This window comes from Arenibacter algicola (assembly GCF_018860365.1).
Classification (GTDB): domain Bacteria; phylum Bacteroidota; class Bacteroidia; order Flavobacteriales; family Flavobacteriaceae; genus Arenibacter; species Arenibacter algicola_B.
Genome location: NZ_JAHKPO010000014.1, coordinates 403701 through 461371, shown reverse-complemented (window position 1 = coordinate 461371; position 57671 = coordinate 403701). Strand labels below are relative to the sequence as shown.

Sequence of the window (57671 nt, the reverse complement as noted above, 5' to 3'; positions counted from 1 at the left end):
TGAAAAATGGGGTACTTTCCAGACTTTGAACTTTAATGCCGCCTCTCAACCATATTATGTAATCATGTCCCCTGATCTGGAAATTTTGAACACAGCTGTTCAATATACAGATCGGGACACCTATAAGGAATGGTTAAAAAAAGGGGTGAGCAATTTTAAGGAATTGGGGCAGCTTAAATAAGACCCACACAAAAGTGTTCCTGGTTATTTAACCATTAAACCATGTCCCTGACAGGGTAAATAATCGTGAAATGGGCATAAAATCCTATAGATACAATTAAAACTAAATCAGCCTTCATGAGAAAGATTATATTTATTTTATCGGCTATAATACTGGTATCGTGTGGAAGAATAGGGATTCAACCTTCCACAAATAAAACCAACACCGGAGTTGTTGATACATATAACCCCACTAATTTTTACAACAAAAAGGAAGTCACCATTCCTATGAGGGATGGAATAAAATTACATACCACAATCTACTCCCCCAAGGATACTTCCAAGAAGTATCCCATTCTCATGTCCAGAACGCCTTATAGCTCCAGACCCTATGGCTCTAACGAATATAAAGCCTTGATATCTCCCAATAGAAAAATGATGAAGGAGGGGAATATTGTAGTTTACCAAGATGTTAGGGGCAGGTGGAACAGTGAAGGGGTCTATGACAATATGAGGGTTTATATTCCCAATAAAAAGGATGGGGAAGTAGATGAGGCCTCGGACACTTATGACACTATAGAATGGCTGATAAACAATGTGGAAAACCACAATGGCAATGTAGGCATTTGGGGAATTTCCTATCCTGGTTTTTATGCCACTTATTCTTTATTGGATGCCCATCCAGCACTAAAGGCGGTTTCGCCCCAAGCCCCGATCGGGGATTTCTTTTTCGACGATTTTCATCATAATGGTGCTTATTTACTGAGCTATTGGAGGGCTACGGCGGTATTTGGATATATAAAAGACCAACCTACCACCGAAGAATGGTATTCTTTTCCCGAACTGGGCACAGAAGACCAATACCAGTTCTTTTTGGATGCCGGTCCATTGTCCAACTTGGACAAGTATTACAAAGAGGACAATGTTTTTTGGCAGCAACTAAAAGAACATCCGAACTATGATGATTTTTGGCAAAAGCGTGGAATCATACAACATTTGGAAAATATTAAACCGGCAGTGATGACCGTTGGAGGCTGGTTTGATGCGGAAGATCTTTACGGTCCATTAAACACCTATGAACATATAGAAAAAAACAGTTCCAATTATAACACCATCGTAATGGGGCCATGGAGCCACGGCGATTGGTCCAAGGAAACAAAACGCCAAGCCATTGGCAATGTCTATTTTGGGGATGATATCTCAAAATTCTATCAGGAAAATATTGAAACCAGGTTTTTTAATCACTTTTTAAAAGGGGAGGGGGCGACCACTAATTTGCCCGAGGCCTATGTTTTTGATACGGGTACCAAGGAATGGAAAACTTTTGATACCTGGCCTCCCAAGAACACCTCCAAGGAAACGTACTCCTTACAGCGCAATGAACGTTTGGGACAGATTGCAACTAGGGAATACTCCTTTCAGGAATTTATAAGCGACCCAAAAAAACCTGTCCCTTATTCCGAAGACATAAAAATGGTGTTTACCCCTCGTAAGTTCATGACCGATGATCAACGTTTTGCCGCCCGTAGACCCGATGTTTTAATATTTGAAACCGAACCCTTGGAAACGCCACTTACCCTTGCCGGTGATATCATGGCGAAACTTAACGTTTCCACCACTGGTACGGATGCAGATTGGATTGTAAAAGTTATTGATGTATATCCCGCAGACCATAAGGATTACGAGGAGACCCAGGCCTATTTAAAAATGGGCAACTATCATCAAATGGTTCGTAGTGAGGTAATGCGAGGCAGATTTAGAAACGATTTTTCAAAACCCGAACCTTTTGTTCCTGAAGAGGTAACTCAGGTTAACATTCAACTTCAGGATGTTTTCCATACTTTTAAGAAAGGCCATAAAATACAGGTGCAGGTCCAAAGTACTATGTTTCCCTATATAGATATTAATCCTCAAACCTTTGTAGAAAATATATTTCAAGCCAAACCTGAAGACTTTCAAAAACAAACACATCGTGTCTACAACACTTCTTTAATAGAGTTTACCACCCTAAAACCTTGACATTATTTTCACTTTAAGAAATAAAAGTACTCCCAGGAGTACTTTTTTTATATCCTGAATTGCCATACCTTTAATCTAAAACCTATAAGTGTGAAAGTATTAAAAAAGCTGCTCTGGATAATTTTGGGCATTATCGCAATATTGGCCTTGAGTAGTGCCATTTATGTTTATACCCATACCCCGGAGTATGCCGGCAACATTGAAACGGATAAATTAAATAATAAGGTGGAGGTTTATTTTGACACCTATGGTATACCTCATATTTATTCAAATTCTGAAGAAGATGCCCTAAGAGTACTGGGTTATGTCCATGCCCAGGACAGGCTGTGGCAAATGGAGTTGCTTCGCAGGATTGCAAAAGGCGGACTTTCGGAAGTTTTTGGTGAGGATATGCTTAAAACGGACAAATTCTTTCTGTCCTTGGGTATAGATGATGCCTCCCAACAAACCGTGGAAAAAATTTCAAAAAACAGCCCCATGGTCAAACTTTCCCAGGCATATTTGGATGGGATCAATAAGTTTATAGCAGAAGGGCCAACTCCCATTGAATTTCATCTTACCAGCTTGGAAAAAACTCCTTTTACACTTAAGGACATCTATAATACCGTTGGATATATGGCCTTCAGCTTTGCCATGGCCCATAAAACCGATCCCTTGCTGACGAACATTAAGAACAAACTAGGGCCAGCCTATTTAAGTGATTTGGAAATAGGCGCCGACCCCAAAAAAACATTGATCAAAAATTACAAGCCCAGCATTCGAGATTCCATTAAAAATGAAATTGCCAGCTTGGTTTCAGAGGTATTGAAAGATTTTCCGGTCCCTCAATTTGAAGGGAGCAATAGTTGGGTAATAGCTCCAAATAAGACCAAAAACGGTAAGGTTATTTTGGCCAACGACCCCCATATTGGTTTTGCCCAACCCTCCGTTTGGTATGAGGCCCATGTAAATGCCCCTACCTACGAAAAGTATGGTTATCATTTGGCCGGGGTACCATTTCCTTTATTGGGGCATGACCGAAAATTGGCCTACGGACTCACCATGTTCGAGAATGATGATATTGATTTTTACTATGAAGAGGAAAAACCAAATGACCCCAGCTTCTACAAAACCTCTACGGGGTGGGAAAAATATGAGTTGGCAACCAAGACCATAAAAGTAAAAGGAGAGGACGACCTTAGTTTTACCTTTAAGAAAACCCATCATGGTCCCATTCTCAACGGAATTGCCGATCAGGTAATGGACCAGCGGCCAATAGCCATGTCCTGGATCTATACCAAACTGGAAAACAAGGTAATGGATGCCCTTTATGGCATGTCTCATGCCCAAAATTTAACGGATTTCAAAGAAGCCCTGCCACATATTCATGCCCCAGGCTTAAATATTATGTACGGCGATGCCGTGGGCAATGTAGGGTGGTTTGCAACAGCCAAACTTTATCAAATGCCAGATAGTACCAATACCAAATTTATTTTGGAAGGAAGTACGGGAAAGGAGGAACCCATTCGTTATTTGGATTTTACCGAAAACCCCATGGCTATTAATCCGCCTTGGAACTATGTGTATTCTGCCAACAATCAGCCCGATTCCATCAATGGAAGGTTTTATCCAGGTTATTACCTGCCCGAGAATAGGGCGAAAAGGATTGTAGCACTTTTAGAACCGAAAAATGATTGGGATAGGGATACGGTACAGGAAATGATAGTGGATGCTACTTCCAGTGTAAATGCCAAAGTGGTCACCAATTTGGCCAAAAGTATTGAAGTAAAGGGTATGACAGAGGCACAGATTAGCGTCTTGGATAGAATGAATGTTTGGGACGGGAACAATCAACTACAACAAATAGAACCTACCGTTTATCACCGTTGGATCTACTTCTTACTAAAAAATACGTTCGAGGACGAATTGGGGCCCCAGATGTTCCAACAATTGTTGGACACCCATTTCCACAAACGGCTAATAGCCCCAATGGCCGCAAAAGATAATTCGGTTTGGTGGGATGATGTAACCACCACGGACAGTGTAGAAACAAAAAATGAAAGGGTGAACCTCGCTTTCAGACAAGCATTTCGGTCACTGGAAGAAGATTTTGGCACAGACCCCAACCAATGGACCTGGAATAAGGTACATACTCTGGAACACGGGCATCCCATAGGACAGATCAAGGCACTAAGATCATTTTTTAATGTGGGGCCCTTCCCTGTTTCAGGAACTAGGGAAGTAATCAACAATATGTATTTCAAATATGACGACACCGGTTCATACCCGGCAACTTCCGGCCCCTCTACAAGAAGGGTAATCGATTTTTCCGACATTGAAAATAGCACCAGTATACTACCAACAGGACAGTCCGGGAATCCTTTCAGTGAACATTATGAAGATCAGGCCGAAATGTACAATCAGGGCAAATTTCGAAAAATGATGATGAACAAAGAGGAGATTATCAAAACCCATGAATCCATATTGATCTTTGAGCCTAAAAAGTAATGTATCAACGGCAGTGGCCAAATTACTGTAGAAGATTAAGCCATAATATAAACCTGGACATATAGTATTAATTCCAACATTCCTTTCAAATTAGCTGCCAATACCCTATAAATTAGCTTATTATCAACACCCGAAAATTTATTTTATTTGTTTACATTTAAGACAAATAACAAGTAAATGCTTACAAAAGTTTATGGTAGTGCGGTTTTTGGGGTAGAAGCTACGACCATCACCGTTGAAGTAAATATCGACAAAGGCATTGGATACCATTTAGTAGGTCTGCCAGACAATGCTATAAAGGAGAGCAATTACCGTATAGCGGCAGCATTACAGAACAATGGCTACAAAATACCCGGCAAAAAAATCACCATCAATATGGCACCTGCCGATCTTCGCAAAGAAGGTTCGGCCTACGACCTTACCCTGGCTTTGGGTATTCTGGCCGCCTCCAATCAGATTAAATCGGAATCCATAGAAAAGTACATTATCATGGGCGAGCTTTCACTGGACGGGAGTTTACAGCCCATAAAGGGAGCCTTGCCCATAGCCATTAAAGCCAAGGAGGAGGGATTCAAGGGATTTATTTTACCCAATGAAAATGCAAGGGAAGCCGCTATAGTAGACGATTTGGAAGTGTACGGTATAGACAATATTAAAGAAGTGATGGACTTCTTTGATAAGGGTACCCCTTTACATCAAACCATAATAAACACTAAAGAAGAATTTTATAAAAGCCTGGATTTCCCTGAATTCGATTTTTCGGATGTGAAAGGACAGGAGAGTATAAAACGCTGTATGGAAATCGCCGCTGCCGGCGGACATAACATTATCCTTATAGGTCCCCCAGGTGCGGGGAAGACCATGTTGGCCAAACGCCTGCCTTCCATTTTACCGCCCATGACCTTGCACGAAGCTTTGGAGACCACCAAAATTCATTCTGTTGTGGGGAAGATCAAGAATATGGGCCTTATGAACCAAAGACCATTTCGTAGCCCACATCACACTATTTCGGACGTCGCCCTTGTCGGTGGCGGAGCATATCCCCAACCTGGGGAAATATCCCTATCCCATAACGGAGTCCTATTTTTGGATGAACTGCCCGAGTTTAAAAGGGGCGTACTGGAAGTAATGCGCCAGCCCTTGGAAGACCGGGAAGTGACCATCTCCAGAGCACGATTTACCGTAACCTATCCTAGTAGTTTTATGTTGGTGGCCAGTATGAATCCAAGTCCGGGCGGCTATTTTAATGATCCCGATGCCCCTGTGACCTCTTCTCCTGCTGAGATGCAACGTTATTTGAGCAAGATTTCAGGGCCTTTGCTGGACCGAATCGATATTCATATAGAAGTAACGCCTGTACCATTTGAAAAGCTGTCAGAGGAACGCAAAGGAGAGGGCAGTGTTGAAATACGGAAGCGGGTTACTGCCGCCAGGGAAATTCAGACCCAACGCTTTTCGGATATGGAGAACGTGCACTATAATGCCCAGATGAATACCAAACAAATACGGAAATATTGCAAAATGGACGACCCTTCCAAGGAGCTATTAAAAAATGCCATGGAGCGATTAAACCTATCGGCCAGGGCCTATGACAGAATTCTGAAAGTAGCAAGAACTATCGCCGATCTGGAAAATGCCACTGACGTCAGTGGAAATCACATTGGCGAAGCCATCCAGTACCGTAGCCTGGACCGTGAAGGATGGTTGGGGTAACAAATTGTAAACAAGACTAATGCAAATTGTCTAATAAGTATTTGGATTATCAGAGTCAAATTCCGACAACCTAACATCCCCCTCCTTGGGAGGGGTTAGGGGAGGTCGAATCACATTGGCGAAGCCATCCAGTACCGTAGCCTAGATCGTGAAGGATGGTTGGGGTAACAAATTGTAAACAAGACTAATGCAAATTGTCTAATAAGTATTTGGATTATCAGAGTCAAATTTCGACAACCTAACATCCCCCTCCCTGGGAGGGGTTAGGGGAGGTCGAATCACATTGGCGAAGCCATCCAGTACCGCAGCCTAGACCGTGAGGGATGGTTGGGGTAAGCCAGACATATTTTTAACTAATTACACCATAACAGATAACCACTATTCGCATTATGAAAATTCATTCTAAAATTCTAATCACAGCTTTCTTATTAGTAGGATTCACGGCATTAAGTCAAACAAAATCAATAGCACTTGCCAAAATTAATACAGAAGGTTTTCAGAAATCCCGAGTTATGAGCCTAATCGGCGACCTTTCAGATGTTTACGGCCCTCGGCTAACAGGAACAAATCAATATTATACAGCAGCAGAATGGGCAAAGAAGACCATGGAGAATTGGGGAGCAGACAAGGTTTATTTCGAAAATTATTGTAATGATTGTATGGGTTGGGAAGTAAAATCCTTTAATGTAGAAATGACAGCACCTGCCTATATGAAAATACAGGCCTATCCCTATGCCTGGACAGAAAGCTCCAATGGTGTCCAAATAGGCGATTTAATTTGGATAGAAAGTCATACCGATTTAGAAAATGTAAAAAACCAATGGAGCGGAAAATTAAAAGGAAAGACCATACTCATAGGTTCTGCTCCAGAACAAAATATGTTATTCGATGCACTTTCAACAAGATTTACTGAAGACCAAATTGAAGAAGCTGAAAAATCAATTGTCCCTGCCCCAAGCAACCCTTTAGGGCCAACTGCCGGTGATTTGAATTTAATTGAAGATTTAGAAGTAATATTCAACAGTTTCATGAGAAAGGACGATGCTTTTTTTGCTTTTTTAAAAGCAGAAGGAGCCTTAAGTATTTTAAGAACTACGCCTTTTTATCCAGGTATTGTTCATCCAAGTGGTACTTATAACTATAAAGAAGGTCATGTAAAATCGGTTCCATATTTCGCTATTTCACCTGAAAGTTTCGGAAAATTAAAACGCTTAATAGATAGGGAAATCAATCCGAAAATTAAATTCCATTTAGATTCCGAGCTTTATTTAAAACCTGAAAATAATGTAAACATTATAGCGGAGATTAGCGGTTCAGATCCAAAATTGAAAGACGAAGTGGTTATGATAGGGGCACATTTTGATTCTTGGCACCCAGCATCTGGAGCAACGGATAATGGAGCCGGGTCGGCAGTCATGATGGAAGTGATGCGAATAATAAAAGCAACCGGATTAAAACCAAAACGAACTATTAGATTAGCACTTTGGGGAGGTGAGGAGCAAGGATATTTAGGATCTATGGCCTACGCACAAAATCACTTTGGAAAAGTAAAGGAAAAGAATAGAAAAAAAGAGGTTGAAAGAATTTCGGCCTATATAAATATGGATAATGGTGCCGGACAAATGCGAGGTATCTATTTACAGGGTAACGAAGCGGTAAAACCCATTTTTGAAGAAATGTTGGCTCCTTATGAGTATTTGGATGTGAACAATCTAACCATTCAAAACACCAATTTTACCGATCATGATGTTTTTGATTATTACAAGATTCCTGGATTTCAGATAATTCAGGACAAGCTAAACTATAGTACAGTAACACATCACACCAATTTAGATGCTTTGGAATATGTACCGGAACGCGATATGATGATCAATGCCACCGTTATTGCAGCGCTGGTTTATCAAATTGCGGAACTGGATTCCCGTTTGCCTAGAGAAGATTAAAAGTTTCTTATTTTTTGTAAAGCAAAGTCGGGAGACTTTGCGTAGAGAGGCATTTTTGGTACCCGAGCCTGCCCCGCCGTCAGGCAGGCGCAACGCTAGCACCAGCAGGGTACTGATTTTTCCCCTCTTGGGTGAGCCTGTCCCGCCTTTTTGGCGGGAGGCTAGGGGTGGGTTTAATATGCAAAATCATTCTTTTAATCTCTTCCAATACCCAGTTCAAATTGTTCTGCTCATCCAGCCTTTTCTTGGTCAATCCGACAGTAAAAAAGCAGGTTAGCATTAGTGGGGAAGTCGAAGTGTTTTTTATTGTATGCAGGTATCTACCTATCCGTAGGTTAATAACCTCGCGCCGAGCGAGAGACCAGATTTTTTTATATCTTAAGCATAATATATGCTATTGTTCTATCCTTTTTAATTCCTGCCATTTTAACTCGTTCATGTTATCATCAAAATTGGGATCATAACCTTGAAGTTGGGTGCCAATATATTCGCCATTATTGTTCATCCAATACTGATTGGCACCTTCGTCTACCTTATAGGTCTTACCAGTAGAAACATCCGCAACATTGATACGTTCGTACATAGCATCAATAAACTGCTCCTGATTTTTGTCACTTGCGGCATTACTGGCTTTCCAACCACTCATTATGGCATCATTGATGGCATTACTTTTATTCACAAATTGCCGCTGACTTTCTTCAAAAGACCGTTGATTTTGGGCCATTCTCGCGTTAAATGCCGCCCAATTTGCCCCCACCCGTTGCGCTTCCTCCTTATTGTAAGCCATGATGGGCTCCAAGTTATAGCGGGTATTGGCCAGACTAAATATATATTGCTTTTTTGCTGTTTCAAAATAGGAAGGCTCCGCCTCCAATCCCGCTGCTATATAGAACCAATTTTGCATGGATTGGGAAGTGCTTACGTTTAAATGTACTATGGTAAAATAGGAATTACCATTCTGCAATTTCCAATCAATACCATAAACTGCGACGTCCGAACGGCTGGGCATGGCCTTAAATAATTGATCCCAGTACCATTTATCCATTTTGGTTATTTCAGGGATTTCATAATACTTTACATATTGCAATCCATTACTATTTCCCCAAGGTATAAAGTCCTGCTGCACCAATTGCTCAATTCCTGGCATCTGTCGCATTCGTTGTCCACTTTGAGAGTAGGCATATTGCAGATTTGGGTCAAAATTTGCCATAAAATTTTGAAGCGGAAAATACGTTATTTTTAAACCACGGGGTCCTGTAATGCCATCCGCTCCTAAATTCCACGAAGTTGGCATGGGGAGTATTGAAGAAACCATTCCATTTCCGTCAATATTCTTTTTCATTTCCAATTTTTCCCAATATCCGTTGGACTTAACTTCTTTGTTTTTTACTACCGGCCTACTTTCAGAATTATCCGAATTATCAGTATTGTCAGTAGTATTGGAATTATAAGACTCGGTAGTACTCTCAATGTCTTTGGCCTCATTGTGCTTACAACCCAAAAAACTTAATGCTAATAGCCACAGTAACAAACAGTTGGTTTTCATAATAAGAAACTTTTATAGGTCCGTTAATTAAAAATAATCAATTTTACTTATATATTTAGGGGGTGTTAAAAACTTTGTCCCGCTTGCGGCAAAGGGGAGCTTTTCAAATCCTGACTATTTCTTTACGGCCTTAATGGAACAATTTCAAAATGCTTTAAAATAGAAATAGGATCATGATGGTTGTGCCTATATTTATTTAAGTGTATAAACCCATAAAATGCGGTGGTATGAAGTTAATTTTAAATAGCATTTTATTTTCAATGCTGATTCTTTCGTGTTCCTCTCCCAAGAAATCCGACCCAATAATTGCTGTAAATCAACCTGCCGAGTTCGAATCCCAGGAGGCGATTTGGCTAATTTGGCCATCAACCGATCATAAGGAAGGGGAGTCCGTTGAACAAGTAACGCTTGCCATTGTTGAAGCCTTAATGGGAAATATAGGTATAGTAATAACTTGCAAGGACAAAGAACTTTTAACGCAAGCCGAGGAATCCCTAAAAAAGTATTTTGGGGAATTGCCAAAACTTAAACTTCTGCAACTCCCCTCCGTGGAGACCTGGGCACGGGACATGGGACCCATATTTGTTGAAACCAATCAAAACACTTGGGCCATTGCCGACTTCAACTTTAATGCTTGGGGCTATTCCGACACTTTGGACATAGATACAAAAACCGAGGAATTGTATGATGAAAGGGTTGCCAAACATTTTCAGCTACCCGTAATTTCAAGTAGAATGATCAGTGAAGGGGGAAATAGGGAAGTGAATGGCAAAGGTACCCTAATTACCACGGAAGCAGTAGAAATGGACAGAAATCCAGACATGACCAAAGCGGATATGGAGAAGGAATACAAAAGGCTCTTGGGGGTTAAAAAGATTATCTGGTTAAAACAGGGTTTGGTGGAAGACGATCATACTTTCCGTGGCCCCATAACCACCGTAGACGGTGACAAAGCCTATACGGTAGTTACTACCAATGGTCATGTTGACGAATTTGCCCGCTTTGTAAATGATTCCACGATCCTTTTCGCTAAGATGGATAGTGTAGATCTCGAAGATCCAATTGCCTTTGAAAACCACAAACGCATGGAGGAAAATTACCGAATATTGTCTGAAGCAACAGACCAGAATGGCAAGCCATTTACTATTATCAGAATGCCACTACCCGGAACAATTTTTTCAAGTATGAATCCAGGGGATTATGTTTACGAGTACATTAAAACACTGGACTATACCAACGGAAGTACCTTTCCGAATGGAGAGCCCATAAAAGTCATGGCGGCACTCAGCTACCTTAATTTCATTATAACCAATAAGGTGGTCATTGGACAGCGTTGTTGGAGGGAAGGCATGTCTAAGGAGTTGAAACTAAAGGATGAAGAGGCTGCTCAAATTTTGCAATCCGTTTTTCCCGACCGAAAAATAGTCATGATCGATGCCCTTGCCGTTAATTTAGGTGGTGGGGGCATACATTGCATCAGTATGCACCAGCCGTTATTTTCTTCCAATTAGAGGTGTAACTACAGGGGACTTCCCTGTAAATACTACACTATTATTTCCTTGCCTAGTCCGTTGGCTTATATGGCACATCTGCCCACTATTAGGCCAGCTCGTGCCCAAAGTTACTTATATCAAAAAAAGAAGAATTGTTATCAAAAAACACCCCTAACATACTGTAAATCAGCAATTAATTACTTACCTTTTACTACAATTTAAACCATTGACTATATGAAAACAACTACCTCTTTATTCATTTTAATTTGCTTTTTAATCTTAGGATGTGCCGAGAAAGAAAGAGAAACAACAGAAGTCACAGTCCCAGATCTGGTAGACCGTGAACTATTTTTTGGGAACCCTGACAAAATACAGGTAAGGATTAGCCCTGACGGTAAATATTTTAGTTATAGAGCCCCGGTCAACAACGTCATGAATATATGGGTGGCCCCTATAGAAAATCCGGAGAACGCCCAGCCAATTACCAACGATACCTTGCGCGGGATACAGGCCTATCAATGGAGTTACAAGTCAGGAAATATACTATACGCGCAAGATAAGGGTGGTGATGAAAACTGGCATGTTCACTTAGTGGACGTGGAAAGCAAAACGAATACTGACCTTACCCCACAGGAGGAGATTATAGGAGCCGATGGGAAACCGATTACAGACCCCAATACAGGGCAGATCGTGCGGCCAAGAGCAGATATTCTGAGCGTATCCAGGGAGAATCCCGAAGAGATACTTATCCAAATAAATAATTCGGATCCTTCCAATATGGATGTCTACAAAGTAGATTTGAATACCCACAAAATGAAGCTAGTATTGAAAGATGAATCTTTTTTACAGATTTTGCCCGATAACCTATACAATATCCGTCTGGCCACAAGAACTAATCCAGCTGGGGGCCAAATTGTTTACAAATACAATAATGGTAAGTGGGAGGAATATTTTAGGGTTCCACAAGAGGATATGCTTTCGTTTGGCTTCTTTGGATTTGACAAAAACAACCAGAACGCCTATATGATAGACAGCAGGGACAGGGACAAAGCGGCCCTGTACACCTTAAATCTGGAAACCGATGAAAAGAAAGTAATAGCGGAAAACGAAAAATCTGACATTGCCGATATTTTGGTGCATCCTACCACCTATGAAGTTGAGGCCTATGCCACCAATTATCTACGCAAGGAATGGGTTCCATTGACCGAAGAAGCAAAGGGGAACCTGGATTATCTTAGTACATATAAAGAGGGAGAATTAACTGTACATTTTAGATCTACGGATAATAACACTTGGATTTTATCCTATGATTCGCCACAGGAATATTTAAAATATTATAATTATGACCTAAAGGCGAAAAAAGCCGAATTCCTAGTTGCATCCAAACCTGAATTTGATGATGTGCCATTGGCGAATATGTACCCCGTTGAGATTGAGAGCAGGGATGGTTATAAATTGGTTTCCTACCTTACCATACCCCAAGAATTGGATGTTAATGGTAGAACCTCCAAACCAGCTCCAACCGTATTATTGGTCCACGGCGGACCTTGGGGTAGAGATAATTTTGGATTCAACGGTTTACACCAATGGTTGGCCAATAGGGGTTATGTAGTACTGAGCACCAATTTTAGGGGATCTATTGGCTTTGGGAAGAAATTTATCAATATTGCTGCCAAGGAATGGGCCGGTAAGATGCATGATGACCTAATAGATGCCGTGGACTGGATGGTGGAAGAAAAGATTGCCGACAAGGAAAATGTCGCCATTATGGGAGGAAGTTATGGTGGTTATGCCACCTTGGTAGGCCTTACCTATACTCCAGATGTCTTCGCTTGCGGTGTGGACATCGTTGGCCCATCCAATCTTACTACCCTTCTCAATACAATTCCACCATATTGGAAATCGTTCCGGGATGTCTTTGTTCAGCACATTGGAGATCCGGATACCGAGGAAGGCCTCGCTTTACTTGAAGAACGCTCACCCTTGAACCGCGTAGACAGTATCATAAAACCTTTGCTCATAGGACAGGGGGCGAATGACCCACGTGTTAAACAGGCTGAGGCCGATCAGATTGTAAAGGCTATGAACGAGAAACAAATTCCCGTAACCTACGTACTTTATCCTGATGAGGGACATGGCTTTGCAAGACCAGAAAATAATCTTTCGTTCTTTGCGGTTTCTGAAGCATTCCTTGCCCAGCACATTGGTGGTAGATACCAGGATATTGGCGACGATTTTGAGGGCAGTAGTATTCAAATAATTGACTCAGGCAACTTGAACAGCTTAAAGACTCCTGAAGGAAAACAATAGACTAAAAACATTAACTAAATTGCAACATTTTGTCCCAATGACCATGGACATTATGGGTGCAATTATATTGCCGTATCTGGTAACAAAGGCTTGGCAGCTTGTGAGACAAAAGTACGAGCGTGACGACTGCCTGATAGCGAGGCAGGCTTGTCCAGCAAGGGTTTTCAGGGGTTATTAATCGATAATATGATTTATTAGCAATATTATTTAATTAAAAATCATTATATTAATTACACTTAATAATAATTAAAATCTATTGTTATGGAGAAATTAATTTTGATTCCCTTCCCAGTTACAAAAGAAAATGTTGATGAAGTATTAAATGCACTTTTGGTAATTGACATCATAACTAAAACAGATTCTGACAGAAACTTAAATAAAGAATTAGTTGAATGGTTGAGGTTCATTAAAAAACTCCCGAACTCCAATTTTGACCCATCTAAAACGTTTAATGATTATATCTTAAAAACGAATGACAGAATTAAAACCTTTAATAATTAGTTGTATGGGGTTTTGGTCTAGATACACCCGTTAGCGCGAGCGTCAACAAGAGAAGGGCCGGCAGGGAAAGTGGTCAACCTATATCTGGGACGTACAACTTTGAACTTTTGACATTGAACATTCAACTTTCAACTTTCAACTAACAAATGTTTATTCCAAATGTAACTGGACCAGATCATTACCCGTATTCAGTTGATTATAAGGAGTAGTTTCTCCATATATTCCCTTCACTATGGCATATAGATCCGGGATTACGGTTTTGGCAATTCTACTGTTGTTGCTCAATAGCACACAGATACCCAGATCGGCTTCCGGATAAATAGCAATTTCATTTCTGTAGTTGTTGACACTTCCTCCATGATGCCATATAGTTTTTTCTTGGTCCGAGTCCTTCTCCATGAATTTATGTATTCTCCATCCATAACCATAATAAGATGTTTTATGTCCTGGCCAATGTTGGTAATACTTGCTTTCCCCTTTAATTTCTATAAAGGGGGAAAAAGTTTCTGCAAGAGCAGATTTGCTCATTAATTCCGGGTTATGCCCGAGTAAAAATCGCATCCATTTGGCCATATCAACAGAGCTGGCACTAATACCTCCCGCTGCAATGGCGTTGTAATAATTGTTTGAAAGGGGCAATGTTCTCCAGCCGTTTCTTCTTTTGGAGTGTGGCATGGCCACATTTTCCATGTGCGCCAAGGTTTCATAATCCATGGTGGTAGAACACATACCCAATGGATTAAAAAAAGTATTGGCCAACACCTCACTTATATCCTGTCCGGTTGCTTTATGTATCATTTCCCCACATAGCGCAAACATGGCATTCTGATAACTATACATTGATCCGGGCTCGCTGATCGGGGTAATTTCCTTAAAACGTTGGGCAATATCCTGTAGTGGCAGTCCAGCCTCCACGAGATTGGTATAACTATGATAAGGGGTGCCTGCAGTGTGTGATAAAATATTGGCTAAAGTGATTTTATTGGTATTGTCCTTGTCGCCAAATTTAAATTCCGGTATAAAGTCGCTTACCCGGTCCTCCCAATGTAATTTGCCTTCATCCTTTAATTCGGCAGCCAATACCCCTGCAAATCCTTTGGAAAGGGATCCTAGTCTAAAAATAGTCCCTCCATCTACACGCTCGTTGCGATTGATGTTTCGTTTGCCATAGCCATCCGAAATTATAATAGAATCATCCTTTACAATACTCACTCCTGCACCTACAATATCTCCTGCGGCGATAGCCTTATCAAAATAGGCATTGATGGCCACTTTCAATTCATCTTGATGCCTTTTATAAAGCATCTCCTCTTTGGCATTCAAGGCGTCCTTTAAATGTTCAATACTTGTAACAGCTACCTTGGGTCCTGGATCGGGGGGCGAATTAAAAGCGTTTAAAACAAGGGTTACTAGCATAAGGATTAAAAGCGAAATCCCGATTAAGGTTTTGCTTCTCTTCATAAGGGGTGCGTTTTATTAATGTAATTTTTGATAAATATAGGATGATATACTTAAATAACGGATGAAATACACAGTTTCTTACTTATGTCCTTAATTTTTAACACTTAAATCTAACTGGTTGCCCGTCATATCCTAAAAAGCACTGTACTATTGTACTAACGCATAGGTTTACTGTCCATGTTCCAAGGTAAACCTAGCCGGCAGCCAGGTTCATTCGAGAGGTTTCGGACGTTTACACATTTAAATTGAGGTCTCCGCTGCGATAGACCAGACAACATTATCATAAACAACCCATTAACAATTAAAAATCCATCAAACTCACGTTAAATAAATTAATATATTGTGGGTGGTTTAAATAATTTCTAAACTATAGTGCAACCTAATATCATTAGATCCGATATGACTAAAAAAATAGTTCTAATAACCTTACTTACATTTTCAGTAATATTTTGGTGCAATGGACAGGACAAGGACGAAAGGACACAATTTTTCCCAAAAGTTGAGCTGCCGGTAGAAAATGTTCCCAATAAAGAGAATTTATGGGTTTTTATTTTAGCGGGGCAATCCAATATGGCGGGTAGAGGGCTAGTGGAGCCTCAGGATACCGTTCCCAACAAAAGAGTATATACCCTAAACGAGCAGGGCAATATCATCTTTGCCAAAGAGCCGTTACATTTTTATGAACCATCAATGGCAGGATTGGACAGCGGCCTTTCATTCGGCAAGTCCCTCATTAAGCATATCCCGGACAGTATTTCGGTTCTTTTAATTCCCACAGCGGTAGGGGGAAGCTCAATTTCACAGTGGTTAAACGATTCCATCCATAGGGAGGTTAAACTATTCACCAATTTCAAACAAAAAGCAGAATTGGGTATGCGTTTTGGGACGGTAAAAGGGATTCTTTGGCATCAGGGTGAAAGTGATGCCAAAACCAAGGAGGCTCCATTATACCAAATCAAATTATCGGAGTTGTTCTATCAATTCAGAAAAATTATTGGGAACCAAGAGACACCCGTTGTAATAGGACAACTGGGCAGTTATTCGACCAATCCATTGTGGTCAAAGATTAATGACCACATAAAATACTATGTATCCACTGATCCATATTCAGGGATGATCAATACCCAGGACCTAAAGGACAAAGGGGATAAGGTGCACTTCAATTCCGAAGGGCAGCGGCTCATGGGAGAAAGATATGCCAATGAATTTATCAAACTACAACATTAGCCATATTTTGATATATGCGTTGCTATGATTACCATATTATACGGGTAAACTATGTATAATTTAATTTACACTGCAATAGTTCTAATTACGCATAGCCTAACCGGGAACCAACATGGGTCACTTACCCATGGCTAGCCAACATTTTAATCGCTAATATGTGCAACCTAAATTAAGAGGTCAGCACATAAATGGCCCAAGCAAAGCAAAAGGCGCAAAAGAGATAAAATAAAAATTCGTTTAATGTAGTATTTTCCTTCATAAGATTGGGTTTATATATAAAACCCCAAAATCAAAGGAAAAGGATTTTCGTCTCCATGTATGGAACAAAATTTCGACAACTTGAACCTAATTCGGATGAAGGGTCAAAATCATCTATGAAAGTAAAATCCTACAAAACCATAAAACCAAGAAAGACAACGGTTTACCGATAAATTCTCAGTATAAAACCTTGCCAAACCTACAATTTTACCACACAATTCTGTGCGGCCGATTTGTAGATGGCCTCAACAACACGAATATCCCTCAGTCCTTCTTCCCCAGGGACAATTAAGTCGGTTTTATCCATAATAGCCATAGCGTCCTCATCCATTTGCTTGGCCTGCTGGCTAGGGATGGAAAATTTAATGATGGTCCCATCGGACATACTTCCGTTATTACCGTTATAGGAGGAGTGCGGTTCCATTTTTAACCAACCTTTTTCGTAGTTTACCTGAAGGTGGTTCATATTGATACCAAAACTGGTCTGGCAGGATGCTCGGGCTCCGCTGGGAAATTCCAATTGAAACATCATGGTTTCCTCCACTTCGTGATAAATTTCAGGTCGGGTTGTGGAGGCCTGCGCCAATACCGAAATGGGTTCTTCCCCAGTGGCCAATCGCGCACCTTGTAGCGCATACACGCCCATATCACCCATTGCTCCACCTCCTAATTTTTTATTTTGCTTCCAATGGTTGGTCCGGCCGTCAAAATATCCCGCTGCAGAAGTCACCATCCGTACTTTCCCAAATGGCCTTTCCTTGCCCACTTTCATATAGGCCTGAATATTAGGGTCGTGTTGACAGCGGTATCCAATAGCCAGTTTTACTTTATTGTCCTTGCAGGCCTTGATCATTGCCTCACAATCGGCAACAGAGGGTGCCATTGGCTTTTCGCACCACACATGCTTACCGGCCTTGGCCGCCCTTATGGTATACTCCGCATGCATGGAAGGCGGTAGAACCACATATACAACATCTATATCCGGGTTATTGGCAATGGTATCAAAATTATTGTAATTGTATACGTTCTTGTCCTTTATACCATATTTTTCTTTCCATACAGGAATCTTTTCGGGACTACCGGTGACAATGCCCCTTAATTCACAGTTGTTGGTCAATTGTAGGGCAGGGGCAAGAAGATCGGTGCTATAATACCCTAATCCAACAAGGGCTACCCCTAATTTTTTCTTTTGTGCCCTGGTGGAGGATAGTAATATTTGGGGTGTAAATGCGCTTGCTGCTGCAATTAATCCAGCCTTTTGAATAAAAATTCGCCTGTGTTTTTCCATGGTTTTAGTTTGAGAGTAAAAAATACTACAAAAATTTGATATTTCCATGAAAATATAGGAAGCCTTAAAAGCCGAAAAAGCGCTACGGGATTACAGCGATTGCACATTCCCTTTCTAAAGTATTTTAATTCCCAAATCATTGGACCGTATAAAACTACTTCCCATTGATTCTCCAATTAAGTAAAAAAAGGCCTATAGACTGAAAGGTGACAATACCTCTATTCCTTTTTCTGAAGACTCTGGACCAATAGGTCCTTTAAAACGTATGCGGCAACAAGAATAAATCCCGTAACAAGGGTAGGGGTAGCATATTCCCATTCCAATATTTTGGTCAGGCTACCAATGATTATGGCCAATATACCAATGATCATCATGGTGTTCCACATGAAATATGCAATATCACTTCTATTGTCGTCCTTGTCATCAATGAGGTATGTTGTGCCTTCCATGATGATCCAAATAATAAAGGCCAAGCTTCCTATTACTTGAAAAAAATCATTGTGGGATATATCCAGAATTTTGAAAATTCCATTTAGGGACCAAGAAGTAACCAATATTAATTTATTGTATTGCAGAAATCCCTTTTTTGTTTTTTTCCAAAATCGCCAGGCGTACAATACGCCAATAGAAATAAGGGAAATTAATATTATGGGATTTGATACGGTTGTAAAATGTAGAATTTTACAAAGAAAGCCTACAATAAGTAGGGAAATGGCTATTCTTAAAGGTGTTCTCAAAATCTTCTTTTCTGTTTCCATAAAATTGTTTTTAAGATTCATGGCAATTCAGTTTTGGTTTTGCTGAATTGCTTTTGTCCTTACTTGAAAAGACATTTCCCTATGGCATCACTAGCTATAGTACCTTGATATTGGCCTTTAGTCCTTCCATAATTCCTAAAATATTATCTACGGTTTCCTTTAAATAATATTTAATAAGTACATGGGGGATACGAATGGTGGTAAATCCATTTCTAAAAGAATGCATAGCTTCTTCCAAATCGTTTATGGCTTGTTCATGGGTTATGGAATGGTATTCCGTGTCTATTTCTATATTAAGTTTTACCCTCGATATAGCAATATCCACTGATTTTTTTCCATCCCACCATTCCAGCATTGGATTTACACCTGCACTTTTTAAACCATAATACAATTGTATGGCTTCCTTGGGGGTTCTTTTAAGTTTGATCAGCTTTTCCATTCTGCCTTTGTGCTTCGCACATAGCTCTAATCCTAGGAGATCCATAGAACTTTTGTGGTCGAGATAATCAAGCTCTTTGTTACAATCTAAACATGTCATTCAAGTAGGTTAAAAATTTAATTTGGGATTATTATAACCGTAATATTTTTGGATTATTATATGAGGGTTATCCAAAAAGGCCATCTTTTAGACGAACTGCAACTTTTTAGATGAACGACCTACTTTTCAAACCACATGGCCTTTAAAAAATAAATATTCTTCCGCATTTTGGAATATCCCTATATATTTACATATTCACTATTTCAAACCTAAATAATGGACTGTAGAACAATGCTTAAAACAATAGTCACGACTTTTATCTTTTTTATCATTCTTTTAAGCTGTAGGGACCAACAAAATACAATGCCTAAAGCTGCTACGGCCTTGGCACTGCCGGAACTGACTTTTAACGAAGCCAATCGGCTGGTACGTCTGCCATTGGAATGCCTACAAACGGAATATCCCAACAAATTAAATCAGTCACTTCAGGATTCAACCCATTTGGGAGGTCCTAAACAATTGCACCCAGCATTTTATGGTTGTTACGACTGGCATTCCTCTGTTCACGGTCACTGGTCCATGGTTTCCCTGCTTAAACAGTTCCCTAGTTTAAATCAGGCTTCCACAATTCGGAATAAATTGGTGGAAAATATTTCCAAGGAAAATATATTGGCAGAGGTGGATTATTTTAACATGATAGGAAATAAGTCATATGAACGGACATATGGGTGGGCCTGGATCCTGAAATTGGCCGAAGAGCTTCATACATGGCAGGACCCTTTGGCCCGTGACCTAGAGGTTAATTTACAGCCGTTGACAAATTATATAGTGGCTGCCTACATAGAATTTTTACCGAAATTAAATTACCCCATTAGGGTGGGTGAACATTCCAACACCGCCTTTGGACTTTCCTTGGCTTGGGATTATGCCGTTGTCCTTGAGGACGATGCCTTAAAAAACGCCATTACCTCCAGTGTTGCCCGGTTCTATGAAAACGATGCAGATTGTCCCCTGAACTGGGAACCTAGCGGATTCGATTTTCTATCGCCATGCCTGGAAGAAGCCAATCTGGTGAGAAAAATCTATAGTCAGGAAAAGTTTAAAAAATGGCTGGATAAATTCTTGCCCCAATTGGCAGATCCTCAATTTAGTCTGGAACCCGGTAAAGTGTCGGACAGAACAGATGGTAAATTGGTGCATTTGGATGGCCTCAATTTTAGTAGGGCCTGGTGTTTGTACGGTATTGCGGAAACACTTCCCCAATACTCCCATTTAAAACTAATAGCCACCGAGCATATTAATTACTCACTTCCCAGTATTGTAGACGATAATTACAGTGGTACCCATTGGTTGGGAAGTTTTGCATTATATGCCTTAAATACAGCTCAATAGAATGAAATTTAAAATGGGGCCAGGAGTTTTGGTAGCGGCAGCCTTTATAGGCCCTGGTACCGTTACCGTATGCACCATTGCCGGGGTACAATATGGATATTCACTTCTTTGGGCCCTGTTGCTATCCGTATTGGCCACCGTAGTATTACAGGAAATGGCAGCTAGATTGGGAATTGTTACCCAAAAGGGGTTGGCCCATGTTATAAAAGAAGAAATAGGTGTCCGCTGGTTAAAAATTTTGGTACTGGGTCTTATTCTATCGGCAATAGTTATTGGGAATGCAGCTTATGAAGGCGGTAATATTGGTGGTGCTTCCTTGGGCTTGGAGGCTATTTTTGGGCAGGAATATCTAAGTTTTTATCCTTGGGCAGTTGGAATATTTGCATTTATACTTTTGTTTTTTGGTAATTATCAGGTTTTGGAAAAGGTACTGGTTTCCTTGGTAGTGGTCATGAGCATATCCTTCCTATTGACGGCCATAATTACAAAACCGGATATTTCGGCCATAATAAAAGGTCTTTTTATCCCCAAAATTCCAAATGGAGGTATTTTGACCATTATTGCCTTGGTAGGCACCACGGTTGTACCCTATAATTTATTCTTACATACCTCATTGGTAAGCGAAAAATGGAAATCGAAAGAAAATTTAAAGGAGGCGCGTAGGGATACCGTCGTGTCCATTGTCCTGGGAGGTATGGTATCTATGGCAATAGTGGTTACCGCAACTGCTATTCCTTCCAACGAAATAACCAATATTATGGATATGACCAAAGGATTGGAACCACTATATGGGGAAAGTGCCAAATATTTTATGGGAATGGGACTTTTTGCGGCCGGGGTAACCTCTGCCATTACCGCGCCCTTAGCTGCTGCCTTTGTAGCCAATAGCTGTTTTGGATGGAATACGACCATGGACAACCTACGTTTCAAGTTGGTCTGGATGATCATTTTATTGATAGGTGTCCTATTTATGTCCATAGGAATAAAACCTCTGGAGATTATCAAATTTGCCCAGGTAACCAACGGGATGCTATTACCAATTATCGCTATTTTTCTACTGTGGATCGTTAATCGCAAAACAGTAATGCTGGAATATCAAAATACCCAATTTCAAAATATATTGGGGATTATCATTATTATTTTGTCCATTATATTGGGGGCAAAAAGCATATTAACCGTTTTTGGGCTATTTTAAGGACATGATCAATATTGATATTAATTGTGACATAGGGGAGGGTATAGGCAACGAAGCACAGCTATTGCCCTTAATCACCTCCTGTAATATTGCCTGTGGCGGCCATGCCGGGGATACTGCTACTATGATGAAGGTAGCCTTCTTGGCCAAAGAACACAAGGTGTTGATAGGGGCACATCCATCATATCCGGATAGGGAGAATTTTGGAAGGACCAGCATTAAAATGGCTAAAGAAGAATTGAAAAAAAGTATCCTTGCCCAGATCGATGATTTAAACACTGTCCTCAAATCTTTGGGTCTTGCGCTGAACCACATAAAACCCCATGGTGCCCTGTACAATGATGTGGCCAGGGACAGGGAATTGGCATTGGTATTTTTGGATAGTGTTGAAAAATATAAAAATGAGGTTTTTTTGTATGTTCCCTACGATTCAAATATTGCTGAAGAAGCGCTGCGTTTGGGATTCCAAATAAAATATGAGGCGTTTGCCGATCGCAATTATAATGAAGACCTCTCCCTTGTGTCCAGAAAAGAACCTATGGCCCTAATACAGGATCCCAAAGCCGTTAAAGACCATTTACTCTATATGGTTACAAAAGGTGCGGTTTTGACCCTTTCCGGGAAGGCGGTAAAAATCAAGGCGGACACCTACTGTATTCACGGGGATTCTCCTTCAACATTTCAAATATTAATGTATCTTTCCAAACATTTACCAAAGAACCAAATCTTAATAAAAAAGTGAGTAGTTTCAAAATATCTGTAAGACAATTTGGTGTCCATGCCATATTGGTGGAGTGGCCCAATAGGGTGGAAGAGTCCATATTGGACGAGATTCTTCAATTCATTCAATACTTGAAAAAAAATCACCTTGATGAAAAAGAGTGGGAGTTTGTTCCTGCTTATAATTCACTTACTTTGATATGCAAGAACACCGTCCTCGATTTCGATTATTTTAAACCGAAAATAAAGGAATGGTATGCCATAAAAGGAAAGATAGAACCTGCTACCAGATACCTCTGGCGATTACCGGTAAGTTATGATTTGGAATTCGGGTTGGATCTTGTGGAGATTTCTGGACAATTGGGCCTGTCGGTAGAACGTATAATTGAATTGCACTCCCAAAGTATTTATACGGTCTATGGAATTGGTTTTTTACCTGGGTTTATGTATTTAGGAGGCGTGCCGGAGGCTTTGGAGGTTCCACGTAAATCTACCCCCAGGCCTAAGGTCCTTAAAGGCTCTGTTGGTCTAGCGGGGAAACAAACGGGAATTTACCCCCAGGATTCACCTGGAGGATGGAACATAATTGGAAAATGTCCGGTTCCCATGTTCGATGTAAAAAAGGAAAAACCATGTTTCGTTAAAGTGGGGGATAAAATACAATTTTACCCTATTTCAATGGCAGAATACCAATTGCACAAAATTGAGGGTGAGGTAGGGATTTATAACTTAGAAAAAAAAGTGCTGGATGCTTAACATTATAAAATCGGGCTTTTTCACTACAGTGCAGGATACCGGTAGATTTGGGTACAGGGATAAAGGTGTTCCAGTTTCAGGAGTAATGGACTCATTCTCTGTCTCGAAGATAAATACTTTGTTGGAAAACGATGAAAACTGCGCTGTCCTGGAAATAACCATGACGGGACCAACATTGGAATTTGAACAGGATACCTATATTGTTTTGGGAGGGGCGGAAATGTCGGTTACCCTGAACGATATAAACATAGAGAATTACAAAGTCTATAAAGTTAATGGCGGTGATATATTATCCTACGGCAAATTATTAAAAGGATTTAGGGCGTATTTGGGAATTAAGGACGGATTCAACACCGCATCGGTATTGGGAAGTAGATCCTTTTTTAAGCCAATTACCGAGAGGGATTCCATTAAGAAAATGTCCAGTCTTCCGTATACCAAGTGTAAACAATTCAATCCCAAAATTTCTAAACTTAAAGTAGACTCCGTTTTGGACAAAATCAAACTCGAAGTTTTTAAGGGTCCTGAATTTAAACTATTGACAGATAATCAATTGTCACAATTATTCTACCGGGAATTTTCGGTGGCAAACGAGAATAACCGAATGGCATATCAGCTTAATGAAGTAATTGAGGGCAATAAGTTATCTATGTTAACCTCGGCAACCCTGCCAGGAACTATACAACTGACTCCTGCTGGAAAATTGATCATTTTAATGAAAGATGGTCAGACCACTGGAGGTTATCCCAGAATTCTACAGTTGTCGGACATGGCTATGTCCATTTTGGCGCAAAAAAGATCTGGAGATCATATTAGTTTTAAGCTAAAATAGGCGATGGAAATTTATTTCTTTGTCAATTAAATTTTAATGCCTAATTTTACGCTTATGATAATAAATAGAAGCATAATCAAATTGGTCATTATTGTCCCGTAATTGGGATGATACGGATTTCTATTTATTTAAAAAGCCTGTATCAAACATATTTGATACAGGCTTTTTTTTAGGTTTTGCCGAACTAAAATTTGGAATTATGTTCTTTTTTATGTCGCCATCAAAAGGTTTATCAAAGAATAAAAACCTACTGAATATGATATGGTTTATGTATTCAAGTATCTGATTATTAGGTATTTAAAATTAAATCGTTATTATTGAATTTAAATCAAATTTTTATGTTAAAAATCTAAGGGGTTTTAAACTTTTATCTTTGATAGTCGTAGTTTATATAGAATAGTATTAAAATACAAAGTATACAAATTAATGGAATTAAATAAATTTAGCAAAAACGTTACCCAAGACCCCACACAACCTGCCGCACAGGCTATGTTATACGCCATAGGACTTGTGGAAGAGGATCTAAAAAAACCTTTGATCGGAATAGGTAGTACGGGTTATGAGGGCAATCCTTGTAACATGCACTTAAATGATCTGGCACAAGAAGTAAAACTTGGGACCGAAAAAGGAGGCTTGGTCGGACTTGTGTTCAATACTATAGGTGTTAGTGATGGTATTTCAATGGGTACCTATGGTATGAGATACTCATTGCCTTCTAGGGATATTATTGCAGATTCTATGGAAACTGTGGTACAAGCTATGAACTATGACGGACTGGTAACTGTTGTTGGTTGCGACAAAAATATGCCCGGTGCCCTTATGGCCATGATCAGATTAAACAGACCATCTGTTTTGGTTTATGGTGGCACTATTGCCTCTGGTTGTTTCAAGGACAAGAAATTGGATATTGTCTCTGCCTTTGAGGCATGGGGCGAAAAGGTAGCCGGAACCATGAACGAGGAGGATTACAAAGGAGTAATTCAAAATGCATGTCCGGGAGCAGGTGCCTGTGGTGGTATGTACACCGCAAATACCATGGCCTCGGCCATTGAAGCTTTGGGCATGGCCCTACCTTATAATTCTTCCAACCCTGCTATTGGCAAGGAAAAGAAGCAAGATGCCATTAGCGCTGGTTTTGCATTGAGGCATCTATTGGAAAACGATATTAAGCCCAGCGACATCATTACAAAAAAATCTTTTGAAAATGCCGTTCGCTTGCTAACGCTCTTAGGAGGATCTACCAACGCTGTCCTACACTTTTTAGCCATAGCGAAAGCAGCAGATGTTGATTTTACTTTGGACGATTTTCAAAGAATTAGTGATACTACTCCATTTTTAGCGGATTTAAAACCAAGCGGTAAATATTTGATGGAGGATCTTCATCGTGCAGGTGGTACACCGGCAGTGATGAAGTTTATGTTGGAAAACGGGATGCTGCACGGAGATTGTTTAACAATAACTGGTAAAACTGTTGCCGAGAACCTTGCAGAGGTTCCAAGTTTAAAAGAAGGGCAGCAAATTATTATGCCTTTGAGCGCTCCGATCAAGGAATCCGGACACTTGAGAATTTTATACGGAAATCTTGCGGTAGATGGTGCCGTAGCTAAAATTACCGGAAAAGAAGGATTGCACTTTACCGGTCCTGCCAAAGTTTTTAATGATGAGTTTTTGGCCAATGCCGGTATAGGCAAAGGATTGGTGAAAAAAGGAGATGTTGTCGTTATTAGGTACGAAGGTCCAAAAGGTGGTCCAGGTATGCCGGAGATGTTGAAGCCTACCGCTGCCATTATGGGTGCCGGACTGGGAAAGGATGTGGCCTTGATTACCGATGGTCGCTTTTCTGGAGGTACACACGGTTTTGTTGTTGGTCACGTATGCCCCGAAGCTCAGGATGGTGGAACTATAGCCCTCTTGAAAGATGGGGATGTCATCACCATTGACGCAGAAAAAAATAGTATTTCTGTGGCCCTATCGGATGAAGAGATCAAAACGCGAAGGGCAAACTGGGTACAACCGCCCCTAAAGGTTAAAAAAGGAAGTTTGTACAAATATGCAAAAACGGTATCCTCGGCCTCCCAAGGTTGTGTAACCGACGAAATATAATATTAAAGGGTATAGAAAATAAAGCATCTGCCCAAGAAAAATTAAAGGGTTTTATACCAAGTATGTTAACCGATTAGGTCTACAATTATGGAAACATTGAAAAAGGAAAAAACAGCATCAACAAAGCAGAGCACGAAGAGAATAAGTGGTGCGGAGGCTATTATCCATTGCCTATTGGCTGAGGGTGTAGACTTGATTTACGGATATCCTGGCGGGGCCATTATGCCTCTGTATGACGAATTGTACAAATTTCAGGATAAACTAACCCACATTCTAACAAGACATGAGCAAGGTGCTACCCATGCTGCTCAAGGCTATGCTAGAGTAACAGGAAAAGTAGGTGTGGCAGTAGCCACATCAGGTCCAGGGGCTACCAATTTAATTACCGGTATTGCCGACGCCCAGATAGATTCAACACCCATGGTCTGCATCACGGGCCAGGTAGCTAGACATTTGTTGGGGTCTGACGCTTTTCAGGAAACCGATATAATTGGAATTTCCACTCCTGTAACCAAATGGAACTGTCAAGTAACCAAAGCTTCCGAAATTCCTGAAGTCTTGGCCAAGGCGTTCTATATTGCCAAATCCGGTAGGCCAGGACCTGTATTGGTGGATATTACCAAAAATGCACAAATTGATGAGTTCGACTTTTCATACGAGCATTGTAAAGGGGTTCGCAGTTACAACCCTTATCCCAAACCAGATATAAAAGCCATTGAGGAAGCGGCAAATTTAATCAATGCTGCCAAAAAGCCTTTCATAGTTTTTGGACAAGGGGTAATTTTAGGAGAAGCCGAGGAACAACTAAAAACCTTGGTTGAGAAGGCTGGTATTCCTGCTGCCTGGACCATACTTGGGCTTTCGGCCATGGATACGGACCACCCTTTAAATGTTGGAATGGTTGGGATGCACGGTAATTACGGACCTAATTTATTGACCAATGAATGCGATGTGCTCATTGCAATTGGTATGCGCTTTGACGATAGGGTAACCGGAAGTTTGGACACCTATGCCAAACAGGCAAAAATTATCCATTTCGATATAGATCCTGCGGAAATAAATAAAAACGTTAAGGCCGATGTTGCGGTATTGGGCGATTCCAAGGTTACCTTGGACCTGTTACTTCCAATGATCAAGACCAACACTCATGAATCTTGGCATAATGAGTTTAAGAAAAAATATAAGATAGAGTTTGACCAGATCATTAAAAATGATGTTTATCCTACCAAGGACAGACTTACCATGGCAGAAGTTATTGAGGAGATCAATATAGCCAGTGGCCATAAAGCCATTATAGTGTCGGACGTTGGGCAACATCAAATGATTGCCTGCAGATATGCCAAATTCAAACAGACCAAAAGTAATGTTACCTCTGGTGGATTGGGAACTATGGGCTTTGCTTTACCCGCCGCTATTGGAGCCAAAATGGGAGCCATGGATAGGGAAGTAGTTGCCATTATTGGCGATGGGGGATATCAAATGACCATTCAAGAATTGGGAACTATCTTCCAGAACAAAACCCCAGTTAAGATCGTGGTATTAAACAATGATCATTTGGGAATGGTACGTCAATGGCAGGAGCTTTTCTTTGAAAGTAGATACGCCTCAACCGTAATGGTCAACCCGGACTTTGTAAAAATTGCGGAAGGTTACCATATAGAATCCAAGCGCATAAGCGAGAGAAAGGATTTAAAGGATACCATTAAAGAAATGTTAGCCTCCAAGGATGCTTACTTTTTGGAAGTTAAAGTAGAAAAAGAGGATAATGTTTTCCCTATGATTCCTTCTGGGGCATCGGTATCGGATATACGTTTGAAATAAAATAATTATTAATTAAAATTACCCATAACTTCATATTTTTGATAGAGGATTGGGATAAGGAGATGGAAAAAAAATGGTTTACAATTTCAGTATACTCCGAGAACAGCGTAGGACTACTGAACAGAATATCAGGGATATTTTTAAAACGTCACATAAACATTGAGAGTTTAAATGTTTCAAAATCGGAAATAGACCACGTGTCAAAATTCACTATTGTGGTTTACACTACAGAAGATTGGGTACGTAATATTGTTGGTCAGGTGGAAAAGCAAATTGAGGTAATCAAAGCGTTCTATCATACCGATGAAGAAACCATATATCAGGAATCTGCATTATTTAAAGTGGCTTCCACCTTGTTGTTCGATGAGCGAAATATCCAAAATATCATAAAGGATAGTAATTCCCAAATTGTTACGGTATCCCGTGATTTCTTTGTTTTGGCAAAGACTGGAAGACGAAATGAAATTGATGACATGTACCAACAATTGAAACCATATGGCATAATGCAATTTGTGCGTTCGGGAAGGATTGCGGTTACAAAATCGGAAATGAAAATTTCATCATTATTAAAAGAGTTTAATCAATAAATAATCAACCCCGAAGCTAATCGGGACATAAAATCGAGTTTAAAAAATGGCAAATTACTTTAATACACTATCATTAAGGGAACAACTTACTCAATTAGGGAAATGCAGGTTCATGGAATCTACAGAATTTTCTGATGGTGTATCCGCTTTAAAAGGAAAAAAGATTGTAATCGTAGGCTGTGGTGCACAAGGTCTTAACCAAGGTCTTAACATGCGCGATTCGGGATTGGATATTTCATACACTCTAAGGGGTGCAGCTATAAAAGAAAAAAGACAGTCTTTTATAAACGCAAGTGAAAATGGCTTCAATGTTGGGACCTACGAAGAACTTATTCCAACGGCGGATGTAGTTATTAACTTGACCCCGGACAAACAACACACCAGTGTGGTTTCTGCGGTTATGCCCCTAATGAAAAAAGGTGCTACATTATCCTACTCACACGGTTTTAATATTGTGGAGGAAGGAATGCAGATCCGTGAGGACCTAACCGTTATTATGGTGGCGCCAAAATGTCCAGGATCTGAAGTACGTGAAGAATATAAAAGAGGTTTTGGTGTACCTACCCTAATTGCAGTACACCCCAACAATGACCCTCAAGATAAAGGTTTGGCCCAGGCAAAAGCCTATGCAGTTGCCACTGGCGGACATAAGGCCGGTGTTTTGGAGTCTTCTTTTGTTGCCGAAGTAAAATCTGATTTAATGGGTGAACAGACCATACTTTGTGGCTTGTTGCAAACAGGTTCTATACTTTGTTTTGATAAAATGATTGAAAAAGGAATTGACGCAGGATATGCTTCCAAGTTAATTCAGTACGGATGGGAGACCATTACAGAAGGTCTTAAATACGGAGGTATTACCCATATGATGGATCGTTTGTCCAATCCTGCAAAGATCAAGGCTTTTGAACTATCTGAAGAATTAAAAGATATAATGCGCCCACTTTTCCATAAGCATATGGACGATATTATGAGCGGCCATTTTTCAAAAATCATGATGGAAGATTGGGCCAATGACGATAAAAACCTATTGACCTGGAGAGCAGCAACCGGAGAGACCGCTTTCGAAAAAACTCCTGCAGGATCTGTTAAAATAGTTGAACAGGAATTTTATGACCACGGAGTACTAATGGTAGCAATGGTAAGAGCGGGTGTGGAATTGGCTTTTGAGTCCATGACCGAATCTGGAATTATTGCCGAATCTGCTTACTATGAGTCACTTCATGAAACTCCGTTGATCGCCAACACCATTGCTAGAAAAAAATTGTTTGAAATGAACAGGGTTATATCGGATACGGCCGAATACGGTTGTTATTTGTTCGATCATGCCTGTAAGCCTCTATTGGCCGATTTCATGAAAACCATAGATACAGATGTCATTGGTAAACATTTTGCCGATCAAAAACATCTAAGTGTGGACAATGCAAAACTAATTGCTGTCAACAAAGCTTTACGCGAGCACCCTGTAGAGATAGTAGGAGCAAGGTTGCGTGCATCCATGACGGCCATGAAACCTATAGTATAATCACAATTAACTAATTATAAGGCCTGCCGAGTTTAATTAACTGGGCAGGTCTTTGTTTATATACCTATTAATGAAACCATATTTTCCCAAAATAGAGGACATCCGGAAGGCTGCCGAAACCATTAGGCAAGTAGCGGATATTACCCCCTTGATGCAGAGCATCCGATATTCCAAGGCCTATGATGCCAATATTCTTTTAAAAAGGGAAGATTTACACAGGGTAAGAAGCTACAAAATAAGAGGTGCCTTCAATAAGATTAGCTCACTTAGCAAAAAAGAAACAGTCAACGGAGTGGTATGCGCCAGCGCAGGAAACCATGCCCAAGGTGTTGCCTTTGCCTGTAATCACTTAGGAATAAAAGGCACCATTTATATGCCATCCGTAACCCCTAAACAAAAGGTTGAACAAACAAAATTATTTGGAGGGGATTGGGTAACCGTGGTACTGGAGGGAGATACCTTTGATGATTCCTCAGATGCGGCTAAAAAATTCTGTGCCGCTGAAAAAAAGACTTATATCCATCCTTTTGATGACCCAAAAATTATTGAAGGTCAGGCTACGGTTGGTTTGGAAATATTGGAACAGACAAAAAAACCTATAGATTATGTCTTTGTAGCTGTAGGAGGTGGTGGTTTGGCATCTGGTCTTTGCGCTGTATTCCAGACTTTGTCGCCCCATACAAAAATTATAGGTGTGGAGCCGGAAGGAGCCCCATCTATGAAGAACTCTATGGAAAAGGGTATTAACACGGAATTGGAACATATCGACAAATTTATTGATGGTGCCGCAGTAAAACGAGTTGGCGATATTACTTTTGATATTTGTAGGGAATGTCTTTATGATATGGTAACCGTTCCGGAAGGCAAGGTTTGCCAGACCATATTAGATCTTTACAATAGGGACGCCATTGTTGTGGAACCGGCCGGAGCCCTTACAATTACAGTACTGGACGACTATAAGGAAGAAATAAAAGGTAAAAATGTGGTCTGCATCGTCAGTGGAAGTAACAACGATATTACGCGTACGGCCGAGATAAAAGAACGCGCCTTGCTTTACGGCAAATTAAAACACTATTTTATAATTCGCTTTCCTCAGAGACCAGGTGCCTTGAAGGAATTCGTTGTTGATATTTTGGGTCCAACCGATGATATTACCCATTTTGAATATTCAAAAAAATCGAGTCGGGAGAATGCTCCGGCCGTAGTGGGAATAGAATTAAAACATCCAGAAGATTTGGCTCCGCTTGTAAAACGGATGAAGGAGAACAATTTTTTTGGCGACTACATTAACGATAAGCCAGATTTGTTTCAGTATTTAATTTAATAACATTTGTGGTAATTTTTATGATATTGCAAAATGCGAAATCCTTTTCGTGACTTTCCTTCAAATATTCTATCAGATTTATAGGGAATTAAAATTATCGTTTTATTAATTTAGTGGTCTGATAGTTTAATTTCAATAGTTTCATTTTTCAATACAAAATCACTTATGGGCAAATCGGGCATACCTTCAGAATACATTATAAACGAGGTTATTCATCAAAGAACTTATCTTATCAATGGTGAATTAAGGGCTTGGGAGGGAAAAACCTCCGAGGTGTACTCCACCATATCCAGCACAGAAAAATACGCACCAACATTATTGGGCAGTATTCCGGACATGGAGGAAAAGGAAGCCATGGAAGCTCTTGATGCCGCCCTGCAGGCCTATAACAAAGGTAAGGGCATCTGGCCTACCATGAGGGTCAAGGAACGTATAGACTGCATGGAGATTTTTGTAAAGAAAATGCAGGCCAAGAGGGATGAGATTGTGAAACTTCTGATGTGGGAAATTGGAAAATCACTTCCGGACTCCCAAAAGGAGTTCGACAGAACGGTGGAGTATATTAATGATACCATTGAGGATTACAAGCAACTTGACCGTGATAATGCCAAATTTGAAAAAAACGATGGTGTTTATGCCCATATTAGAAGGGGTCCACTTGGGGTGGTACTATGTTTGGGCCCGTACAACTATCCATTAAACGAAACTTTCGCCTTGCTTATTCCTGCCATAATCATGGGGAATACGACCATTTTTAAGCCTGCGAAACACGGTGTTTTATTGATTACACCATTGTTGGAGGCTTTTCAATCCAGTTTCCCAAAAGGGGTAGTGAATATTGTATTTGGTAGGGGTAGGGCAGTAGCAGCGCCAATAATGAAGACAGGGAAAGTTGATGTTTTGGCTTTGATAGGTAATAGTAAATCGGCAAATGCCCTGCAGAACCAACATCCAAAAAGCAATAGACTGCGTTTGGTGCTCGGACTGGAAGCTAAAAATCCAGCTATAATATTACCTGACGCAGATTTGGATTTAACCATAGACGAGTGTATTGCCGGTACCTTGTCCTTTAACGGACAACGTTGTACCGCACTAAAAATAATCTATGTCCACGAGGATATTGCCGAGGAATTTAACAAACGATTTTCCGAGAGGGTCGATGCCCTAAAATTTGGAAACCCTTGGGAAGAAGGCGTTAAGTTAACCCCTCTGCCCGAACCTGGTAAGCCAGCCTATATACAGGAGTTAATAGATGACGCCAGAGAAAAAGGTGCCAAGATTTTGAATAAAAAAGGGGGCACACATTCCGACAATTATATTTGGCCAGCGGTACTATATCCCGTTAACAAAGAAATGCGGGTCTATCAGGAAGAGCAATTTGGTCCGGTAATTCCAATCGTGACCTTTAAGGATATTGAAGAACCTTTGGACGATATGGCCGAATCCAATTATGGACAACAGGTAAGTTTGTTCGGAAAGGATGTATACGCCATAGCTCCGTTAATAGATACCTTGGTGAACTTGGTATGTAGGGTAAACCTTAATAGCTCATGTCAACGTGGCCCGGATGTTTATCCATTTACAGGGCGAAAGGATTCTGCCCAAGCTACCCTAAGTGTCTATGATGCATTACGTTCCTTCTCTATAAGGACCTTTGTGGCCTTTAAGGACAACGAACTTAATAATGAAACCGTAGAACAGTTGTTGGAATCCAAACTGTCCAATTTTATTAGTACCGACTATATTCTATAACCGATATTTAATTTAGATTTTCTGGATCTTGTGAATTTCAAAAGATTAAAGCCCAACTTGATATCTATCTAGTGGGCTTTAATTTTTTTATTTCTTTACAGATGTTTTGATTTTAGAAGATAAGTGATTCTGTTTTAATACGATAAACACCTAGCCTTTAGATTATCTTAATTACTGAATATACTTTTGCTGAAGGATAGACGTCAATGTTTTGAATAATTCCGTTGGATTAAAAGGTTTGCATATAAGACCATCTATTCCGTATTCCCCTAACTGGTTCTTAATATCCATTCCCGTGGAAGCAGATAGCGCGTAGATGGGCATGACCTTATTGAGGGGGTTATTGGAATCCCTAATGGCCTTGCTTGCTTCAAAACCGTTCATTACCGGCATTTGAAGGTCCATCAATATCATATCATAGGTACTTTCCATGGCCTTATTAAGGGCTATTAGTCCATTTTCAGCTATATCAAAATCTACCTGCCATTTGGAGAGAAACTTTTCGATGACCATAATATTTACTTTATTGTCCTCGGCCACAAGAATTCTAGCCCCTTTTAGATTATCCTGTTCATGAATTGACTTGGCATCAAAGGCATCGACATCCTCCTGATAATCGGTCTTGCTGCTCTTTTGTAGCTTCAGCTTAAAACTAAAGGTGGATCCTTTGCCAACTTGGCTCTCCAATTTTAGCTCGCTATCCATAATTTCCAATAATCGCTTACAGATGGCCAGACCCAAACCTGTACCTCCGTACTTTCTTGTGGTATCAGAATTGGCCTGGGCGAATGAAAGAAATATTTTATCCCGTTTATCTTCAGGAATACCAATTCCCGTATCGGATATTATAAATTCCAAAACGCAGTAATCGTTAGCTATCTCCACAGCTTCAATATCCACAGTAACCTTGCCTTCCTCTGTAAACTTAATGGCATTGCTGACCAGGTTGGTCAGGATTTGGGATAATCTGGTACTGTCCCCAATAAATGTTTTGGGGAGCGCTGTGTCCGTCTTGACAAGAAGCCTCAAGTCCTTCTCTTTTGCCGTATTGTGGAAAATACTTTGTAAACCATTGAGGACTTGATTTAAACTAAAATCCCTTTCCTCCAGTTCCAAAAGGCCAGAGGCAATTTTATTGAAATCCAAAATATCATTTACCAAACACAAAAGATGCTCCGAGGAATGCTTTAGGGTACTTAGGTTTTCCATCTGCTCCATTTTAGGATTTTCCAATAGCAGCAAGTGGCTTATACCTATGACCGCATTCAACGGCGTTCTTATCTCATGGGACATAGTGGTCAAAAACTCGTCTTTGGCCTTATTGGCCATAGATTCCTTCTCCTTGGCCTCAATTAGGGCCAATTCCGTTTCTTTTATTTTGCTTATATCCACAATAGCGCCAATATACCCTTCAATATTTCCGTCTTCGGACATAATGACCTTCAAGGAAAAATCCAACCATTTATATTCCCCGGTGATAATTTGGGACTTAAACGATTTGCTTATAGTTTTAAAGTTAGGTGTCTTAAGGTCTATAAGATTTTTGAAATCGTTTCCCTGGTCATCCTTTAAAAATTGATAGTAAGGTTTCCCTAAACAATCTTTAACCTTATAACCTGTCAACTTTCTCCAGGCAGGATTCAGATAGGACCAATTGCCATTTAGGTCCATTTCAAAAATAACATCCTTAATGTTTCCGGCTACTTTGGACAATTGTCCTGAAATAGATTCCACACTGTTTTTTAACTGCTGGTTGGTCTGGAACAATTCTTGGGAACTTTTCTCCAAAACATTCTCTACCTGTTCCAAATCACAATCATAAGCCTTATATGCTTCGTCCACTTGACGCAATAAGGGGGCGATAAGATCTAGAGTACCATCCTCCAAATCTATCTTTTTCAACTGTCTTTTGAGTAACCTATGGTAATTATTGCTCATTCAGAAAATGTTGTTATCGTCATTGTTTGATTGTGCAGTGTACAAGGCGAAAACTTATCAAAGGGAGCAATTTCCCCGTACGAATAGAATCCAGTGGTATAGATATCATTGCCAAATACTTCATTAACGGCTTCTACTTCTTCCTCCACCAACTGTTTCATAACCAATCTTCGCCCTACACAGCTTATCAAGAAAGCCAATTGATGTTGATCTTCTGTACTATTCTTGGCAGTTATTGCCGATTGTTCAGCTCCTCCTATTATTCTATCAATATTCGCCTTCATCAATCTTACATAGGATCCTTGGGGAATGTTTCCCGCAAAAGTGAGACTTCCATTTTTTTCATCAATGGACAATATGGTCCTTACAACTGGTATTTGATTATCCTCATCCCTCATGCTCAAAGGAAACAACAGACCCGATCCGGGCAAATCCTTTGCCATGTCTCCCAAAAATGATTTATATAGCTCCAGTGCCGGTTGCCCATCCAATTCATAAAGTACATTGTTTATAGATTTCGTTACCAGTCTTTCAATACCAAAACTGTCCCAGCCTCCCTTGGATGCAAATCCTATGCTCAGTTCCGGGCCATATAAACCTAGGGCAACAATCTTTTTGGAAGCCACTTGGTTCCCGGAAATAACAAAGGTATTTTCGAAGTTTGAACAATCCCCAGCCAAACCGCCGGTGATACTTACCGACTTATCCAAATCGGCATGCAACCCCTTTACCAATTCGGCCCCATTTACAATAAGTCCATCACTGAGCACAAAAATATGCCTCAAATCTGGCCCTTTTAATTTGCTACTAATAGCTTTCCCTGCTTCAAAACTATCCAGGTTACAGGAAATTAGATCAACTTCCTCAATTCTAAGTTTAGTCTTTTCAAACTTAACGGCCGTCAAGGCTATCGTAGAATCCAACACTTCATTTCCCAAGATTTCTCCGGCAGTGGAACATCCTATTAGTTTAGTATTTTCAAATTTAAGTGCCAATTGGTTTACAAATTCTTCAGTACCAATAAAGGTGGGTGATGCGAAGAGAAAAAATACATCAGGAACAAAATCCAAATCCAAATGATCAAGGTCTTCGAGATGAAGTATTTTATGCTGAAATATTTTCATGATGATAAATTTTTGTAAGAAAAAACCTTCTTGTACATGGTATCAACGCTTAATATTCATAAATCGTATAGATTTCAAAATTTAATGGGGCATACCACCTGGTCAAAAACTTTTTAAATTCTAAAGCATAACTTCTCTACCCTTTCTTAAATAGCAATGAGGCCTTTTGGCCGTGATTAGGAAAGCATTTAGATCAAAGAAGCCCTAAATAAGTCGACCCATTGAATATTAAATATTTCCCAATAAAACGCGAAAACTACTATAAACACGCACTATATCAGTAAAGAGTATTACTTTTGCCGCTTTTTTGCAGGATATAAATGCATATAAATAGGATAATTATCCATAGCTGTACGAAAATACCTTGTAGTAATATTGTACCTGTATTAATGTCTTAAATAATAATATTATGAGTATGGACAAATCGAACAAAAAAGCACTGCTTGCCCTAGGGGTAGGAGGCTTTGGTATAGGAATGACCGAGTTTGTAATAATGGGTATTCTTCCGGACGTGGCCAATTCTCTTCAAATAAGTATACCTCAGGCGGGTCATTTTATATCGGCCTATGCCTTGGGAGTGGTAGTTGGCGCCCCCACTTTAACGGCTTTGAGCGGAAAGTGGCCAGCGCATAAAGTGTTACTATATTTAATGGTATGGTTTACGCTTTTCAACACCCTTTCAGCATTTTCTACAAACTATGTTACATTAATGATTGCTAGATTCCTATCTGGATTGCCACATGGAGCATTTTTTGGAATTGGTGCCGTAGTGGCAGGAAAGTTGGCAAAAGAAGGAAAAGCGGCCCAGGCCATTGCTACCATGTTTGCCGGCTTAACCATAGCCAATGTAATAGGAGTACCCATAGGCACTTATCTAGGCCATTATTATAATTGGAACCTTTCTTTTCTATTAGTGGGTATTGTGGGTGTTATAGCATTGCTCAGCATCTACTTTTGGATGCCAAAAATGGAAAAATCCTCTTCCGAGGGATTTATCAAAGATTTGAAGGTTTTTAAGAGAGTGGAAATTTGGCTGCTCATCTTACTCACCACAATCGGGACAGGGGGATTTTTTGCCTGGTATAGCTACATTGCCCCGTTGTTAACAAATGTATCGGGACATTCCGAAAGTATGGTGAGCTATGCCATGATCTTGGCAGGCTTAGGAATGGTGTTCGGTAATTTTATTGGTGCTAAAATGGCAGAGATATTTAGTCCATTGAAGGCTGTAATCATCAGTTTATCCTTAATGGTAATGGTACTGTTAATCAACTTCTTGGTTGCCGCAAATCCAGTAGCAATATTAATTTTAACCTTCATTATAGGGATCGTTTCCTTTATGGTAGGCACACCAATTCAATTGGCCATTATAAAGGCATCCAAGGGATCTGAAATGTTGGGGTCTTCCATGAATCAGAGTGCCTTTAACATGGGCAATGCCTCAGGAGCATTTTTTGCCGGATTGCCCATAGCCTTAGGGTACGGTTTTACATCGGCAAGCTTGGTAGGGGCCTTAATGGCAGGAACCGGTATAGCTATAGCTGTATTGATAATAGTGTTTTCTAAAAGTAGAGCGGTCAGTACCAAAAGAAAAATGGCATTCAATTCTTAAGGTTCGGATATAATCCGTAAAAACATAAAAGAGGGCGTCTAATAAGGTTTAGACGCCCTCTTTTTATAGATTCCTGTCTACACAGGAATGACAAGTATTCTAGATGTTTTTAGCCAGCCAATCTCCAATTTCACTGGTCTTATAGGCTTTTCCGCCTTCTGCCAAATCTTCCGAAACCACACCTTCAGCCAGGGATTTGTTTACAACATCCCGAATGGCCTGTGCCTCTTCCTTCAAGTCAAAATCTTCGAACATCATGGCAGCCGATAGCACCGTAGCCAATGGATTTGCTATATCCTTACCTGCCGCTTGTGGGTATGACCCGTGAATTGGTTCATACAATCTTGTTTTGGTTCCTACGGAAGCCGATGGCATTAATCCCATAGACCCTGAAATTACCGAAGCCTCATCCGTTAAAATATCTCCAAAAAGATTTTCAGTTATTATTACATCATACCCTTTTGGCCATTGCACCAATCTCATGGCCACAGCATCCACAAATTCATAGGAAACAGTTACTTCTGGGTAATCCTTTTCCATTGCCTGTACCGTCTCTCTCCACAATCTGGAAGATTCCAAAACGTTGGCCTTATCTACACAACAAAGCTTTTTAGATCTGGTCATGGCCATTTCAAACCCTTTTTTGGCCAAACGCTGAATTTCCGCACGGGTATAGGTCATAGTATCAAAGGCGGTATTCCCATTATCCTTTCTTCCTCGTTCCCCAAAATATACTCCGCCCGTTAATTCCCTTAGAATAATTAAATCCGTTCCCTCGATTCGCTCACGTTTTAAAGGAGACTTATCTATAAGTGACGGAAAAGTAAAAGTAGGCCTAACGTTGGCGAACAAGCCCAATTTTTGTCTCATTTTCAACAATCCTTGCTCTGGACGTACCTTAGCAGATGGATCATTGTCGAATCTTGGGTGCCCAATAGCGCCAAATAAAACGGCATCCGCAGCTTCACAAACGGCATGGGTTTCATCTGGATAAGGCTCTCCAACAGCATCAATTGCCGCTGCACCGGTAAGGGCAGGTGTCCAGCTTATCTCATGATTGTATTTCTTGGCTATGGCATTGGATACTTTTACCGCTTGATCAATTACTTCAGGACCTATTCCATCTCCTGCTAAAAGGGCAATATTTAATTTCATTTATTCTTGCTTTTTGCCATACGTTTTGCGCCTGGCATGGTTATAATTGTTTGTGTTTTTCCTAAATAATATTTAACATTTTCTCGGTCGCTTTTATGGCCGAGACAGTTTGGTCGGAGTCCAACCCCCTGGATATAAATTCCTTATCACCTCTTTTCCAGGTAATAATGGTTTCACAGAGTGCATCAGAGTTACTGCCTGGTGGAATTCGAACCGCATAATCCACCAAAGTGGGCAATTCCAATTTTTTGGATTTATATACTTTTCTCAAGGCATTCATGAAGGCATCATATTGACCATCGCCCTGAGCGTGTTCCTCTATAAGTTCACCATTAATTTCGAGGGCTAGGGTAGTGGAGGGCTTTAAGCCTTTGGAATGGGTGAGTACGTACGATTTAACAAAAACTTTTTGCTGATAGGTATCACTATCCAAAACATCGGAGATAATATAGGGCAGGTCCTCCTTGGTTACCTTTTCCTTTTTATCTCCCAATTCAATAATACGGGCCGTAACCTTTTTTAATTCATCATCATTGAGGGTTAGTCCCAGCTCCTGTAAGTTCTTTTGAATATTGGCCTTTCCCGAAGTTTTACCTAAGGCATATTTACGTTTTCTACCAAATCTCTCTGGCATTAAGTCGTTAAAGTACAAATTCTTTTTACTGTCCCCATCTGCATGGATTCCAGCAGTTTGGGTAAAAACATTGTCACCAACGATTGGCTTGTTGGCAGGAATTCCAAACCCGGTAAAGGCAGATACCAACTTGCTCACCTTATAAAGGGAAGATTCGTTCACGGTTACCTCTATTTCGGGCATAAAATCATTGATTACCGCAATGGCACTTGCCATTGGGGCGTTACCTGCTCTTTCACCCATACCGTTTACGGTTAAATGAAGGCCATGGCAACCTGCTTTTATCGCCTCCATTACATTGGAAACACTTAAATCGTAATCGTTATGTCCATGAAAATCGAAATGCATCTTGGGATAACGCTGAACTATTTCAGATATAAATTTGTTTGTTTCGGTATAGGTCAGGATTCCCAAAGTATCCGGCAACAATACCCTTTTAATAGGTTGTGTGGACAGGAAATCTATAAATTGGAACACATATTCCTTTGAATTTCGCATTCCATTGCTCCAGTCCTCCAAATATACATTGGTAGAAATGCCTTCCTTGGCCGCTTCTGCAATGGTCTTTTCAATTTCGCTAAAATGTTGTTGCGGTGTTTTTTTAAGTTGGTGGGTTAGGTGGTTCATAGAACCTTTAGTTAAAAGATTCTGGACCTTGGCACCGGATTTTTTCATCCAATCAATGGAAACGCCCCCATCTACGAAGGTCAATACCTCTACACGGTTAATATACCCTTTAGTATTGGCCCATTCGGTAATCTGTTGTACCGCTGAAAGTTCTCCCTCCGATACTCGGGCGGAGGCTACTTCAATTCTATCCACATTCAACTCATCCAATAGCAACTTAGCCAATGTAAGTTTTTCGGATGCTGAAAAGGACACCCCTGAGGTCTGTTCCCCATCCCGGAGGGTGGTGTCCATTATTTCAATTATTCTTCGTTTCATTTATGCAGAACTAGTAACCGTATCTCTATTGTCCAATAACTTAAAAAACAGTAAAATGCCTTTGTAGGATATCAAGACGAAGGGAAACCTCCACTCAATATATGGTACATTTACTGCAACCAAATACTTTACAATGGAGTATCTTCGGCAAATTCCCTAATATTCTCCTTTATGTTCAAAAGATAATCAATATCATCAAAGCCGTTAAGCATATTATCTTTTTTGTAATTGTTGATATCAAAACTTTCGGATTCGCCAGTAGTGGTCAACGTAATGGTCTGTTCGGGTAAATTTACTACCAATTCTGTTTTTGGATCCGCATAGATTGCCTCAAATATTTTTTCCAAAAACGGAGCGCTCACCTGAACTGGCAATACACCAATATTTAAACAGTTATTCTTAAAAATATCTGCAAAAAAACTGGATACCACACACCTAAATCCGTAATCGTACACTGCCCAAGCAGCATGTTCCCTAGAAGAACCGGATCCAAAGTTTTTTCCACCCACCAATATTTTACCACTGAAGGTAGGATTGTTTAAAACAAAATCCTCTTTTGGACTATTGTCCGGATTGTAGCGCCAATCCCTGAACAAATTGTCGCCAAAACCTTTACGCTCGGTCGCCTTAAGAAAACGGGCCGGGATTATTTGATCCGTATCCACATTTTCAATGGGAAGCGGAACTCCTGTTGTTTTAAGTATATTAAATTTATCGTATGCCATGTTATTTAAACTTATGTGCTCAGCGCCCAGCGCTAAACGAAAATTAAACTTTATTTTATCACAAAATTATTTTGACTTCAATAAAATCCTCCGGAAGCTATTTCCTGAAAATACCGTTACAAGACGCTGAAATATGTAAGGAGTATTTTAGATTTTGCCAAAAGCCCTTTGACGTTTTAAACCAATTCCTCCTGCATCAACCCTCTAGGATCGGTTACCTTTCCAGTAACGGCTGCTGCAGCTGCCACCAACGGACTTGCCAAAAGTGTTCTGGACCCAGGGCCTTGTCTACCTTCAAAATTTCTATTCGAAGTACTAACGGCATATTTCCCTGCAGGAACCTTATCATCGTTCATTGCCAAACATGCAGAGCATCCAGGCTCGCGCAATTCAAAACCAGCATCGTGCAAGATGTCCAAAATTCCTTCCTCCTTAATTGCGGATTCCACTTTATGCGATCCAGGCACCAACCAAGCGGTTACATTATCTGCTTTTTTTCTGCCTTTTACAATAGAGGCGAAAGCTCTAAAGTCTTCAATACGGCCATTGGTACAACTTCCCAAAAACACAAAATCGATTGGTTTTCCAATCATATTATCGCCCTCATGGAAGGCCATATATTGAAGTGATTTTTTATATGTGGCAACACCACCCTCCACAGATTCAGCCGTTGGAATACCATTGGAAATTCCGATACCCATCCCTGGATTGGTTCCGTAAGTAATCATAGGTTCTATATCGGCAGCATCAAAGGTAATTTCTTTGTCAAAAGTGGCACCCTCATCCGTTTTAAGAGTTTCCCAATATTCCATGGCCTTGTCCCAATCGGCACCAACAGGAGTAAATTCCCGACCTTTGATATATTCAAAAGTTTTTTCGTCCGGGGCAATCATCCCTCCACGGGCACCCATTTCAATACTCAGGTTACAAACGGTCATTCTACCCTCCATGGTCATGTTCCTAAAAACATCACCAGCATACTCCACAAAGTACCCTGTTGCACCGGAGGTCGTTAATTTGGAAATTATATATAGGGCCACATCTTTTGGTGTAACGCCCTTACTAAGTTTTCCATTTACATTGATACGCATAGATTTGGCCTTCTGCTGCATAATACATTGGGTAGCCAATACCATTTCCACCTCTGAAGTTCCAATACCAAATGCAATAGCTCCAAATGCGCCATGGGTAGAGGTATGCGAATCACCACATACAATGGTAGCGCCAGGTTGGGTAATTCCGTATTCCGGACCTACCACGTGCACAATTCCATTTTTCTCATGTCCAAGTCCCCAATAGGAAATACCGTGAGCTTTGGAATTTTCCTCCAACGCTTTAAGCTGATTGGCCGAAAGTGGATCCTCAACTGGCAAATGCTGGTTAATGGTAGGAGTGTTATGATCTGCAGTAGCAAAAGTACGCCCTGGGTACATTACTGGAATACCCCTACTTTTTAGACCTAGAAATGCTACCGGACTAGTCACTTCATGAACCATGTGACGGTCTATGAACAGGACATCAGGCCCATTTTCAATCTTATGAACAACATGGGAATCCCATACTTTATCAAATAACGTTTTCTTCATTTTATAGGGTTATGATTTATGATCTTAGATTTAATATTCTTAAAGAGGCACATTACCTACTTTTTTACTAGCATGCAAAATTAAGACTATCTTGTAAATCATTGAAATTAATATAGGAATAATTACGATGTTCAACATAAAAGTTGCCGAATGTTTAGAATATAACCTGTTCTTTTTTTGATATGGCATTTAGCCGACTATCCCATTTGTGGGGACAACAATTTGGAGTTGGGCAAGGGGCACACAAGTTCCCAAATGTTTAGAACAAAAAAGGTGGACAAATCCAATTCATCCACCCATTTTGAAAGCTTTACTTTTTATTAATTACTTAGCTGCCTTATCCACCTTTAGACGGGCATCCCTATTGGCTATCTCCCAAGCGGTAAGAAAAACCAGTCTGGTTCTATTTTCCAATAGATCATAATTTATTTTGTCCGGTGTATCCCCAGGCTGGTGATAGTCGGCATGGGTTCCATTAAAATAGAATATGATAGGAATATTATTTTTTGCAAAATTGTAATGATCACTTCTGTAGTAGAAACGGTTGGGATCATTTTCATCGTTAAAGGTGTAATCCAATTCAATATTCATATATTTTTTGTTGACCTCTTCCGATAGCTCATGGAGTTCTGTACTTAACTTATCGGAACCAATTAAATAAATATAATTCCTATTCCCAGTGCGGTTCGGGTCTATTCTCCCGATCATATCAATATTTAAATCGGCCACCGTTTGGGACAAAGGAAAAATTGGGTCGTAATCGGCGTAATATTTTGATCCCAAAAGACCTTTTTCCTCCCCCGTTACATGAAGAAAAACTACAGATCGTTTTGGCCCATTGCCTTCATCCGCTGCTTTTTTAAATGCCTCAGCAATCTCCAAAAGACCAACGGTTCCAGAACCATCATCGTCAGCGCCATTAAAAATCTCACCCTCGGTGTTTACCCCAACATGATCAAGGTGAGCTGAAATTATAACATACTCATCAGGCTTTTCGGAACCTTTTATTACGGCGACTACATTCTCAGATTCCACGTCTTTACTATCACTTTCAATATTAAGGACCAATTTAGTGGAAACGTTTTTAGAAGTATTTTCGGATTTAATATTAGGAAGAATAGCATTTGCTACAAGGGCATCTATAAAAAAGCTGTAAAAATCATTTTGGACTTCATCCTTTAACCCCATACTTCCACTATCCTTGCTTTGCATAAAATTAAACCTATTTTTAAAGCGACCGTAATTGCCCTCATCAAAATACATTACACCAATAGCACCTTTGCTCGAGGCCAATTCCATTCTTTTTCCAATAGATTCCGACATATTGCTCCAAACAGATGTCTCATTGGAGCCCGAAAGGGTATAAGTTCCGTCAGCGTTCATAGGTTCCCCTGCCTTCATCAAAACTATTTTACCTTTTACATCCACACCGGCATAATCCGAATAATTCTCTTCTTCTATACCATAATTTACATATACTATATTATCATAACTACCCGTGGCAGCTGTAAATGTCAACAACCCTTCTCCATTTTGGTATTCCTTTCCATTTATGGAAACAGATCCCTTAGGTAATTTACTTATGACCAACGGAACATTTTGAAAATAATTCCCATCAGATTGGGCAGCTGGAATGCCAAGTTCTACATATTCTGCTTTAAGATATTCCACTGCCAATTTTTGTCCGGGTTCCCCAGTATCCCTACCTTCAAATTCATCCGAGGCATAAGTATAGAGGTGTTCCTTTAATTCGGCCTCCGTAATGGATTGGGCATAAACCAAGGGGTTTACACTAGTTTTTACTGGTTCAATTTGTTGGGAAATGGTTTTTTGCGATGAGTTGCAGGCCAAGGAAAGTCCTAACGCAACAAACAGTATCTTTTTCATTCAGCTATTTTTAATTAATTCAGAATTTTCCAAAAATAGGGAAATCTTTAAGAAAGAATCTTAGTATTTTTATAAAACTGCTTAGACTATTATTGTTGATATTCCATAAGTGGTATAAACACCTAAAAGTTAGGACTATGTTCAAGATATCTTAGAATTACAATTGTTTGGATTGATATAATACTCACATCGTTTTTTAACCTGTTTTTCCCATTTGAAAGCCCAATAAGTTAATATTCTCTCAAATTCGGCTAATATTTCTCTATTTTAAGGTTTACGGTTGTATTAAATTTGTAATTCATTATAAAAATCTTTGTTATGCAAATAAAATGGGAAGGCGTAATGCCCGCAGTTACCACCAAATTCACAAAAGAGGATACCTTGGACCTAGAGATGTTCGAAACCAACATTCAGGCACAGCTGGAAGCTGGGGTCAGCGCTATCATCCTAGGAGGTACCCTTGGAGAAGCCAGTACTCTAACAGATGATGAGAAGAAGATATTGATTCAGGAGACTGTGAGAATTGTTGACGGTAAGATTCCTGTTATCATAAACATAGCTGAACAGACCACAAAGGGTGCCATTGAAGCGGCTTATAAAGCTAAAAAATATGGGGCCAGTGGATTAATGATGCTTCCTCCTATGCGTTATAAGGCAAATGATTTTGAAACGGTAACCTACTTTAAGGAAGTAGCCAAGAGCACGGATTTACCTATAATGATATACAACAATCCTGTAGATTATGGCATAGAGGTAACATTGGATATGTTCGAAGAATTATTGACCATGCCCAACATACAAGCCGTAAAGGAATCTACCCGGGACATCTCCAACATCACACGCATTAAAAATAGGTTTGGTGACCGCCTAAAGGTGTTGACAGGCGTAGACACTTTAGGATTGGAAAGCGTTCTTATGGGAGCGGACGGCTGGGTAGCTGGCCTGGTCTGTGCCTTTCCTGCAGAAACCGTAGCCATATATAGCCTGGCAAAAGCTGGGAGAATTCAGGAAGCCTTAGCTATTTACAGATGGTTTTTACCTTTATTGGAACTGGACATCAACCCCCAATTGGTACAAAATATAAAATTGGCCGAAGTAGCTACCGGCATTGGAACGGAGCAGGTTAGGGCGCCCAGACTACCTTTACAGGGAGAGGAAAGAAAAAGGGTCTTGCAAATTATTGAAGAAGGGATGAAGACAAGACCAACCCTTCCTGAGTATAAACCAGAGTTGGTTTAACCTAATTATAACATAAATAACCTTCTAAAGTGTTACTTTAGTCAAGGAAATTCAAGCTCATTTGAGCATATAATTATAACAAATTCATAATGATTACAGGGAAAAACTATATTGGAGTAGATACATCGGCCAAGAACAGTAGAACATATTCAACTTTCAATCCAAAATTAAATAAACCTACGGAATGGGTTTTCCATGAGGCATCCCAAGAAGAGGTAAATGCCGCAGTAGATAAGGCAGCAATAGCATTTGATACCTATAGCAAGTTTCCAGACGCCAAAAAAGCCGAATTTTTAAAGGCCATTGCCAGCGAAATTGAAGCCTTGGGCGATGAATTGATTTCGGTTTACGTCCAGGAATCGGGATTACCTGAAGGCCGGGCAAAAGGAGAGCGGGGAAGAACTATGGGACAACTACGGGCCTTCGCCTCCTTATTGGAAGAGGGCTCCTGGGTAGAGGCCACTATAGATACTGCGCAGCCTAATAGGGAACCATTGCCAAAAGTAGACATTAGAAAAATGTTGCTTCCCATTGGTCCCATTGCCGTATTTGGCGCCAGCAATTTCCCATTGGCGTTTTCTACCGCCGGGGGAGATACGGCCAGTGCTTTGGCTGCAGGCTGCCCAGTAATTGTAAAAAGTCACCCAATGCATGCCGGTACTGGAGAACTGGTATCGTCAGCTATTGCCAAAGCCGCTAAAAAGACAGGCATGCCAGACGGCGTTTTCTCCAATTTAAATAGTAGTGATTCGGAGGTAGGGCAATTATTGACCATGCACCCAAAAGTAAAAGGCGTAGGTTTTACAGGCAGTACCAATGGAGGAATGGCTTTATTTAGATTGGCCTCACAAAGAAAAGAGCCAATCCCGGTTTTTGCCGAGATGGGCAGTATTAATCCTGTAGTGGTCCTACCCTCTGCCTTGGAGCAAAAAGGGTCCGAATGGGCCGCTCAATACGCGGGTTCCATTGTACTGGGAGCGGGGCAATTTTGCACCAATCCAGGACTTATTATAGGTATAAAAGGACAGGCCTTGGAGGGTTTTATAACCAACTTGGGCAATGAAATAGAAAAATTAGAGCCTACTTGCATGTTGCATCCCAACATATACGAAGGTTACGAAAAAGGGAAAAAAGAATTATCCTCCCAGCCCAAAACAGCCGAAGTAGCTGCTTTTAAAGGTGAAGTGGCCCCTAATTTTGCCGAACAAAAAATATTGACCGTTGCTGCGAAGGACTTTTTGGACAATCCCGTGTTACATAAGGAGGTTTTTGGTCCGTTTTCAATTGTTGTACAATGCCAGGACAAAGCGGAATTGGTTACTGTAATCCAACATTTGGAAGGACAGTTGACCGGAACTATTTTAGGGACGGAAACCGAGATCAAAACCAGTCCAGAGGTAGTAAATGCTTTGGTAAATAGGGTAGGGCGTATCATCTTCAATGGAGTGCCCACAGGAGTGGAAGTTTGTCCATCCATGATGCATGGAGGGCCATTTCCGTCTACTACAGATAGTAGGTTTACCTCCGTAGGAACTTCGGCCATAAGACGATGGGTAAGACCAGTGTCTTTCCAAAGTTGGCCGGAAGAATTATTACCGGATGCCTTAAAGAACAACAATCCTTTGGATATCATGAGACTAGTGAACGGTGAACATACCAAACAGCAGCTCTAGCAAAATGGGTAGAAAAACTTTTTTTTGTGTGGATGCCCATACATGCGGGAATCCTGTTAGGGTGGTTGCCGGAGGAGGGCCTAATCTATTTGGCGTGGACATGAGCGAAAAACGCCAGCATTTTTTAAAGGAATTCGATTGGATCCGAAAAGGACTAATGTTCGAACCTCGTGGCCATGACATGATGAGCGGAAGTATTTTTTACCCGCCTTCAGATCCGGCCAACGATTTTGGTATACTGTTTATAGAAACCAGTGGCTGTCTCCCCATGTGCGGACATGGTACCATAGGGGCAATAACCATAGGGATAGAGGAAGGGCTACTTTCTCCAAAGGAACCCGGAAAAATAAGAATGGAAACTCCTGCGGGCCTGGTAAATATTCAATATCAACAAACCGGCAAAAAGGTAGATTGGGTAAAATTAACGAATGTTAAATCGTACCTGGCTGCATCCGAACTTACTGTTAATTGTTCAGATTTAGGGGAACTTGTTTTTGACGTCTCTTACGGGGGCAACTATTATGCTATTATTGACCCCCAAAAGAATTTTAAAGGCATTCAGGATTACTCCGCAGGCAAGTTGGTCCAATACAGTCAAGAGATAAGGGAGAAAATAAATCTTAAATATCCCAACAAGTTTATCCACCCAGAGAACCCGACTATCAATAGTGTCAGCCATATAGAATGGACTGGCAACACCATATCACCGGAGGCCACGGCAAGAAATGCTGTTTTCTATGGGGATAAGGCAATAGACAGGTCTCCCTGTGGTACAGGCACTTCTGCCCGAATGGCACAATGGCATGCCAAAGGAAAGCTAAAAGTGGGGGATGAGTTTATCCATGAAAGTTTTATTGGGTCCCAATTTGTTGGGAAAGTGGAGGAAGAAACTTCTTTGGCCGGAATAAAGGCCATCGTCCCAAGTATAAAAGGATGGGCACAGGTTTATGGCTACAACAATATTATTATCGATGATGACGATCCCTATGCCCACGGTTTTCAAGTAATTTAATAGAATGGAAAAAGATGTATTGATCATAGGTGGGGGAATTGTTGGACTCTGTTCTGCCTACTTTTTACAAAAAGAGGGTCATAAGGTTACCATACTGGACAGATCGGATATTACTTCCGGTGCCTCTTTTGTCAACGCTGGGTATATTACCCCAAGCCATATTATTCCCTTGGCCTCTCCTGGAATGATATCTAAAGGAATTAAATGGATGTTCAATTCGTCCAGTCCATTTTATATGCAGCCTCGCTGGGATACGGATTTTTTTAAATGGTCATGGTATTTCCACAAATCCTCTACTAAAGAAAAAGTAGCCTTGGCAATACCCTTGATCAAGGAAATAAATATAATTAGTAGGGAACTTTTTACCTCTATAAAGAATACAGGGGATCTAGGTGATTTTCAACTGGAACGAAAAGGTCTTTTAATGTTATATAAAACAGAAAAGGAAGGTGAACATGAAATGCAAGTAGCTCAAAAGGCTTCGTTCTTAGGCTTGGAGGTTAGCTCATTGAACAAAAAAGAGCTGGATTTACTTCAACCAAACGTTACTATGGACGTCAAAGGGGCCGTTCATTATGAGTGTGATGGACACACCACTCCGACAGAGTTCATGAAGAAAATGTTGGATTACCTAAAGAAGAACGGGGTAGTTATTAAGACCAATGAAGAGGTTATTGATTTATCTACAGAAAATGGCCGTATAACCAAGGTAACTAGCAATAAGAAGGAATATTCCCCTGAAGAGGTTGTTTTGGCAGCAGGCTCTTGGAGCGATAGCTTGTCCAAGAAAATGAAAATAAAACTTCCCATACAGGCGGGCAAAGGGTATCGGATAAATGTACCTAGACCCACCGGGATTACCATTCCGGCCATTTTAATGGAAGCCAAGGTAGCGGTAACACCAATGACAGAATATACTCGTTTTGCAGGCACCATGGAATTTTCGGGAATCAACGATATTATTAGAAAACAACGGGTTGAAGCCATAGCAAGAGCTGCCACTGAATTCTATCCGGAAATAAAAATAAATGAATCAGAAAAAGCTGATGCCAAAAGTGGTCTGCGCCCCGTTTCACCGGATGGCTTGCCCTATATTGGTAAAAGTAGCGCCCTTAAAAATTTAACGGTAGCAACTGGGCACGCCATGATGGGTTGGAGTCTTGGCCCTGTGACCGGAAAATTGGTTTCCGAAATAATATCGGACAAGAAAACCTCTATGGATATAAACGGCTTTTCCCCAAATAGACGCTTCTAGTCTTTAGAGCCAAAAAAAATACAAACCATGAAAACGGACATAAACATGCTCGTTTTCATGGTTTGGATTTTAAAGTTTTAGATAGCTAATTGAGATATAAAACTTCAACTTTCAAAAAATTGACTATTATATACTAATCACTTTCACCAGTCTCACCCAGCAAATTAAATCCTCCTTTAACAATAACCTGATCGCTATCCTTTAAGTCGCCCATTTCCGTAATGGCGGTATATCCATTATAGCTATCCCCTATACCAACAGCTTTGTTCTCAAAAACATATCCTTCATTCCCTTCCGAGACCAAGGATAAAACATATTGGTTATTATCCTGAACAATAAAACTCTCATTGGGCAACGCATTAATGCTCTGATTAGAGGTAATAATAGCTGCTTCCACAAACATACCAACGGCAAAATTGTGGTTTTCATCATCGTGCAAGTGCCCGTGTACTTTTACCGTTCTACTGTCCGCATCAATGGAGGTCCCCACCAAATATACCTCGGCGTCATAATATTCCTCTGAAGCCTCCGAAATCTTAAAACGTATTTTTTGATCTTTTTTGACATTCATAATATCCTTTTCAAAGACGGACAATTCCAAGTGGATATGGTCTGTGTTTACTATTTCCATAATTTCATCGGCAGGGGAAACATACATACCCTTACTAACATTCACTTTGGTTATACTGCCATCTATTGGGGCAAAAATGGTTGCCTCTGATGCCAAAATTCCCTTTTCAACATTTTCGGGAGATATATTTAACATTTTTAATTTTTGTCGTAATCCGTTGTATCTGGCAAGATTGCGTTTGTATTCGCTCTCTGCCTTCAAGAAATTCTTTTGTGAAGTTATCTGCTCGGCAACAAGACTTTTTTGACGTTCAAATTCTGATTTAAGAAAACTAAGCTGTTCAAAGCTTTCCTGATAATCCTGTTGCATTTGAACAAATTCGGGATTTTCCAATGTAAGTAGGGGCTGGCCTTTCCTTACCTTATTTCCAACCAAAAGAGGAGTTCTCTTTATATAGCCCCCTACAAAGGCACTTACTATCGCTTTGTTTTGGGGAGGTACGTCTATGGTTCCCGTAACCTCTACCTCCACAGGAAAGTTTTGTTGACTAAGGCGACCCAATTCCATGTTCTCTCCTTTAAATTGGGCTTTAGAAATGTTTATTTTATTGGCCGATAGTTCACTTTCCGCACTATTGCCAGTACCGTTATTTTTTTCGCTTGAATCCCCGCAAGCCGACATTTGAAGAAAAAGAATTGTTACAGGAATTATATATAGTAATCGTGACATAGTATTTATTTTATAAGTTTAAATAATTGATAGCAATGACCGTTTGATTATAGGCATTTAGATTCTCCAGATATGTAAGGGTAATATCATACCCATTTTCCATGCTCTGTATGTATTGAAAAAAGTCTATTTCCCCACTCTGATAGCTGAGGGTCGCGGTTTTTATAATTTCATCAGCAAGACCCTGACCTTCCGTCTCGTAATAGGCAAGCACCTCTTGATACTTTTTTAATTGCCCCTTTAGTGATTCGTATTTAGTCCTTAACTGAACCGTATAATCCTCTGCTTCTGCCCGGGAAACCTCCTTGGCTATTTTGGCTGCCTTAATTTTAGAGGCATTACCACTAAAAAATAACGGAATCTTAATCCCCACTTGAAAACCATAAAGGTTCTCTCCCAAAGTGGAATTGGTTCCTTGGAAATAATTGAAGTTCAGATCCGGCAATAAATGTTGTTGCTCAAGAGTACTTTTGGCTTCGAACATTTTTGTTCTATTTTCAAAAAACGACATCCCCGCATTGTTTTCAATATTCACATCCGTTATCTGAAGTTTTTCCATAGGCATCGTCCTAACCAAAAGGGTAGAATCTGGCTGCACCGTTTTAATGAGTTCTTGATACGCCAAGTTGGCATCTTCAACCGCTTTTTTGTAAAGTGTCTGTAGCTCCCTTTGTTTGGCCTGAGCCGTTATTTTTTCCAAATAATTACTTTCTCCAAGTTCAAACCTGCGTTGGGCGGAATAGGAAAAGCGTTCATACAAGGCGTTTAGTTCACTATAGGTCTTTTCCTTTTGCCTTGCGTATTGCAATCCGTGATAATTGGAAGCCAATTCCTGTTCAAGGATTCTCTTTTTCCGCTCATAACCACTTGTTTCAATAAGATAATTGGCCTTATTCACCCCTTTTTCCGCAAAATAAACGGTTGGAAAAAGGAAGTTCTGTTGTATGCCAAATACCTCCAAGGGCTTATTGTTGAAGGCGATGTTATTTTGATCGTAATGATAGTACAGGTCTGTCTTATCAAAATTGAAGGCACTGCCTATAAGTGCTTTGGATTCATCCACCTTAAGTTTTGATGCCCTTAGGCCGGAATTGTTACTTAAGGCCAAAGCATGTATTTCATCAAAATTGAGTCCCTCTTCCTGTGCCTCAACACCACTCACACCAACGAAGAATAGTATTGCCAAACTTAGGACCTTGACACTGCTCTTAGAGTTGACCGTCTCTTTTCTTGCTTTCAAATGAAAAATAGAGTAGAGTATGGGCAATACCACCAACGTTAATATGGTGGCGGTAATAAGCCCTCCAATAACCACTGTAGCAAGTGGTCTCTGTACCTCTGCGCCCACGTTAGTGGAAATAGCCATAGGAAGGAATCCCAGTGCGGCAGCGGATGCGGTTAGCAATACTGCCCTCAACCGATCTTTTGATCCTTGTATAATAAGTTCGTCCGAATCTTCCATACCTTCATGTTTTAATTCTTTAAAATGTTCTATCAAAACAATTCCATTAAGCACGGCAATCCCGAAAAGGGCTATAAAACCCACTCCGGCAGAGATACTAAATGGCATGTCCCTGACAAACAACAGAAGTATTCCGCCAACGGCCGCCAAAGGAATGGCTGAATAAATAATCAATGCCTCCCTTATGGAACCAAATGCAAAATAGAGCAGTATCAAAATAAGGACCAACGCCACTGGCACTGCAATTTTCAGGCGGTCTTTGGCACTTTGTAAATTTTCGAACTGCCCCCCATAAGTGATGGTGTAGCCGGTAGGTAGTTTTACATTAGTTTCTATCAGCTTTTGAACGTCATCCACTACCGATTGAAGGTCCCTATTCCTAACATTGATCCCCACTACGATCCTGCGTTTAGTATCGTCCCTAGAGATTTTGGCCGCTCCGGTGGTATAGGAAATTTGGGCCAACTCTCCCAAAGGAATCTTACCAGCATTCGGGGTGTCCACATACAAATTCTTTAGATTGGAAATGTCCTGTCTACTTTTTTGATCCAACCTTAGCGTTAGGTCAAATCGCTTTTCTCCTTCAAAGACGCTCCCCAAGTTGGTCCCGGCAAACCCCATGGAAATAAGGCTGTTTAAATCGGCAATGTTAAGTCCATATCTGGCAATCTTTGCCCTGTCAAATTTTACGTTCATTTGCGGAAGTCCAGCAATTTTCTCTACGGTTATGTCTGCTGCACCGTCCACATTCTGAATAAGGTTTTTAATTTCATTACCTTTTTTATTCAGGATTTCCAGGTCGTCCCCGAAAACTTTAATGGCGATATCCGCACGGACCCCGGTAATAAGCTCGTTAAAGCGCATTTCTATGGGCTGGGTAAATTCCACTTCCATACCGGGAATCACTCCCAGAGCCTCCTTGAATTTATCTGCCAATTCATCCTTACTTTCTGCAGACACCCATTCCTTTTTGGATTTCAGGATAATGATAACATCACTCTCCTCCATAGACATTGGGTCTGTGGGGACTTCTGCCGCACCTATTCTGGTAACCACCTGTTTCACCTCTGGGAAATTATCCAGAAGAATCCGTTCTATCTTGGTGGTAATTTCAACAGTTTCGCTCAAAGAGGTCCCTGTTTTTAAAACGGGTTGTATCACAAAGTCCCCCTCGTCCAAGGTAGGCACAAACTCCCCGCCCATAGTGGTAAATAGATATATGGAACCTCCCAATAGCAAGACGGAAATAGCCAACACCAATTTTTTCTTTTTAAGTGCCCAACGAATAATGGGATCATAAGACCTATTAAGAAAATTCATCAGTCGTACCGAAATATTTTTTGGGGAAAGGGTAGATGGTTTTATAAATATGGAGGCGGCCACCGGAACATAGGTAAAACATAGGATCATGGCTCCTATTAAAGCAAAACTAAAGGTAAGCGCCATTGGCTTAAACATTTTTCCTTCAACACCGCTCAATGATAGAATTGGAATAAACACTATTAATATGATCAGCTGGCCAAAAATGGCGGAGTTCATCATTTTGGAAGCGCCATTAAAGGTAATTTCATTTTTTAGGGTCTGTTGTGCCTTAGCACCCAGCAGTTGCAATTCTCCCTTCTTTGCGGTTATTTGAAAGGCAATGAACTCAACAATAATAACTGCGCCATCTATAATGATTCCAAAGTCTATGGCCCCTAGGCTCATAAGGTTGGCATCTACCCCAAAAATATACATTAATGAGAGCGCAAATAATAAACAAAGTGGAATTACCGAAGCTACGACCAAACCTGAACGAAGATTTCCCAGCAACAGCACAACCACAAAAATAACGATCAAGCAGCCCAAAATCAAGTTTTCCGCAACGGTGAAAGTTGTTTTGCCTATAAGCTCGCTACGTTCCAAAAATCCGTTGATAAAAACACCTTCCGGCAAGGTTTTGGAGATGGCGTCTATGCGTTCATGGACAGCTTCAATAACCTTTTTGGAATTGGCATCCTTTAGCATCATTACCTGTCCCAAAACCTTTTCTCCTTCGCCATTTCCGGTAATGGCCCCAAAACGCGTGGCACTGCCGAAACCAACCTCCGCAACATCCTTAATATAAATAGGGAGATTGTTGGTTGATTTAACAACAATGTTTTCAATATCCTTAAGTGAAGTAATAAGCCCTTCGCCCCGAATAAAGTAGGCCTGGTTTACCTTTTCGATATAACCACCGCCCGAAACGCTGTTGTTCTTTTCCAAGGCCGTAAAAATATCGGCAGTGGTAATATTCATGGCGTTCAGCTTTTGAGTGTTTATAGCTACTTCATATTGTTTTAAATAGCCGCCCCAAGTGTTCACTTCGACCACCCCCGGAATTCCGGAAAGTTGCCGCTTAACCACCCAATCCTGAATGGTACGCAGGTCCATGGCAGAATACTTGTCCTTGTACCCGGGCTTGGTGTCCAGAATGTACTGATATATTTCGCCTAGACCAGTGGTGATCGGGCCCATTTGGGGAGTACCGAAACCTGCAGGGATTTTCTCGGAGGCCGATATTAATTTTTCAGAAATTAACTGTCGGGGCAAAAAAGTGCCCATATTGTCCTCAAAAACAATGGTGACCACGGAAAGTCCAAATTTTGACACCGAACGAATTTCAATAACTCCGGGTAAGTTCGCCATTTCCAGTTCCACGGGATAGGTAATGAATTGCTCCATATCCTGGGTTGACAAATTCTGGGAAGTGGTAATTACCTGTACCTGATTATTGGTAACATCGGGAACAGCCCCGATGGGTATCTGGGTTAAGGAATACAGTCCAAAACCTATAATAAATAATGTGAGCAAAAAAACAATTAATTTGTTCTTTACACTGAATTGTATAATGTTGGATAACATAATTCATAGATAAAAAGATTGCAAGCTATTGCAAAACAGCTTGTTAAATAATGATTTAAATCAGTAATGAATTATGTAGTCTTGGGAGGTTGGAAAATATCGGAATTTTCTATTTGGCAATAAGATTCCTGATAAAAAAAGTTTGAAGTGGTATCTGCCACTTGAGGCGTTTTGGGTACCATAAAATCAGCCCCACTCATTACAAAGGCAGTGGAAAAATGGGAACAGGTTTGATGATTGAAGGGCAATTCTTCATGGTCCTTCTGTTCTTCCTTATGTTCCAAATCGTGTTGGGCTTTAAGCTCCCCGTAATGTTTGGAAATAAAAACTAACAAATTATCTCCGTATTTCTGTTTATGGAACTGGGCGTGGGTCAAGAAATCATCCAACTGGGCAACATCTACCATATCCAAATTAAAACTTTGGAACAGCAATAATAAAGACAGCGTTATGGAAAATAATTTGCTCATTTATAGAGTAAAGATATAAAAAAATTAGCTTCCAAATTAGGAGTTCTTATCTTACTTTTTTTGACAAGGCCTATTCAATTACCACCAAGGCCTTGATCAAGGCCTCTTTTTTATGCCTACTCAAAGGAATAACCTGTTCGTTTATTTCAACCGTGGAACCGTTAAAATTCTCAATTTTTTCTAGATTAACGGTATAGGATTTATGGATTCTAAGAAACTTATCCTTGGGCAATTGTTTGGCAAATGCCTTCATGGTAGAAAGTATCAAAGTCTTTTTCTCAGTAGAAACAATTTTCACATAATCTCCATAAGCCTCTATCCACAAAATCTCGTTCAGGAATAATTTCGTTTTCTTAAGGTTACTATTTACATATATATACTCTAGCTCGATCTCCTCCGCGTTTTCAAGTTCATATTTGTTGATCGCCTTTCTAATGGAAACATCGAATCGGGTTTTATCCAATGGTTTCTGCAAATAGTCCGTTACATCGTAATCGAATGCCTTCATAGCATAATTGGGGTTGCCGGAAATAAGTATCACCTGTGGTTTGTGCTCTAGAGATTCCAGCAAATCGAAGCCGTTGAACCCCGGCATTTCAATATCCAGAAAAATTAAATCTATTGTATTACTACCAATGTCATTTTTGGCATCCAACCCATTATCGTATTCATTGATAAGATCGAGCTTGGAATGTTCCTTTATAATCTTGGCAACAGCACGTCGTTGTACGGTAGAGTCGTCTATTAAAATGCATTTTAATTTGGTGCTTTTCATGGTCAGAATTTAAACAAACTACCATTATGTATTAAAGTTGACCAAAGCCCAAGATTGGGGAACAGTCCAAACTTTCCCGCTACCATTTATAACAGGAATATTAACAACTTTAATGCCCATGGTTAGTGTTTGGCATTTTATAAGGAACAAATATACAGTATGTTATACTAAAAATAATTCTAAATTATTATAAATTGCTCAGCCCAAATATAATAGGGCCTAACGCAATATAATGTTCAAAAATATCGATCAAAAAAATGACTTTTAAGTTTCGGAAAATGAAATATCACCCCAAAAAAACAATCCTTTTTATGCTGCTGCCAGGTCAGTCAACTTATCGTGTTTTGA

The 57671-nt window shown here is 40.3% G+C and carries 41 protein-coding genes (1 of these 41 only partly in view); 25 read left to right on the top strand and 16 right to left on the bottom strand.

Annotated elements, in window-relative coordinates:
* The 5 genes from KO529_RS13255 to KO529_RS13235 form a co-directional block, all read left to right on the top strand.
* Positions 1-181: the final stretch of a protein-disulfide reductase DsbD family protein gene (locus KO529_RS13255; RefSeq protein ID WP_215948352.1), read on the top strand. It extends 1802 nt beyond the left edge of the window; the window shows 181 of its 1983 coding nt (coding positions 1803-1983); the start codon falls outside the window, past its left edge; its stop codon occupies positions 179-181.
* A 116-nt stretch (positions 182-297) separates the two neighbouring features.
* Positions 298-2178 (top strand): CocE/NonD family hydrolase, encoded by a 1881-nt coding sequence (locus KO529_RS13250; protein WP_215948351.1) that lies wholly within the window; start codon positions 298-300, stop codon positions 2176-2178.
* 90 nt (positions 2179-2268) lie between these two features.
* A complete protein-coding gene (locus KO529_RS13245) occupies positions 2269-4665 on the top strand; it encodes a penicillin acylase family protein (protein ID WP_215948350.1) in 2397 nt (798 codons plus the stop codon).
* Positions 4666-4842: 177 nt separating this feature from the next.
* Positions 4843-6378 carry a YifB family Mg chelatase-like AAA ATPase gene (locus KO529_RS13240; protein ID WP_215948349.1) on the top strand — a complete coding sequence of 512 codons (1536 nt, stop codon included), beginning with the start codon at positions 4843-4845 and terminating at the stop codon, positions 6376-6378.
* Positions 6379-6890: 512 nt separating this feature from the next.
* Positions 6891-8321 (top strand): M20/M25/M40 family metallo-hydrolase, encoded by a 1431-nt coding sequence (locus KO529_RS13235; RefSeq protein ID WP_252734395.1) that lies wholly within the window; start codon positions 6891-6893, stop codon positions 8319-8321.
* 394 nt (positions 8322-8715) lie between these two features.
* Here KO529_RS13235 and KO529_RS13230 read toward each other — a convergent pair whose 3' ends face one another.
* Positions 8716-9867 (bottom strand): hypothetical protein, encoded by a 1152-nt coding sequence (locus KO529_RS13230; RefSeq protein ID WP_215948347.1) that lies wholly within the window; start codon positions 9865-9867, stop codon positions 8716-8718.
* 227 nt (positions 9868-10094) lie between these two features.
* Between KO529_RS13230 and KO529_RS13225 the strand changes: the two genes are divergently transcribed.
* From KO529_RS13225 to KO529_RS13215, 3 genes are all read left to right on the top strand, one after another.
* On the top strand, positions 10095-11378 hold the full coding sequence (locus tag KO529_RS13225; RefSeq protein WP_215948346.1) for an agmatine deiminase family protein: 1284 nt from the start codon (positions 10095-10097) through the stop codon (positions 11376-11378).
* Positions 11379-11594: 216 nt separating this feature from the next.
* Positions 11595-13670, top strand: a complete 2076-nt coding sequence (locus KO529_RS13220) for a S9 family peptidase (protein ID WP_215948345.1) — start codon at positions 11595-11597, stop codon at positions 13668-13670.
* A 261-nt stretch (positions 13671-13931) separates the two neighbouring features.
* Positions 13932-14171: a hypothetical protein gene (locus KO529_RS13215; protein WP_215948344.1), complete on the top strand. Its 240-nt coding sequence runs from the start codon at positions 13932-13934 to the stop codon at positions 14169-14171.
* A 150-nt stretch (positions 14172-14321) separates the two neighbouring features.
* Here the strand turns inward: KO529_RS13215 and KO529_RS13210 are convergent, their stop codons facing one another.
* Positions 14322-15632, bottom strand: coding sequence for a serine hydrolase domain-containing protein (locus KO529_RS13210; RefSeq protein ID WP_215948343.1), 1311 nt, complete (start codon positions 15630-15632; stop codon positions 14322-14324).
* A 399-nt stretch (positions 15633-16031) separates the two neighbouring features.
* Between KO529_RS13210 and KO529_RS13205 the strand changes: the two genes are divergently transcribed.
* Complete coding sequence (locus KO529_RS13205; protein ID WP_215948342.1) at positions 16032-16859, top strand: sialate O-acetylesterase; 828 nt, start codon at positions 16032-16034, stop codon at positions 16857-16859.
* A gap of 457 nt (positions 16860-17316) precedes the next feature.
* Here KO529_RS13205 and KO529_RS13200 read toward each other — a convergent pair whose 3' ends face one another.
* The 3 genes from KO529_RS13200 to KO529_RS13190 all read right to left on the bottom strand — a co-directional run bounded on the left by KO529_RS13200 (position 17317) and on the right by KO529_RS13190 (position 19701).
* Entirely contained in the window at positions 17317-18405 is a 1089-nt protein-coding gene (locus KO529_RS13200; RefSeq protein ID WP_215948341.1) for a Gfo/Idh/MocA family protein, read from the bottom strand.
* Positions 18406-18623: 218 nt separating this feature from the next.
* Positions 18624-19184, bottom strand: coding sequence for a hypothetical protein (locus tag KO529_RS13195; RefSeq protein WP_215948340.1), 561 nt, complete (start codon positions 19182-19184; stop codon positions 18624-18626).
* A gap of 73 nt (positions 19185-19257) precedes the next feature.
* Complete coding sequence (locus tag KO529_RS13190) at positions 19258-19701, bottom strand: hypothetical protein (protein ID WP_215948339.1); 444 nt, start codon at positions 19699-19701, stop codon at positions 19258-19260.
* A gap of 216 nt (positions 19702-19917) precedes the next feature.
* On the opposite strand from KO529_RS13190, the gene KO529_RS13185 reads away from it, so the two are divergent.
* The 11 genes from KO529_RS13185 (at position 19918) to KO529_RS13135 (ending at position 33645) form a co-directional block, all read left to right on the top strand.
* Positions 19918-21033 (top strand): DUF2891 domain-containing protein, encoded by a 1116-nt coding sequence (locus tag KO529_RS13185; protein ID WP_252734394.1) that lies wholly within the window; start codon positions 19918-19920, stop codon positions 21031-21033.
* A gap of 1 nt (position 21034) precedes the next feature.
* Complete coding sequence (locus KO529_RS13180; protein WP_215948338.1) at positions 21035-22228, top strand: Nramp family divalent metal transporter; 1194 nt, start codon at positions 21035-21037, stop codon at positions 22226-22228.
* Between the two features lie 4 nt (positions 22229-22232).
* The gene (gene pxpA, locus KO529_RS13175) at positions 22233-22970 is read left to right on the top strand and encodes a 5-oxoprolinase subunit PxpA (protein ID WP_215948337.1); all 738 of its coding nucleotides are present in this window, start codon (positions 22233-22235) and stop codon (positions 22968-22970) included.
* Positions 22967-23704 (top strand): 5-oxoprolinase subunit PxpB, encoded by a 738-nt coding sequence (gene pxpB / locus KO529_RS13170; protein WP_215948336.1) that lies wholly within the window; start codon positions 22967-22969, stop codon positions 23702-23704. The genes pxpA and pxpB overlap by 4 nt, the downstream gene beginning before the upstream one ends.
* The gene (locus tag KO529_RS13165; RefSeq protein WP_215948335.1) at positions 23697-24536 is read left to right on the top strand and encodes a biotin-dependent carboxyltransferase family protein; all 840 of its coding nucleotides are present in this window, start codon (positions 23697-23699) and stop codon (positions 24534-24536) included. The genes pxpB and KO529_RS13165 overlap by 8 nt, the downstream gene beginning before the upstream one ends.
* A 426-nt stretch (positions 24537-24962) precedes the next feature.
* On the top strand, positions 24963-26639 hold the full coding sequence (gene ilvD, locus KO529_RS13160; RefSeq protein ID WP_215948334.1) for a dihydroxy-acid dehydratase: 1677 nt from the start codon (positions 24963-24965) through the stop codon (positions 26637-26639).
* A gap of 87 nt (positions 26640-26726) precedes the next feature.
* The gene (gene ilvB, locus KO529_RS13155; RefSeq protein ID WP_215948333.1) at positions 26727-28460 is read left to right on the top strand and encodes a biosynthetic-type acetolactate synthase large subunit; all 1734 of its coding nucleotides are present in this window, start codon (positions 26727-26729) and stop codon (positions 28458-28460) included.
* Between the two features lie 62 nt (positions 28461-28522).
* Complete coding sequence (ilvN, locus tag KO529_RS13150) at positions 28523-29047, top strand: acetolactate synthase small subunit (RefSeq protein ID WP_031444068.1); 525 nt, start codon at positions 28523-28525, stop codon at positions 29045-29047.
* 46 nt (positions 29048-29093) lie between these two features.
* Positions 29094-30569 carry a ketol-acid reductoisomerase gene (ilvC, locus tag KO529_RS13145; protein WP_215948332.1) on the top strand — a complete coding sequence of 492 codons (1476 nt, stop codon included), beginning with the start codon at positions 29094-29096 and terminating at the stop codon, positions 30567-30569.
* A 70-nt stretch (positions 30570-30639) separates the two neighbouring features.
* Positions 30640-31893: a threonine ammonia-lyase IlvA gene (ilvA, locus tag KO529_RS13140; protein ID WP_215948331.1), complete on the top strand. Its 1254-nt coding sequence runs from the start codon at positions 30640-30642 to the stop codon at positions 31891-31893.
* Between the two features lie 165 nt (positions 31894-32058).
* Positions 32059-33645, top strand: coding sequence for an NADP-dependent glyceraldehyde-3-phosphate dehydrogenase (locus KO529_RS13135; RefSeq protein ID WP_215948330.1), 1587 nt, complete (start codon positions 32059-32061; stop codon positions 33643-33645).
* Positions 33646-33816: 171 nt separating this feature from the next.
* Here KO529_RS13135 and KO529_RS13130 read toward each other — a convergent pair whose 3' ends face one another.
* Together KO529_RS13130 and KO529_RS13125 are read right to left on the bottom strand one after the other, a co-directional pair.
* Positions 33817-35583 carry a PAS domain-containing hybrid sensor histidine kinase/response regulator gene (locus KO529_RS13130; protein WP_215948329.1) on the bottom strand — a complete coding sequence of 589 codons (1767 nt, stop codon included), beginning with the start codon at positions 35581-35583 and terminating at the stop codon, positions 33817-33819.
* A complete protein-coding gene (locus KO529_RS13125) occupies positions 35580-36707 on the bottom strand; it encodes an FIST signal transduction protein (protein WP_215948328.1) in 1128 nt (375 codons plus the stop codon). Before KO529_RS13125 ends, KO529_RS13130 begins: the two co-directional genes overlap by 4 nt.
* 415 nt (positions 36708-37122) lie before the next feature.
* Between KO529_RS13125 and KO529_RS13120 the strand changes: the two genes are divergently transcribed.
* Positions 37123-38319 carry an MFS transporter gene (locus KO529_RS13120; RefSeq protein ID WP_215948576.1) on the top strand — a complete coding sequence of 399 codons (1197 nt, stop codon included), beginning with the start codon at positions 37123-37125 and terminating at the stop codon, positions 38317-38319.
* A 99-nt stretch (positions 38320-38418) separates the two neighbouring features.
* On the opposite strand, the gene leuB is transcribed toward KO529_RS13120, so the two are convergent.
* The 5 genes from leuB to KO529_RS13095 form a co-directional block, all read right to left on the bottom strand.
* A complete protein-coding gene (gene leuB, locus KO529_RS13115; RefSeq protein WP_072861269.1) occupies positions 38419-39474 on the bottom strand; it encodes a 3-isopropylmalate dehydrogenase in 1056 nt (351 codons plus the stop codon).
* A 61-nt stretch (positions 39475-39535) separates the two neighbouring features.
* Positions 39536-41053 carry an alpha-isopropylmalate synthase regulatory domain-containing protein gene (locus tag KO529_RS13110; protein WP_215948327.1) on the bottom strand — a complete coding sequence of 506 codons (1518 nt, stop codon included), beginning with the start codon at positions 41051-41053 and terminating at the stop codon, positions 39536-39538.
* 128 nt (positions 41054-41181) lie between these two features.
* The gene (leuD, locus tag KO529_RS13105) at positions 41182-41778 is read right to left on the bottom strand and encodes a 3-isopropylmalate dehydratase small subunit (protein WP_215948326.1); all 597 of its coding nucleotides are present in this window, start codon (positions 41776-41778) and stop codon (positions 41182-41184) included.
* Between the two features lie 176 nt (positions 41779-41954).
* On the bottom strand, positions 41955-43364 hold the full coding sequence (gene leuC / locus KO529_RS13100) for a 3-isopropylmalate dehydratase large subunit (protein WP_215948325.1): 1410 nt from the start codon (positions 43362-43364) through the stop codon (positions 41955-41957).
* 324 nt (positions 43365-43688) lie between these two features.
* The gene (locus KO529_RS13095; RefSeq protein WP_215948324.1) at positions 43689-45251 is read right to left on the bottom strand and encodes a M28 family peptidase; all 1563 of its coding nucleotides are present in this window, start codon (positions 45249-45251) and stop codon (positions 43689-43691) included.
* Between the two features lie 318 nt (positions 45252-45569).
* Between KO529_RS13095 and KO529_RS13090 the strand changes: the two genes are divergently transcribed.
* The 4 genes from KO529_RS13090 (at position 45570) to KO529_RS13075 (ending at position 50430) form a co-directional block, all read left to right on the top strand.
* The gene (locus KO529_RS13090) at positions 45570-46490 is read left to right on the top strand and encodes a dihydrodipicolinate synthase family protein (protein ID WP_215948323.1); all 921 of its coding nucleotides are present in this window, start codon (positions 45570-45572) and stop codon (positions 46488-46490) included.
* Between the two features lie 89 nt (positions 46491-46579).
* A complete protein-coding gene (locus KO529_RS13085; protein ID WP_215948322.1) occupies positions 46580-48163 on the top strand; it encodes an aldehyde dehydrogenase (NADP(+)) in 1584 nt (527 codons plus the stop codon).
* Between the two features lie 4 nt (positions 48164-48167).
* A complete protein-coding gene (locus KO529_RS13080; protein WP_215948321.1) occupies positions 48168-49175 on the top strand; it encodes a 4-hydroxyproline epimerase in 1008 nt (335 codons plus the stop codon).
* Positions 49176-49179: 4 nt separating this feature from the next.
* Positions 49180-50430 carry an NAD(P)/FAD-dependent oxidoreductase gene (locus tag KO529_RS13075; RefSeq protein WP_215948320.1) on the top strand — a complete coding sequence of 417 codons (1251 nt, stop codon included), beginning with the start codon at positions 49180-49182 and terminating at the stop codon, positions 50428-50430.
* A gap of 133 nt (positions 50431-50563) precedes the next feature.
* Here the strand turns inward: KO529_RS13075 and KO529_RS13070 are convergent, their stop codons facing one another.
* From KO529_RS13070 to KO529_RS13055, 4 genes are all read right to left on the bottom strand, one after another.
* Complete coding sequence (locus tag KO529_RS13070) at positions 50564-51730, bottom strand: efflux RND transporter periplasmic adaptor subunit (RefSeq protein WP_215948319.1); 1167 nt, start codon at positions 51728-51730, stop codon at positions 50564-50566.
* Between the two features lie 10 nt (positions 51731-51740).
* Positions 51741-56078 carry a CusA/CzcA family heavy metal efflux RND transporter gene (locus KO529_RS13065; RefSeq protein ID WP_215948318.1) on the bottom strand — a complete coding sequence of 1446 codons (4338 nt, stop codon included), beginning with the start codon at positions 56076-56078 and terminating at the stop codon, positions 51741-51743.
* A 71-nt stretch (positions 56079-56149) separates the two neighbouring features.
* On the bottom strand, positions 56150-56548 hold the full coding sequence (locus tag KO529_RS13060; RefSeq protein WP_215948317.1) for a hypothetical protein: 399 nt from the start codon (positions 56546-56548) through the stop codon (positions 56150-56152).
* 70 nt (positions 56549-56618) lie between these two features.
* Positions 56619-57323 carry a LytR/AlgR family response regulator transcription factor gene (locus KO529_RS13055; protein WP_215948316.1) on the bottom strand — a complete coding sequence of 235 codons (705 nt, stop codon included), beginning with the start codon at positions 57321-57323 and terminating at the stop codon, positions 56619-56621.
* Positions 57324-57671 lie beyond the last annotated feature (348 nt).

Coding starts and splice junctions, on each gene's coding strand:
- KO529_RS13250 (WP_215948351.1), top strand. CDS start 298: ATGAGAAAGATTATATTTATTTTATCGGCTATAATACTGGTATCGTGT.
- KO529_RS13240 (WP_215948349.1), top strand. CDS start 4,843: ATGCTTACAAAAGTTTATGGTAGTGCGGTTTTTGGGGTAGAAGCTACG.
- KO529_RS13235 (WP_252734395.1), top strand. CDS start 6,891: ATGAGCCTAATCGGCGACCTTTCAGATGTTTACGGCCCTCGGCTAACA.
- KO529_RS13230 (WP_215948347.1), bottom strand. CDS start 9,867: ATGAAAACCAACTGTTTGTTACTGTGGCTATTAGCATTAAGTTTTTTG.
- KO529_RS13225 (WP_215948346.1), top strand. CDS start 10,095: ATGAAGTTAATTTTAAATAGCATTTTATTTTCAATGCTGATTCTTTCG.
- KO529_RS13220 (WP_215948345.1), top strand. CDS start 11,595: ATGAAAACAACTACCTCTTTATTCATTTTAATTTGCTTTTTAATCTTA.
- KO529_RS13215 (WP_215948344.1), top strand. CDS start 13,932: ATGGAGAAATTAATTTTGATTCCCTTCCCAGTTACAAAAGAAAATGTT.
- KO529_RS13210 (WP_215948343.1), bottom strand. CDS start 15,632: ATGAAGAGAAGCAAAACCTTAATCGGGATTTCGCTTTTAATCCTTATG.
- KO529_RS13205 (WP_215948342.1), top strand. CDS start 16,032: ATGACTAAAAAAATAGTTCTAATAACCTTACTTACATTTTCAGTAATA.
- KO529_RS13200 (WP_215948341.1), bottom strand. CDS start 18,405: ATGGAAAAACACAGGCGAATTTTTATTCAAAAGGCTGGATTAATTGCA.
- KO529_RS13195 (WP_215948340.1), bottom strand. CDS start 19,184: ATGAATCTTAAAAACAATTTTATGGAAACAGAAAAGAAGATTTTGAGA.
- KO529_RS13190 (WP_215948339.1), bottom strand. CDS start 19,701: ATGACATGTTTAGATTGTAACAAAGAGCTTGATTATCTCGACCACAAA.
- KO529_RS13185 (WP_252734394.1), top strand. CDS start 19,918: ATGGACTGTAGAACAATGCTTAAAACAATAGTCACGACTTTTATCTTT.
- KO529_RS13180 (WP_215948338.1), top strand. CDS start 21,035: ATGAAATTTAAAATGGGGCCAGGAGTTTTGGTAGCGGCAGCCTTTATA.
- pxpA (WP_215948337.1), top strand. CDS start 22,233: ATGATCAATATTGATATTAATTGTGACATAGGGGAGGGTATAGGCAAC.
- KO529_RS13165 (WP_215948335.1), top strand. CDS start 23,697: ATGCTTAACATTATAAAATCGGGCTTTTTCACTACAGTGCAGGATACC.
- ilvD (WP_215948334.1), top strand. CDS start 24,963: ATGGAATTAAATAAATTTAGCAAAAACGTTACCCAAGACCCCACACAA.
- ilvB (WP_215948333.1), top strand. CDS start 26,727: ATGGAAACATTGAAAAAGGAAAAAACAGCATCAACAAAGCAGAGCACG.
- ilvN (WP_031444068.1), top strand. CDS start 28,523: ATGGAAAAAAAATGGTTTACAATTTCAGTATACTCCGAGAACAGCGTA.
- ilvC (WP_215948332.1), top strand. CDS start 29,094: ATGGCAAATTACTTTAATACACTATCATTAAGGGAACAACTTACTCAA.
- ilvA (WP_215948331.1), top strand. CDS start 30,640: ATGAAACCATATTTTCCCAAAATAGAGGACATCCGGAAGGCTGCCGAA.
- KO529_RS13135 (WP_215948330.1), top strand. CDS start 32,059: ATGGGCAAATCGGGCATACCTTCAGAATACATTATAAACGAGGTTATT.
- KO529_RS13130 (WP_215948329.1), bottom strand. CDS start 35,583: ATGAGCAATAATTACCATAGGTTACTCAAAAGACAGTTGAAAAAGATA.
- KO529_RS13125 (WP_215948328.1), bottom strand. CDS start 36,707: ATGAAAATATTTCAGCATAAAATACTTCATCTCGAAGACCTTGATCAT.
- KO529_RS13120 (WP_215948576.1), top strand. CDS start 37,123: ATGGACAAATCGAACAAAAAAGCACTGCTTGCCCTAGGGGTAGGAGGC.
- leuB (WP_072861269.1), bottom strand. CDS start 39,474: ATGAAATTAAATATTGCCCTTTTAGCAGGAGATGGAATAGGTCCTGAA.
- KO529_RS13110 (WP_215948327.1), bottom strand. CDS start 41,053: ATGAAACGAAGAATAATTGAAATAATGGACACCACCCTCCGGGATGGG.
- leuD (WP_215948326.1), bottom strand. CDS start 41,778: ATGGCATACGATAAATTTAATATACTTAAAACAACAGGAGTTCCGCTT.
- leuC (WP_215948325.1), bottom strand. CDS start 43,364: ATGAAGAAAACGTTATTTGATAAAGTATGGGATTCCCATGTTGTTCAT.
- KO529_RS13095 (WP_215948324.1), bottom strand. CDS start 45,251: ATGAAAAAGATACTGTTTGTTGCGTTAGGACTTTCCTTGGCCTGCAAC.
- KO529_RS13090 (WP_215948323.1), top strand. CDS start 45,570: ATGCAAATAAAATGGGAAGGCGTAATGCCCGCAGTTACCACCAAATTC.
- KO529_RS13085 (WP_215948322.1), top strand. CDS start 46,580: ATGATTACAGGGAAAAACTATATTGGAGTAGATACATCGGCCAAGAAC.
- KO529_RS13080 (WP_215948321.1), top strand. CDS start 48,168: ATGGGTAGAAAAACTTTTTTTTGTGTGGATGCCCATACATGCGGGAAT.
- KO529_RS13075 (WP_215948320.1), top strand. CDS start 49,180: ATGGAAAAAGATGTATTGATCATAGGTGGGGGAATTGTTGGACTCTGT.
- KO529_RS13070 (WP_215948319.1), bottom strand. CDS start 51,730: ATGTCACGATTACTATATATAATTCCTGTAACAATTCTTTTTCTTCAA.
- KO529_RS13065 (WP_215948318.1), bottom strand. CDS start 56,078: ATGTTATCCAACATTATACAATTCAGTGTAAAGAACAAATTAATTGTT.
- KO529_RS13060 (WP_215948317.1), bottom strand. CDS start 56,548: ATGAGCAAATTATTTTCCATAACGCTGTCTTTATTATTGCTGTTCCAA.
- KO529_RS13055 (WP_215948316.1), bottom strand. CDS start 57,323: ATGAAAAGCACCAAATTAAAATGCATTTTAATAGACGACTCTACCGTA.